We start from the raw sequence: 57,671 nt of genomic DNA on the forward strand, positions 1-57,671 counted from the left end.
ACGATACAGTAAGTCATTATAAATATGAATATCAAATTTCTCTAATGAAGTAATTGTAACTTTTGTGCGTTCACAAATAATATCTCCTTTTTTTAAGTAAAATCTATTTTCAAAGGATTCCACAAGTTCTTCATAAATATTTTTTAATAGAAACTGTTCTTCAAACGCGCTACTCAATGATAGAATGCATTCTGACATTGAAGAAGGCATCATTGACAGCAGTTTCTCTTCCATATCAAATACTGTATCACTTGCAAACAATACCGCGTGTACTTCGTCAGAAAGACGTAATACGCAGTATTGATTATCTCCAGTTACTGATGATAGTTTCTGATTATAGAAAGATTCTAACTCTTCTTTATTGGATAATCCTTTGATATTAATTGCCAAGAGATAATAGTATGGATAGTTAAAGAACTCATCTTCCACTTTATCCATATTATCAAATCCTAAAAGAATCTGAGATAAGTAAGAAGATAATGGAGTTGCTTTTGATTCCATAAAATCTACTTTCTCAATGGTTGCTCTTACCTTCTGTAAGGATTCAAGCAATGTCACCTGATTCAAAGTTGGCTTTAAAATATAATCGGAAACTCCACTTAAAAACATTTGCTTAACATTATCAAAATCACCATAACTGCTCAATACAATAATCTTAATATCGGGATATAACTCTCTTACTTTTTTTGAAAGGACAATTCCATCTACTTCTGGCATAACAATATCACACAAGATAATATGAGGTCGTTCTTTCTCTATAATCTCCAGTGCTTCTCTGCCGTTTGCAGCTTCACCAATAATTGTAAAACCGTTTTTTTCCCAATCTAAAAAGTGTACAATTCCTTGTCGAATAATGTACTCATCATCCACGATCAAAATTTTACAGATTTCTATGTTCATAATGTGATCCCCTATTCCTCTTCATTATACCAAACCCATTTACTACAATTCAAAACTTTCCAACTGATTTATAGCTATTCTGACAAAGTTCTTAAAATATTTCTATAAATCTAAAATTATTCATATTGACTATAAGCAGGTATCTTTCATAAGATGTCAGTAGGAGGTACTTTTATGCCTATTAACTATCATGAAGAAAGTAAAACCTTTCACCTTTACAACAATCAAATCAGTTATATATTTAAAATTTTAGAGAACAATCAACTTGGACAATTATACTTTGGAAAGAGAATTGAAAATAGCGAATCTTATGATTATCTTTTAGAAGTCATTCGTCGTCCAATGGCAGCATATAAAAACTTAGGAGAATCTTTATTCTCAATGGAACACATCAAACAGGAATATCCAGTTTATGGAAGTGGAGATACCAGATTACCTGCAATTGAAATTGAACAGGAGAATGGAAGTAAACTATCAAACTTTGAATATAAATCACATACAATTACGCAAGGAAAGAAAGATATCAAACATCTTCCACATACCTATGCAACAGATAGTGAAAGTACTTCATTGTCCATTGAATGTACAGATACAGTAACAGATGTAACGCTTTATCTGAATTACACTATTTTTGATGATTATCCTGCAATTGCAAGAAGTGTCAAAGTAGTCAATCATGGCAACCAAAACCTAAAGTTAAATCAGGCTATGAGTATGTCTCTTGATTTGCCGGATAAGGATTATAAAATGATGATGTTTACTGGTGCATGGTCAAGGGAACGATTCCCTTCTTGTCAGCCATTACATTATGGAATACAGGCAATTGAATCAATACGAGGCAATTCCTCACATCAGTTCAATCCATTCTTTATACTAAAACGACCTGATTGTAATGAACATCATGGAGATGCATTTGGTTTCCATATTTTGTATAGTGGAAACTTTTTAGCACAAATTGAAGTAGATACTTATGACGTCAGTAGAATTACTTATGGAATTCATCCACATACGTTTCAGTGGAATTTACAACCCAAGGCTGAATTCCAAACTCCTGAGGCAGTTATGTTTTTTAGTGATACAGGATTAAATGGTTTATCACAAAGCATTCATTCCCTGTTCAACAAGCATTTAGTAAAAGGACTATACAAGGAGAAAGTCCGACCAATCCTTATTAATAACTGGGAAGCTACTTATTGGGATTTCAAAGAAGATAAACTACTGGAAATTGCCAGTAAAGCAAAAGAGCTGGGAATAGAATTATTTGTGCTAGATGATGGTTGGTTTGGAAAACGTGATCATGATTTAGCTGGACTTGGTGACTGGTATACCAATCTAAAGAAGTTGCCTGATGGCCTTGATGGGTTATCGAAAAAAATTCATGCAATGGGTTTACAGTTTGGTATATGGATTGAACCAGAAATGGTCAACAAGGATTCTGACTTATATCGTAACCATCCTGAGTGGGTGTTACAAACTCCAGAACGAACATTACATCATAGTCGTAACCAATATGTATTAGACTTTTCAAATCCTGAAGTTATTGATTATATCTTTGATATGTTAGTTAAGGCATTTGATCATGCAAATATTGATTACATCAAATGGGATATGAACCGAAGTATGTCAGATGTATACTCTAACTATTATCCAAACAACCAACAAGAAGAAATAACTCATCGCTATATATTGGGTGTTTACGACTTGTATGAGCGATTAATCAAACGTTACCCAAACATCTTGTTTGAGTCTTGTGCGAGCGGAGGCGGTCGCTATGATGCTGGTATGCTTGCTTATGCACCACAGTGCTGGACTAGTGATAATACGGATGGAGTAGAGCGAATTAAGATTCAATATGGAACCTCTTATGGATATCCAATTTCTTCTATGGGTGCTCATGTATCTGCAATTCCTAATCATCAGATGCACCGTAAGACTCCATTATCATTACGTGCAAACATTGCCTATTTTGGAACATTTGGCTATGAGTTAGACCTTGCACAACTATCAGATTATGAAATTGAAGAAATGAAACAACAGATTATCTTCATGAAAGAATACCGTGAAGTAATTCAGTTTGGTAAGTACTATCGTTTACTATCTCCATTCGCTGGTAATGAAAGTGCATGGATGGTGGTATCTCAAGATCAAGAGACGGCAATCGTATGTTACTCAAGAATCTTGCAGGAAGTAAATACACACTATCGTCGTTTACATTTACATGGTTTGAATCCACAACTTCAATATGAAATTCAACATGACTCATACACTCATTATGGAAGTGAACTAATGAATGCTGGGCTAGTAATCAGTGATGAATCTTCTGGTGAAATACAGGGAGTTCCTAATGAATCAACTGGTGATTATCAATCAAGACTTTACATTTTAAGAAAATGATTTCTACGAAATCATATTAAATACAAAGATTTAATACCAGGCACCTTTCTTGAAGCCCTGTAAGATATATCTTCTCTTTACCCTTCCTCATACTTCGAGGTGGTACGATAAAGAAATAGATATATCTTTTTTGTATGTACTTTGATGGAATTCCATCTATAACACCGACCAATCATCTTCCACTAGTGATTGCATTAATATTATAGTTCCATCTATTATTTTCTTAGTATATTTATATTCTAATCTGCAAAACTCATTCCTCTTCTTGCAATTACATAACTTGCTGCTAGATGAGTACTGAGTCCTTTTGATTGCTGATATTTCTCTTTGCCTATCTTACTTGTATAAGCTGGATTTACTCTTTCTACTGCAACTGCTTCTTTGTATGCTCTTGATTCAATTGTTTCTACTATTTTCATATAGGCAAAATTACTCAACACTTCATTTACTCGTTTTTTATTGTATTTCATTTGTTGCTTTTTATGAGTAAAGTTTAAGTTCTCAATAATCAATGTCTTTTGATGTTGTTTGCAAATATTAATCACTTCTTTACTCACTTCTCGTAATATCCATAATCTTTGATTACTTGTTTTTCGTTTTAATCTGTAATTGATTTTTCTAGTATTTATGATATTTCCATGCTTATTAGTTACTGTAAGTGCAATATGATCTACATTGATATCAATACCTACTACTCCATCTTCTTTTGTAGTGGTTGTTTCTTTTTCTGGTAGTTCTAATACTGCTTTGATAATAAAGTAATTTCTATGGTGTTCTAATACATAGCAGATTGCTTTTCCTGGTGTATTATGTTTTAACTTCACTTTCTCTTCTAGTAGTTCTTTTTGATAATGAAACTGAATTGGTAAGTAGATGGTTTCTTTGATTCCTCGATACATCATGGTATTACTATCTAGTTCATATTTGAATAAGTTATTACCATATTTACCCTGCCTTCTTCCTTGGATGACCATTTGCTTATTCCGTTGATGTAGATAGTCTTCTCTCCACTTTTGATGATTATTGATATACTCTTCTTTTGTATATTGGGCTTTGAATAGTCTACTACTTCCAAAACAGATTTGCTTTGGATGTTTCTTGTAGTTAGCTATTTCTTGTTTCTTTCTTTTCATCTTCCACAGCAACATCTTCAATCGATGGTTCAAGCATTTCATCATTACTTTGATATATAGCTCTTCAAATAAATACAGATTCATTTCTATTCCGTCAACTATGACTGTATTATGTTTGGTATATGAAAACCCACATCCCTTAAAGATATGTAAGTTTTCGTTCTTCCCTTGTGAGATTGCAATTAGACTATTGTGCACTTTCTTGAACTGCAGATATTGTTTTTCGACTTTCTTATACTTATTTTGAATATTCTTATGTTCTCTAGTTACTCGCTTTTCATGAAACTTTTGAGTTTGAATACTTGTCTTTATTTTTGCTTTGACATCACTTATCACACTAAGTGGCATATAGTCACTAGTTCCATATCTTGCTTTTAGTTTCTTTTGAAATCCTTTTCCCATTTTCACATTATAAAAAGTATCATCATAACATCTGCGATAGGTATAACGATACATTCGACTATATACTTTTAAATCATGATGGATACAATTCACTTGAGATTCACTTAAATCCTTTAGATAGAATCGTTGACTTTGAGAGATAGTTTTTGGCATAAGTATTACTCCTTTTTATTGGTTTATAATATTATGTCAACGATTCAATTGTAGTTCTTTATTGTTTATAGTTTACCATGATAATTTTACTATTAAAAGTCTTGTATTTTTATAATTATTCATTATCGAATCATTAATATATCTATTTAATCTTTTATCTTTTAGAGAACTTTCCTAGTTAATAAAATAGGTGCATTTTCTTTGATAATTTAAAACAATTTATTTTTGTACTTCCTATACGTAATAAACAAAATGATTGCTATTACAGCTTGAACAGCAAAGCGTAACCAAGATTCTTTTGGAAAGATAAGAAACATATTGAAAAGAAGTGCCAATCCTTCCAACCACAAAATAATTGGAAGTTTTCCTCTCTCATTTTGCGCATAAATAAAAGGAAGAATGAAAATTGCAGCCATCAATACAATTACAGATGGGTAATGAGAATAATTAATGTGGAAAAAGACACTAGCAAATGCTTGTATAAGAACTGTCGCTACAGCTAATGTACCACTTGTTATAGTAACCCTTTTCCATGACATATAGTTGTGTTTTTCACGCCCTATAAAGTTATCTTTATCATCTTCCATAACATTACCTCTGTATTAATTTATATCTTATAATTATATTATAATATTATTCGCTATTATTGTAAATAAAAAAGATTATGATCATAAGACCATAACCTAATTACTATTTGCTTGTACTTCCAAATCCACCATTACGGACTTCAGTTGCATCATCATCAACTGTAATTCCATACTCAATAAAGATACCTTGCATAAAACCATCGTGTTTCTTTAACTCAATCGTTTTATCTTCATTTGTATCATTGGTGATTTTCGCGAAGATATGACCTTCATTATCAGAGAAATAATAATCTGAATCAATGATTCCAACTGTATTATTTAACTGTAAACGATATTTAAACCCTAATCCACTTCTTGGATATAACTTTAATACCCAGTTTTCTTCCATCTTAGCACGAATACCTGTAGGTATCTTTGCTGTTTCATTTGGTTTTAATACTAAGTCATAAGGCACAAAGAAATCATATCCTGCACTTCCTTGGGTTGCGCGTTTTGGTAATTTGATTTCGTCATACATTGCCTGCACTGTATCATCTTCCATATCTTCAAATGCTTTTTTAAATTCCTCAAAACTTACTTTATAAAACTGTGCTATCTTTTTCATTCAATCTCCTATCCGTTATACAACACGATCTGATCTAATTTTCTGCTTGCTGGTACATCGATTACTTTTTGATTACTACTTCCAACCCAGTGAATACTTGGGCTAAGTTGTTCTTCAATAAATTTACCATCGATTAATACATCTACATACGCAAGTAAATCCAAGTCGGATATGTCGTCATATTCATATCCAGTATACACCCAAATCGTTTTATTTGGATAGGTTTCTTTTAATTCTTTCAGTAATTTTTCTACACCTTCACGATTCGCAGGATGAAGTGGATCCCCTCCACTTAAGGTTACGCCATCAATATAATCATATGACAAAGATTCAAATAATTCTTCTTTCGCTGCATCGTCAAACTCCAGTCCTCCCTGTAAACTCCAGGTAACTGGGTTATGACAACCTTTGCAGGCATGGGCACAACCTGCCAACCATAAAACACTGCGCAGACCTTTCCCATTCAGCATGTCATCTTTTGTTATATTGTGATAACGCATTACATAGATTTCCTTTCCTTGATTTCTGCCATTTTCGCATCATTCAAGCGAGTATCACCTTTTACTCTTGAATAAGAAAGGTAACCATTCATACGATCGATTTTTGTAAGGTTAGAACTTCCACATTTTGGACATACATCCATTTCTAATTCTTCATGACCACAATCATCACAATAAGATAATGAAAGGTTAACACCTTCATAGAATCCCATATCCATAGCACGACGTACTAAGGTTTTGATTGCATCTACATTATATCCAATTGGATATTTTACGTATTGGATCTTACCACCATTTGATAAGTCCCAGAAACGTTTTTCTAAGTTTTGTTTTTGGATTGGTGTAATTTCTTCACTAACATGACAGTGGAAACTGTTACTTACATATTCACGGTCACTAACATTTTCAATTACTCCATATTTCTTTCTGAACTGTTGTACCTGTAATCCACACAAGTTTTCTGCAGGAGTTCCATAGATTGCATACAGACGTCCATCTTTTTCTTTGAACTCATTTACTTTTTGGTTAATGTATTCTAATGTCTTAATCGCAAACTCACCATCTTCCACAAGTGATTTCTTGTTGTGAAGTTCTTGCAGTTCATTTAATGCAGTGATTCCAAAAGAAGCAGTTGCACTGTCTAACAATGGTTTAATCTTGTCATGTAAGCCAAGATTACCACCAGCGAATCCACCTTCACAATATGCAAGTGGGTTTACACTTGCTTTCATTTCACCTAAGTAATCATATGTACGTAAGTGTAAGTTACGGATTAATTCCATATAGTAATCTAATACTTCATGGAAATCACGACTTTCGTGTTGTGCTTTCGCATAAATCATTGGTAAATGTAATGAAATAGCTCCAATGTTGAAACGTCCAACATAGAATGGAGAATCATTTTCATCTGCTGGTTTTAAACCACCACGACGATAGTATGGAGACAGGAATGCACGACATCCCATTGGTGAGATAATTTCTCCATATTGTTTATAGATATCAGAAACATATCCTTCACCAGTTAAACTTAACCAGTCTGGGTACATTGTTTTTGCAGAACATTCAATTCCTGCTTCAAATACATCTTCTAAAGGTTTTCCTTCACCATGAAGGTTTTTATCATAACAGAACACAATCTTAGGGAATAATACTGGTTTCTTATGACCTTTCTTCCCTTGTCCTTCTTTTCTTACATTCAACATTTGAATGTTTGCCATCTTTTCAAAGCGACTCGTTCCAGTACCAATTGATACTGTAATAAATGGATAGTCTCCACGACTACTAGATACTGAGTTAAACTTGTATTCCCAACCTTGGAATCCTTGTTTAAAGTCTCTTTCAACATCACTCATCGCAATTTCTTCTGCTTTCGCTTGGTCTAATCCCATATTTACATATTTATCTACATAAATTTTAAATGATTTTTCCGCATATGGTTTTAAAATCAAATCCACATTAGGCACAGTAAAACCACCATACTGTTGAGAGGCGGCACTCAATACAATATCACCAATAACATCAAATGCTACATCCAATGTTTTTGGTTCATTATACCAAAGATTACCCATTTCAAAACCACCACTTAGTACATTTTCCACATCGAAAAGACAACAGTTCATTGTATCACGACGAGCACTCATATCATGGATATAAATATACCCTTCACGAGCTGCCTGCAACTCTTCTGTCGTTAAAAAGAACTTCTTATATAGTTCTTTGTTTAACTCATTGAAAATAAGACTTCTCTTCGTTGAAACAAGCGCACTATCTGTGTTTGAATTTTCTTTATCCCCGATATACATAATACTTTGACTCTTCTTATATACTTCATCCAGCATATGTACAAAGTCACTCTTATAGTTACGATAATCTCGGTAACTCTTTGCTACTGAAGGGTTTGTCATCTCCAAAGCTGCTTCTACAATATTATGCATTTCCGCAATCGTTATACAATCATCATCCAACGCTTCTACTTTTGTTTCTACATCTTGACAAATACGATCAATTTCATCACTTTTAAACGAATACAACGTACGAAACGCTGATTTATTAATCGCTACTACTACCTTATCAATGTTAAATTTTTCTAGTGTATTATCTTTTTTCACTATCTTCATGTCATCTAATCTCATACAAAAAAACCTCCGCATTCCTCATCTATACATTTTGAAAGATTATGTTACTATTATACTCATTTTCAAATGAGTTTGATATAGAGAAACCTGAAAACTTCACCTCTTTTTTTCATACATTTTCATACTTTTTTCATAGTGTTCATTTTAATCAATGTTCATCGTGGTTTTATGTTATACTACTAATTGTTGGAGAAAAATATTATGAAAAAAAGAACAAAAATTATTATTGGCGTTATTGTTTCACTTTTGATTGTCTGTATCGTTGGACTTGGGTTTATTGGTAACTATTTTTATGACCTTGCATTAAATCCAGATACTGACAAAAGTATGGTGTTTAATAATGAAGATACAGAGAACGAAGAAAGCTTTGAAGTGGAAGATAACTTCTTTACTGATACCGAATACAAAGATCGTACTATTACAAATGATGATTTAAAACTACATGCCTATGACTTTAACCAGGACAGTGATACTTATGTAATCGCTGTACATGGATATATGGGAGAAGCCTTACAGATGGGAATCAGTGCAGATCATTTCTATAATATGGGATACAACGTATTAGTTCCCGATTTACGAGGCCATGGTCAATCCGAAGGTGATTACATTGGAATGGGTTGGGATGATCGTCTTGATATCGTTGCCTGGATTGATAGTCTGCTGGAAGAAAACAAAGACTACAATATTATTCTATATGGAGTAAGTATGGGTGCTGCTACCGTTATGAATACAACGGGTGAAGAACTTCCGGACAATGTGAAACTGGCAATTGAAGATTGTGGATATACCAGTACTTGGGATATCTTCTCCTACCAATTAGATTCACTCTTCTCACTACCTGCAACTCCATTTATGGATGCTGCAAATGTAGTAACTGGAATTCGTGCTGGATACAATCTAAAGGATGGTCCTATTGATCAGGTAGTGAAATCAAAAACACCTACTCTGTTCATTCATGGCGATGCGGATACCTTTGTACCCTTCTCAATGTTGGATGAAGTATATGAAGCTTGTTCAGCACCAAAAGAAAAACTAGTCATTAAAGGTGCTGGACATGGACAATCTCACTTAGTAGATAGCGAAACGTACTGGACTACCATTGACACATTTGTAAAGAAGTACCTATAGCCACTTAACGTGGCTTTTTTTGTCCTCTTACCGAAAGAAAATTACCACTTGGCGAAATTAACTAGTATAAATTCTTCAAATTTATATAATAGAGAAGTCAAAAAAACTAATTGTATTCTATACAAAATAGGGGTATAATCGTTTGTATTAACACATTAAGACAAATAATACTTGACATATGATATTATACGTTATATAGTATCAATTGTAATGGAGGAGAAAGTATATGTTAAAACTAGAGAAGATCAGGAAAAGTTATAAAACTGGGGACTTTGTACAAGATGCATTAAAATCAGTTTCATTATCATTTCGTAAAAATGAATTCGTAGCAATTCTTGGTCAAAGTGGTAGTGGAAAAACAACAATGTTAAATATTGTTGGTGGATTAGATCGATACGATAGTGGAGATTTAATTATTAATAATAAGAGTACAAAAAACTTTAAAGATAAGGATTGGGATGCTTATCGTAATAACTGTATTGGATTTGTATTCCAAAGTTATAATTTAATTTCTCATATTTCAGTGCTGGCTAACATTGAAATGGGTATGACTTTAAGTGGTGTTGGTTCTTCAACAAGAAAAGCCAAAGCACTAGAAGTATTAGAAAGAGTTGGGTTAAAAGAGCATGCTCATAAAAAACCTAGTCAATTATCTGGTGGTCAGATGCAACGTGTTGCAATTGCTCGTGCATTAGCAAATGATCCAGATATCATCTTAGCCGATGAACCTACTGGAGCATTGGATAGTGAAACTAGTGTTCAAATCATGGAATTGATTCAAGAGATTGCAAAAGATAAATTAGTTATTATGGTTACACATAACCCTGAGTTAGCAGATACTTATGCAAATCGTATTATTAACTTAAAAGACGGTAATGTAGTAGATGACTCAAATCCAATTAAGGATAATGAAGATGATAAAACAAACTTCAATATTCGTAAAACAGCAATGAGTTATCTAACAGCACTTAAATTATCATTTAATAACATTAGAACGAAAAAAGGAAGAACGATTCTTACTTCATTCGCTTCAAGTATTGGGATTATTGGTATTGCCTTAATTCTTGCATTATCAAATGGATTCCAAATGCAGATTGATGCATTTGAACAAGATTCATTGTCACAGATGCCAATTACAATTTCTCAACAGGCAATGCAGTTAGATTCAGACACAATGTCATCAATGAGTGGCAGCAGTGATAATGAAAAATATCCGACTGCAAAAGATGTCATCGTACAGGAAGATATGATGGAATCAATGATGCATACAAATAAGATTACAGATGATTATATTGAGTATATTGAAAAGTTAGATCAAAAGTATGTAGCTGGAATTGCCTATCAAAAAACAACAGTAATGAACATTGTGACTCACAGTGAGAAAAATGGATATAGCCAAATTGACTTTTCTAGTCAATTTGACCAATGGACATTACTGCCTACCCCACCAGAAGACAGTACAGATAATGGAATCGTAAATAAACTATACGATACATTAGCAGGTGAAGTAGATGAAACAAAACCTGGAATTGTATTACAGGTAGATAGCAGTAACCAAGTATCTTCTGCAGCATTAAAACAACTTGGATTTGATGTTGAAGGTGATGAAAAGATTTCATTTGAAGATATTATGAACAAAGAAGTAAAAGTAGTATTAAATGATGACTACTATACACAAGTTGGTGATTACTTCATGATGAACAATAACTATGAAGTAATGTATAACAGTGACAATACAATCACTTTAAAAGTTCAGGCAATCATTCGTGGTAAGGAAGATAAGGAAATGATCACAAATGGTAGTGGACTTGCTTACACAAGTGCTATTGTTGATGAAATCATCAGCAAGAACGAAAACTCGGCAATCGTTAAGGCTCAAGAAGGAAAAGACTACAATGTTCTTAGTGGACAACCATTTGATACTGCTGAAGGTAGTACAAATACAAAAGAAACAATGATGGGTTACCTAGGTGCGCAGTCAACTCCTGTAGCAGTATATGTTTACCCAAGAGATTTTGATTCTAAAGATAAAGTAGTTGAATATTTAGATGCTTATAACGAGGGTAAAGATGCTGATGACACCGTTCAATATACAGATATGGCTGCAATGATTTCATCCCTATCAGGTGATATTATGAGTGCAATTACAATTGTATTAATTGCCTTCTCAGCAATCTCATTAGTTGTATCTTCAATTATGATTGGTATTATTACTTATATCTCAGTACTAGAAAGAACAAAAGAAATTGGTATCTTACGTGCTCTTGGAGCGAGAAAGAAAGATATTACCCGCGTATTCAATGCAGAAACATTTATCATTGGATTGTGTTCTGGATTAATTGGTATTGGTATTGCTCAGCTACTTACAATTCCTGCAAACTCAATTATCGAAAGTATGTCAGGTCTTGCAAATGTAGCACAACTGAATCCAATTCATGCACTTATCTTGATTGCAATCAGTATGATTCTTACATTGATTGGTGGATTTATCCCAGCAAAACTTGCTGCTAAGAAAGATCCAGTAGAAGCATTAAGAAGTGAATAGTATTACAACAAATAAATAAACGAAAAGATAAGGTTCTTAATGAGTCTTATCTTTTTTATGCAAATATAAAGTTCAACTTTATATTTGCATAAACTATGTGTTAATAAGTTGGATTCACATATTGACTTATTACTGAAATGGATTTACAATTAGGCTATCGAACGTTAGCCTAATTAAGAAAGGTATAATCAATATGAAAGTAACAATCATTCACGGACAAACACATCATGGTAGTACCTACCATTTAACTCATACATTAGTAAGTAAATTAAACTGCAGTAAAGAAGATATTAGTGAATTTACGGTTAATGATATTTCCTATTGTGTAGGATGCTTTCAGTGTATCTTTAAAGATGAACATCTCTGTCCACATCGCAAACAACTAAATCCAATCATTACAGCTTTAGAAAATGCTGATGTAATTATTATGGATTCTCCCAACTATGTAATGGGCATGAGTGGTCAGCTGAAAGCCTTCTTTGATCACTTAGCATATCGATGGATGAGCCATCGTCCTGATGGAGAAATGAAAAAGAAAATAGCTGTTGCGGTTTCAACAACCGCTAGTATGGGTGCAAAGACTGTAACTAAACAGATTGCTACTCAATTTCGATGGTGGGCAGTAGGTCAAATCTATCAGTTACCCTTTACTGTTGCTGCAGCATCCTGGGATGATGTAAGTGGTAAAATAAGAAATAAGATAGATATAAAAACGGATAAACTGGCAAGTAAAATTAATAAGCTGTCTGGTAATGTGAGATTTAATCTTAAGGGTAGACTCATATTTTTTATGAACCAAAACATTCAACGTGGATTAGGGTATAATCCTGTTGATGTTGAGTGGTGGGAAAAGCATGGATGGATCAAAAAGAAAAAAAGCCAAACTTAATGGCTTTCATCACTTTCTAAATAATCGATAATATCTCCAGCATTTTTATCTGGACTTGCTTTCTTATATACTTTCTCTACAATACCCTGTTCATCAATCACAAAGGTTGAACGACTAACTCCCATATACTTTTTACCATACATATTCTTTTCAACCCAAACACCATATGCTTCAATTGCTTGTAAATCTTCATCAGATAAAATTAAATAATTTAAATCAAATTGATCTGCAAACTTCTGATGTGACTTAGGTGAATCTTTACTGATTCCAATAATAACAACATTCTTATCATTGAATCGATTCATGTTATCACGAAATGCACAAGCTTGTTTAGTACATCCAGGTGTATTATCTTTAGGGTAAAAGTATAATACTACCTTCTTTCCTTTAAAGTCTTTTAATGCATGCATCTTTCCATCTTTATCAGGTAAATTAAATTCTGGTGCTTTTTGTCCTACTTCAATCATCTTTCATTCCTCCTAGTTTTCTACTGCGTTATGTTTAATAAACGTTCCATTATCTAATTCATCAAATGCTCGTTCCAACTCTTCTTGCGTATTGGTAACAATTGGTCCACCCCATACAATTGGCTCCTGTAGTGGTTTACCTGCAAAGAATAAGAATCTTGCATCTTCTTTTGCCGTTACTTCTATACTCTCACCTTCACCAAACAATACTGCTGTTTTCTCTGGAATAGCATCACCATCCACAACTACACCATTTACAATTGTGAAGATAAATACATTATCTTCTTTTCTTGTATCCAACGTAATACTCTTTCCTGCTGATAATTCAATATCATAAATATAAGCATCTACATGTTTTGGTTCTACACCATGATAATCTTTATACTTTCCAGATACCACGTGTACAACTGCTCCATCCTCTTCCACAGTCGCAATATCCTTGTCCGTGATATCCATATAGGTTGGATTCGACATCTTATCACTCTTTGGTAAGTTGATCCATAACTGTAGTCCTAACAAATGTTCACTTGGTTGTGGCATCTCTTGGTGAAGAATCCCACTTCCTGCACTCATCCACTGACTTTCACCACCATGAATCGTTCCTTTATTTCCTAGACTATCCTGGTGTTCAATTTCACCCTTAATAAGATAGGTAAAGGTTTCAATTCCACGATGTGGATGCATTGGAAATCCTTTAATATAATCTGCAGAATTCTTTGAATCAAAAGAATCTAACATTAGAAATGGATCAAAGTCTCTTACATCGTAGTAACCTAATACTCTTACCAGATGTACTCCTGCCCCATCAATTGCTCGTTTCCCTTGTACTAATTTTCTAATCTTACGTTTACTCATATTGACAACCTCTTTCCTTAACCTCTTTAATGATAGCGTTGAATAGAAAGTGTTGCAATTATTACGCTCAAAGAAAAAACTTCCGATTGGAAGTTTAAACTTTATCACATTTAGCACAGTGCCCATAAATTGTAATATCATGATGGGTTGCTCTAAAATTATTTTGATTTTGTACATTTTGAATAATACCTTCAAACTGACATTTAATTTTAAATTTACGATGACAAGAAGTACATATCATATAGTGATGATGTTCCTTACCATTCAAATAATAATGAGCCGTATTATCAATCATACTTTTACTGACAAGACCGTCTTTAAAGAATACATCTAATGTACGATAAATTGTAGATAAATCAATATTCTTATCTTTCAGTTCCTGATAGATGCTTTCTGCACTCCATAAATTATCATTGTCTTTTTCAAAAAGATTTAATATCTCTTTACGATGTTTGGTAAGTCTCATTTTAATTCCTCCTCAACACCAGCTTCACAATATAAGCCAGTGCTAAAATAATTGTAAACAATACAACGATTGTTGATCCTGTTGGATATCCCAAATGATAAGATGCAACAATTCCAAAGAAAATCGTCACAATCGATACGATCACACCAACCGTAAGGGTCTTTTTAAAACTTACACTTACTTGTGATGATATTAACGCAGGAAATACTGTGAATGCAGATATTAATAAGGTACCTACTGTACGTACTCCGATTACTACAAATAGTGCAGTAACTGCACTTAAACTATAACGTAATACTTTAGTTTTAATTTTAGAAAACTTCGCAAAATCTAAATCAAAGGTCATTGATACTAATGAACGATAATTTAGAAATACAAAGGCAATTACCACAACTACCAATGCCACTGCAAAGATAACTTCAGTTGTGGTAACGGTTAAGATACTACCAACTAATAATGATTCAATTGAACGATTGAATCCACTTCCCAGTGTCGCAATAATAAGACCTATCGCTAATGAGAAGGAAGATACTACACTAATCGCAGCATCATTATTTAAATCTGCTTTATCACTTAATGCAGTAACCACAAAGGATGCCAATACTACAAATGGAATCGCAAAGTAGAGTGGTTGATCACCTACTAAGAATCCCAGAATAATACCTGTGAATGCAACATGTGACATCCCATCCGCAATCATTGCCTGATTATTTAGAATTAAAAATGGACTTAAGAATGCTGCTGCAATTGCCAGTGCCATTCCCAAAATCAAAGCATTCATCATAAACGTCTGGCTAAAAATATTAAACATGAATTTCACCTTCCTTTATGAAGTTGTGATATTCACTGATACTTCCATAGAATTTTATTTCCTGATCTATAAACATTACTTTTTTCTCTGGTTGATTCACATCATGCAAATCATGAGTTACATAGATAATAGTAGTTCCTTGTTTGTGCAATTCATCAATAAAATGATTAAAGTAATTACGAAACTTTGGATCTAGTGCACTTGTTGGTTCATCTAGAATCAGAACTTCTGGTTCACTGATTAATGCACGAATTAAGAATACCCGCTGTTGCTGTCCACCCGATAATACCCCAATTGGTTTATTCATAAGGTGAGCAATCTGCATCTTTTCTAACCAAGTATTTATTTTTCCTTGTGCTTCTTTTTCAATCACAAACTTTTGCTTTTTTAATCCACTGTAAATTACTTCTTCTACCGTAATTGGAAATGCTTTTTTACTGTTTAGTTTTTGTGGTAAGTAACCAACACTAGCATTCTCAATTTTATAAACTCCAGTCGTTGGATTCTGTAAACCTGTAAGTAAGCGAATCAGTGTGGTTTTCCCACTTCCATTTGGACCTACGATATACAAGTATTCTCCTTGGTCTAAAGTAAACGAAATATTCTTTAGAGCATTATAATCTCCAAAGGTTACAGCTACATCTTCAACCTTAATTACCCAAGGCTTGTTTGATGTTGTCGATGTTTTGTCGTAATAAGTCTGCATACGTAATCCCTTCCTCACTTTGTTCTTTTGAAATATTATGGTAACTGTGCAATTCAAGAATTGTCAGTTCATAATTCTTTTCTTTCAAAGATGATTGTATTTGTTTCGCTACTCTTGGTTCTACTAATTCTTCGGTAAACAGATAATGACTTCCACTGGATTCAATTTCATTTGTCAGGGTTTCTATCTGTTGCGCTGTTAAATCAGCATCTGGACGATATTCATCAGAAAGTGATGTAATCGTTAGATGATAACGTTCTGCAAATGCATCCATCGCACTATGTCCTGAGAAATAAATTGTTGGATCAGTTAATGAATGTGTATATTCATTAAACTCTTCATGTAAAGCTTCTATCTCATCAATATAAGCTTCTGCTCTTTCTTCATAGTATTCTTTATTATCTGGATCTATTGATGTTAAACGTTCCTCCGTTGCTTCAATTAACTGTATATACGTTGTAGGATCACTCCAGAAGTGCAAACTTGCATGATCATGTTCATCTTCTTCCACTTCTTCATCTTCATGCTCGTGTTCTTCTAACGTGTAACTCTTTGATAGATTTAAGGCATTGTCATTTTCTGAGCTGCTTTCTACCCATGATTCTAGATCTACACTTAAGTAAATAAACAAATCTGCTTCATTTACTGCAGTCATATTCTTTGCGGTTGGTTCAAAGTCATGTAGTTCACTTCCCCATGGAAGAATATTATCTACAGTCGCTTTATCCCCTGCAACCTGTGTTGCAATATCATACCCAATAAATGAGGTTGTTACAATCGATACCTTATCATCAGATGCTTTACTGCTATCACTACTATTTGAACAAGCCACCAGCATAAGTGCCATGGCAAAAACGATAATTTTTTTCATATTCCTTCTCCTTGTTTTGCAAACCATTCGCAAAACATAATAACATAAAATTTTTGTATTCGCAAGGATGACACTATCCCAAAACAAAAGAAGATCTTAATGATCTTCTCTTGCTGACCTTCTTCTTAAGCCAATTACTGTGATTACAGAGAGTACTGCTAATCCTATAAATAGACTTATGTTTGTAGTATCTCCTGTATCTGTTCCTCCATCACTTGGTGGAGGAGTTTCACTCTTCTTATAATTGATGACTGGATCAATTATTACATTCTCTTTATCAGTTCTAGTAATACTAAATTCGATTGGTGTATCACTTAACTGATATCCTTTTGGAGCTTCCACTTCGATGAAGCGGTAGTCTCCAGCAGGAACTCCTGTTAATTGAATAGTTCCATCTTCATCACTTACAAACTGTTGACCATCATATGCTTTGATCCAAGTTCCATCATCTAATTGTGCTTCTAAAATAAACTTCGCATTCGCTAATGCTTTACCATCTGAATTTTGTTTCATAAGATTTACTTCATTCATTTTATCTACAGCAGTTAATGATACTTGTTCAATCTTACCATTTTCATCTGCTTCAATGCTAAAGGTAATTGGAGTTGAATCTAACAGATATCCATTAGGCGCTTCTTTTTCAATAAAACGATAGTCACCTTCTGCTAATCTTTCAATTGTAATCACTCCATTGTCATCAGTTTCTTTTGTATCAACCAATGTCCAACTGTTATTCGTTTCATCATATTTTTCTAAATCAAAGGTAGCATCTGACAATACATCACCATCTTCACTTTCCTTTTGTAGTACAACTATTCCTGGATCATTATAGAAATCATAATGAATCATATCAGCAATATCTTCACTGTTTGAAACAATTGATATTGGCTCTGGATTAACACTATATCCTGATGGTGCTTTTACTTCAATCAAGTAATATTGCACACCAAGTTCTAATCCACCCAATGCCAATTTTCCATTACTGTCAGTAGTAAATACTTCATCTTCATGTTCAGGAACCAGTTCCATTTCATTTGTGGTTGGATTTTCCCACCACAATTCAAACTCTGCTCCTGCTAATACTTGATTATTTTCTGAATCCATTTTTGTTAATTCAAATTGTGAAGGATAATTAACTAGATTATCAATTGGAATCATTTCTTGTCTAGCATTTGTATCGTTGATTACAAACTCTTCATAGCCCGGTTCTTTTGCATAACCAAGTGGAGCTTTTGTTTCACTTATACGATATCTGCCAATTGCTAACCCAACAATTTCAACTTCACCATTTGCATCACTTTTGATTGTTTCATTTTCGCGAATAGCATCCCAATCCTGAGTTATGTCATTATATTTTTCTAAAGTAAACTCAGCATTTGGTAATCCATGCAATCCACTTTCATCATATTTATAGAAATGAACAACAATTGGTTCATTATAAATCACACCATCACTTGTATTTGATATTTCACTAGTAACTAATGCACCAGTACTTGAGTCTCTTGTGATTGTAAACTCATACTTTGTAGTTGTATCTGGTTTATAACCCGCTGGTGCTGTTGTTTCAAGGAAGTAGTAATTTCCTTCCTCTAATTTATTAATCGTAATTGCACCAGTCGTGTCTGTTGTATAATCATCCACTTCTTCATAATTGCCAGCAGTTGTTTCTTTATATAAGGTAAACACTGCATTTGTTAATGGTTGATTATTTGTACTATCTTGTTTATAGATAGTAACCGCACTTGGTTCATTTGCTATTTCAATTGTTGTACCAGTGTTATTTTCATCCAATGTAAATTCATATGGATTTGGACTTAATAAACTATATCCTTCTGGTGCAGATACTTCTACAAGTTCATAATCACCGCGTGGTAATCTATTAAATTCAATCAATCCATTTTCATCAGTTGTAACCCTTGTTCCAATCAACTGTCTAGTATTGTTGTGTAAGTAGTAAAGTTCAAATACTGCACCTTCCAGTTTTTCATCAGTTAGTGCATCCACTTTTTCAAAACTGATAGATCCTTGTGTTGCAACAATCCATCCAGAACCTCCACCTACTGATACAGTTATATCTGAATCTGTGTTTTGGTCACCTTCTTCAACTGAATTATAAAGGATTTTTACATTATTCGTTAATGTTACATTTGTTCCTGGTTGTTGGTCTGTCAATACTGTTACGCCATAGTTAATAATATATGGTTCATTGATTTGTTGATAATCGTTAATGAAATAAATATCCATTTCCCAATTACCATCATCATTCTGATAATAGTCAACTCGATAATCTTGGTCTAATACTAATGGACTTGCATTTGTATCTAGAGTAATACTTCCACTTGCATCAACCACAGTTGGATATACTTTCACCGAGTCAATATCAATTAGCTGACTGTCACTTGGAATATCTTTTATAACAACATCTTCCAATTTACTTTGACTAGGATTTACAGTAATATCCCAACTTACAGAACCATCACCATTTTTAACTCCTTGCTTTCCAACGTATTCACCACCATGAGCAACCGATACTTCTGCACTTAATGTGTTATCAGTTGTTAAGTCATTGTGGAATAACGCACTATTTTCATATGTTTTACTTCCAATTAATTCACCATCTAAACTTGTTTGATACTCAAAATAGTATAAAGCATTTTCATCACCATCAGGTATTTCTATATACAATACTTCTCCATTCTCTAAGAATGGTTCAATGATAATAAATTCTGCCATTTCTTCTTCGCTCAATTCATCACCTTTTGTAACAGCACCATTTGATTCTACTGTATAATGATAAATTTTCAAAGATCCGTGTACCCAATTTTGTGGTGTGTAGATTGGATCAAAAATAAATGCATTTTCTAATCCTGTACTTGTATAGTTAATTACGATAGACCAAGTAATTGTTTTATCTGTAGCATTATAACTACCACCTTTTCCACCATTATTGAATTCTTCATCAGTTGGTGTTACAACTGCTTTATCACTACTGTCATGCTCTTTACCATCTTGATCAGTCCAGTGAACATTTGCAGTATTTTCAATTTGTGTACCATCACTTGTACCATCATATTTAACCGTAACCGTAATTAAGAATGAGTGATTTGTTGTTTTATAGTTATTTATTAGTTGAATAGCAAATCCATTATTATAACTGTTTTCATATACAAAGTCACCGCTTTGGTCAGGATATAAATTTCCAGTAAGATTTTTACCAGTATCACGATCTAGCATCGTTAATGATTCTGGAATCATTTCACCTGTAATATTGGTAAATGTATCAGTTAGTGACCAATCTGTCATTGTTTCTTTTAGATTATTTACTTCAATTTGCCATGTTACTGTGTTGTTTGATAAGTCATAACCAATTGCTCGTTTAATAACATTTTGTTGCTCAACTGTATGATTTCCACCTGCTGTATTCCCATCTCCATCGCTCACTTCATTTTTAAAGTTTGAATCATCATCTAATATTCCTGTTACTTTTGTTGTATATTGAATACTTAATGCCGTATTTAACGGATCTGTACTTGCTATTGTAAATGTTCCATCACCATTATCTAAGACTGTATAATCAGTTCCTTTTTTTAGTGCATCACCATATGTCAATGTTCCATCATCATTAATAGAAACCGATCTTACAAGGATACTATCCCAATCAACTGACATTCCTTGAGGAATCTTGTCTGTTAATGTATATCCATTATCTAAAGTTGCTTCATCAAAATTATATTTGATTTCCCAAGTGACTGTTTGTGTACTTGGATCATATCCAATTGAATTTTTACCTAAACGTTTTTCATAATCTCCAGTTAATGTAGCACTTGCATTTAAATCACTTACTTCATTTGAATTTAGAGTGACTTCATTATTAAAGTTTAAAGTTCCACCACTACTTGTAATTGAACTACGATCAATTTCAGTGTCATAAATAACACGAACTGGTTGATTTAAGGAAACTAGCTTAATTATCAAATGACCATCATCAGTTCCATCAGATTCAATTGTATAGTCTTGTCCAAGCATTAATTCTTTCTCAGTACCTGGAATTGGATTTCCATCAAAATCAACTTCAAATGTTTCTACTTCAATATTAGTTGCAGGTAATATAATATTTGCACTAAGAGTGTCGTCTAATGTTACATCAGTTAATGATTCCATATCTTTATTTGCTTCAATTGTCCAAGTAATATTATTTGGATTTTTTACTCGATCAAATACCCCATTTTTTGAAATTGAAGAATCAACTTTTGGTTTTACTTCAATTGGTACTCCAGGAACACTATCTTCTCCTGGTATCTTAATTTCATTGCCACCAGGATTATCCATATCTCCTTGGTCTAGGACACCATAGATTTCTCCACCTGCGTCGGTTACTTCAACAACACTTGTTATGTTTTCGTTGAATTCTATTCGAGCAGTTCCATCAGGATTAATCGTAATCGTACCATAGACAGTTTCACCATCTTTTAATTCAATCACTTGTGGTTCTGTAACCTTTAATTCATTTGGTAACTGAAAATCATAGTATTCTCCACCCACCATCACCGCTAACAGTTCCGGTGGTAAACTTAAGAATAATTTCATGTTGAAAGTATCACCTAACTCTGGTGTTGTTGTTTCTTCAGGTGGCTGGGTACCATCTTTATAAAATGTTAATGTAAAACTATCTAAAATAGAAGTAGCTGCATCAGCAGGCAATGTACCATTATCAATTAAGGACTGTAATATTGTCTTAATATCCAGTTCTTCATTACCATCAACCACGGCAAAGGGTTGTACTACAGCATCACTCTTTGCTTCACTAGAAGTAGTAGCTTCTTCACTTTCAGTAGTTGTTTGTTCTTCTTGCTCAGTTTCTTCACTTTTCTTTGACTTATCGTCACTTGTTTCTTGTACTGCATCCATCCTCTGAATCAGTGTTCGTTGTACTCATTGCCATAATTGGTTGTACAAATACCATCACACTTACAAATGCAATTAAAAACGACTTAAAAAAATTCTTTCTCATAATATATCCCTTTCCTATCTAGTCGATATTCTATACCTGACAATACAATATTTTGGGTTGTCCTATCTCACCAAACTATTACTCCTATTATCATTTGACCACATGATACCACCCATATACTAGAAAGGCTATTAAAGTGCACAAGAAAAAATAGAGCTTTCGCTCTATATTTCTGGATCTGTATTGATAACTGCATATAAGTAATGATCTTCCCATTCTCCTTGGATTTTCACGTTCTTCTGTGATAGTCCTTCACGATGAAATCCAGCCTTTTCAAGCACTCGAATCGATGCTTCATTTCTTGGCATAGCACTTGCTTCTACACGATGCAATCGTAAATCATAGAAGGCAAAATCAATCATTCTCTTTACAGCTTCGGTTGCATAACCACAACCTTGATATTTGTAGTCAATGCAGTATCCCAACCAGGCGCTTTGTATTGCACCTCTTTCTACTTGAAACAAGTCCACTGTTCCAATTAGTTCTTTCCCCTTAAACACGCCATAGGAATATCCTAAGTCGTGCATCTTGCTAACTAGTACCCTTTCGATTCGAAGTTCCTGTCCGGCAATAGTATAAAACTCTTCAGGTTTATCAGGTGAGGTTTCATCTAGATACGCTCTATTCCTAATTTCAAAATCCAGAAGTGGTTGTATATCATTTACGCTTAAACTTCTAATAATAATCTCACTGCTCATACTTCACCTCGTATACATGATATCACAATATTCTTAATTTTATTTCTCTAACACACGATTTCATCATTTTCACATATGTTTATCATAATTACGTGGTATAATGCAATATAGTTAGAGTAAATTTGACGTAAGGAATTCAGGAATTTAATTTTTTAATTATATTCTGGGGAGGGTATTGTTATCAGAAAAAATATACTAAATTTCCTTTTATTAATGGCCTTAGTTGCATTTGGACTTTGGTTTGCTTTAAAAGATGACTATGAACAAGTAATTGAGAATATTCAAAGACTTCCAATCTATGTGGTACTTTTTGTTTGTGCCCTTGGAATTCTATACTATAGCATACAGGGAGCCATTTTAACGTATGTAGCGAAGAAATATAAACCAGAGATACGTTTACGCGATGGGATTGAAAATGCCTATGTAGCAGCGTTCTTTAACGGTGTAACTCCACTTGGTGGTGGACAGGTAGCACAAAGTTACGTATTTCGTAAAATGGGTATTGATTTTGGAAATATTGCAAGTATCTTATGGACTGACTTCTTTATGTTTCAGATCGTTGTAATCACCTATGCAGCGCTGCTAATTATATTTAACTTACCGTTTGCACTGGAAACCTTGGGAGGATATTTCATCTTTGTATTGGCTGGTTTGGCTATCAACAGTTTTGTAATTGTTGCTTTATGGATGATGTCCAAGTTTCCTAAATTGTTTATAAAACTAACCAAAGGAATTGTATTCCTGTTACATAAAATAAGAATAGTAAAAGATGAAGAAGTTACCTTTAAGAAATGGAAACTGAATCTGGATTATTTCTCAGAACAGATTGTAAAGATGAAAGGAGATAAATCCTTATTCTTTGTAGGTATTCCATTAAATATTATACGTATGACTATCTTCTATGCCGTTCCATTCTTTATCGCAATGGCATTTGGATTCAAATTTGACTTTATTGATTTTATGCATGTATTAGCAATATCATCATTTGTTCATATGCTAAATGCATTAACCCCATTACCTGGGGATACCGGATTTACAGAAACGATGTTTATCTTGATTTTCTCAAGTATGTTCAGTTCTTCCTATGCACCAGCAATTATGATTATCTGGCGATTAGCAACTTATTATATACATGTAATTATCGGAGGAGCCGTATTCCTCGCATTCAAAATAAGATATAGAAAAAAAGAAGAAGATGTCGCATGACATCTTCTTTTCTCTTATCCTAATAATTTTTGAATTACCTTTTGGCTATCATCATCTGATAATGCAAGGATATGATCGCCAGCTAATAACTGAATATCTCCTTTTGGAATCAGCACTTGTTTATTACGTGTAATGGCAATAAACGTAAACTTTTCTGGAATATCCAAATCTTTAATCATCGCTCCATCGGCTTTAGCACCACCAGCTACATTCATTTGAATAATTGAATATTCTCCACGGTTTAACTTCATTAATGTCAGAATGTTTTTTAAATCAATTTCATCAACAACTAATCTTGCCAATAATTCTGCCTGATTTACTTTAACATCCACTCCCATTTCCAGTGTAAATAACCATTCATTCTTTGGATGATTTACTCTGGCAATTACTCGATCAATTCCATATTCATATTTAGCGATGGTTGAAGTTACTAAGTTTACCTCATCAGCACCTGTAACCGCAACTACAACATCGGCTGTAGCAATTCCTGCTTGTTCTAACACAAGCGGATCACTACCATCACCTTCAATAATAATATCTGAGGTAAATTCTTGTCTTAACTTTTTTAAAATTTCTTCACGGTATTCAATAACTCTTATTTCACATTCATGCTTTGCCAGAATGTTTGCAACATAAGAACCAACTTGTCCACCACCAATAATTAAAACTTTCATGTTTACCTCCTATTCCATTCCTAACAGTGTTTTTAAACGTTTGATAGAGGTTGTTAGTACACTGATGTACAATAAGTCTCCATTTTGGAAAACCGTTCCACTGGTAGGTATAAATGATTTTGAATCACGATAGATTGCCACAACTGAGATTTCACCAATCATCCGAACTTGATCAACGGTACGACCAACAAGTAATGCTGGTACTTCCACTTTCACAAGTTCCACATCATTATTTCCAATCGTAAGAATTGGATCCAGTTCGCTATAATTAATCAGTTCACTGGCACGGTGAATTCCCCATGATGTAGTTGAAATCGTTTCAATTCCAAGGGCACTATAAATCTTTGCTTTATCTGGATCAAACAGACGAGCAATAACTCTTGGTACACGATAAATATTCTTTGAAATTCTTGCAATCAATGCATTTGTTTCATCACTGTTTGTACAACTGACCATTGCATCTGCAAGTTTGATGTTTGCTTTTTCAAGGACATCTTTGTCAAATCCAATTCCTTTGACAGCTGTAAAATCATAATCTTTTTGTAGTTTACTTAGTACATTTTCATTCGTATCAATTAATGTAACTTTGTGACCTTCCTGAAGTAACTGGCGTAATAAACCAGACCCCATACGTCCACCACCAACAATGACTATATTCATTCTACTTCACCTCTTTCTTTTTTCTTAATCTAGATTTTCTAAATTCTTCTAACGCAACAACTGGAATTGGAATGATAAATAAGATTATCCATTCTTTAATTCCAAGAGGTGCTGTGTTGAATACACCTTGTAGGAACGGTATATACATAAGTGCTGCCAATAACAAGATTTCAAATACAATACCAAAGATTACTTTTTTATTACTGAAGATTCCTACTTTAAATATCGATTGAGTATTGGTACGACAGTTCAGAACTGCACCAACCTGACAGAATACAATTGCAGACAATGTCATGGTTGTTGCCTGACGATATACCAGACCTTCACTTGCAAGTGGTACATTTGGCCATCCATTTAAGATGTTCACAAAGAAGTAACCACCCATAGAAATAACAGCTGCAATCATACCATACCATAAGAAGGCTTTTAAGATTAACTTCTTATTTAATAATCGACTATTTCTTGAACGAGGCGGCTGATCCATAATTCCTTCTTCTGGAAGTTCAGTTCCTAGTCCAAGCGCTGGTAACATATCAGTACCAAGGTCAATTGCAAGAATTTGCATAACCGTTAATGGTAATGCCACTAATCCACCTGAGAATAAGAATGCTGCAGATGGTACTGCTTCTGCCATATTACTATTTAAAATATATAATAAGAATCGTTGAAGGTTGGCGTATACTGCTCTACCTTCTTCTACTGCTTTTACAATTGATGCAAAGTTATCATCCGTAAGAATCATATCTGCAGCTTCTTTTGCAACATCGGTTCCTGTGATTCCCATTGCAACCCCAATATCAGCTTTCTTAAGCGCTGGTGAGTCATTTACTCCATCACCAGTAACCGCAACAGTTTCACCCATTTCCTGTAATGCACTTACGACACGATATTTTTGTTCAGGAGCAACACGAGCGAAGATTACTTCATCTCTTAGTGCTTCTTTTAATTCATCATCACTAATTTTTTCTAATTCATTACCACTAACGATACGAGGGTGTTCACCCTTTACAATTCCAATACGTTTAGCGATACTTTCTGCAGTTAATCCATAGTCACCAGTAATCATAACAATACGAATACTTGCTTTGTGACAAAGCTCAACGGCATCCGCAACTTCTGGACGAGGAGGGTCAGCCATAACAATCAATCCGACAAGAACTAAATCCTGTTCAATGATTTCTGGTGTATAAGCACTTAATGCTGTTGGAATATCTCCATCCTTCGTAATTGGACGATAAGCAATTGCTAATACTCTAAGTCCATTACGTGCATACCCATCATTTGCATCCATAATTTGTTGACGATATTCATCATTCATTTCCTGTTTTTCACCATTGACCATAATGTGAGTAGATAACTCCATTACCTCTTTTGGTGCACCTTTGATATAGGCGATTCGTTTTGAATGATCAAATTCTTGTTCTAACTGATGAACAGTTGTCATACGTTTTCTAGTTGAATCAAAAGGTAACTCTCTAACTCTTGGTTGTTCCTTCATTAATTCATCTAAATCAATTCCTGCTTTTTGCGCTGCTACGCCAAGACATGCTTCGGTAGGGTCACCTAAGACAGTGTATCGATCATTTTCTTCGTTTGGTGGAACAATACGTGCATTACTACACAAACTTGCTCCATTTAGCAATAACTTCAAGTCACTGTTATCTACTGCACGAACGACTTCATCTTTATATTTAATATTACCTTCACTTGAATATCCAAGTCCTGTAACTTCAAATTCTTTGGTAGCTAACCAGACATTACTAACGGTCATTTCATTTTGCGTTAGCGTACCAGTTTTATCACTACATATAACTGAAGTAGAACCTAAGGTTTCAACTGCTGATAATTTCTTTACTAATGCATGTTCCTTTGCCATTCTTTGCACAGCCATTGCTAGTGACAATGTAACTGTTGGTAATAATCCTTCCGGAATAAATGCAACAATCATTCCTAACGCAAAGATAAATGATTGCGCTAATGGATCATGAACAAAGAACACTGCAGCCAGAAAGAAGAAGATTCCGATACTCAAAGCAATTAATGAGATTTGTTTTGTTAGTAAATCCAATTCTTTTTGAAGTGGACTTTTTTCTTCTTTCATATTTTGCGTTAAGTTGGCAATCTTACCAAACTCGCTTTCCATTCCAATTGCTGTAACTATTGCTCTTGCACTACCACTTGTTACTGTAGTACCAGCAAAGATTAAGTTAGGAACTTCAAATCTAGTTAAATCATCTTTTAATATTGCCTGATGTACTTTATGAACCGGATTTGATTCTCCAGTTAATGAACTTTGATTTACCTGTAAATCTGTTGTATCCAGTAATCTGGCATCTGCTGAGATACGATCACCTTCTTCAATCAACATGATATCACCAGGTAATAACTCTTCAGCTAGAATTTGCTGTTCTGCTCCATCACGAACAACTCTTGCATACGATGGCAACATTTTCTTTAGTGCGTCAGTTGCTTTTCCTGCCTGAAATTCTTGCCAGAAACTAAATACTCCATTGATTACATTTACTAACCAAATGGCAATTCCTAATTCCGGCATATCAGCGAAGATTGCAATTCCTCCACCAACCCATAGCAAAAGTGCCATAAGGCTGATAAAGTTTCCAAGAAATACTTGCAACAATGGTTTTTGTTTCGCTTCGCGAATCTCATTTTTCCCATATGTGTGACGTCTCTCTTCAACCTCACTTGATGCTAAACCATTAGCATCCGACTTTAATTCTTTGTACAACCCTTCTGGTTGTAACTTGTAAATCTTTTCTCTACTTTCTTCCATAATTACCTCACCTAGACAATTATCTATTTCTTAAGACCTATAGATAATAGCACAGTCTAATCACGGGGATTGTTAAGAATCTGTTAATAACCCTTTTTCCCTATATCATTAATATAAACTTAATTTAAATAAGGTCAATTTAAATGAATGAAACAATTATAATAGAGTAAATGTATTCTTATGATATTGGATAATTCCTTCTTCCTGCATTCTGCTTAATTCATTAGATAACGCACTACGATCAACTGACAAATAATCCGCAAGTTCGTTGCGATTCAAAGGAATGTCAAATGTATAAGTTCTTTGTTTCTCAGCCTCTTGTGATAAATAAGCCAATACTTTTTCACGTGTTTTACGTTTTGATATGACATCAATTTTCTTAGTAAGATAATGATTTTTCGTCGCAAGTATATATAGCATATTCTGCATCAGTTGTGGATACTTCACACTAAAGAACACAAACTGTGCATAAGGAATAAATAATACTTCGCTATCTTTATGTGCCACAATATTTACTGGTAACTCTTCCACATTAGAAAACACAAAAGCTTCCGCAAAAATTTCTCCCTGGGTAAGTTTTGCGATAATAGAACGATTTCCCCAATAATCAATTTTATTAATAGTGACAGTACCCGATAAGATGAAACCAATGGAAAACTGAATTTCACCAATTGAGTAAATGATTTGCTCATCCTCGTATCGCTGTTTTTTTAATTTACTTAAAATATCTCCGATTTCGGCTTCTTTCATTCCCTTAAATAAGGGATGACTATATAACATGGTAAATAATTTATTCATAATATTCCCCCTTTTGTTGGAAAAACAACATACTTTATAATTTTAATATAGTAAACTAACCTTAGAAAGTCAAGAATATCACTGACTGAAAGGATCGTTTATGAAAAGACAAATTATTCAAATAGATGAAGATAAATGTAATGGATGTTCACTATGTGCAGTGGCCTGCCATGAAGGGGCAATTGCAATGGTGAATGGAAAAGCCAAACTAATAAGAGAAGACTATTGTGATGGATTAGGAGATTGTTTACCATCATGCCCTACTGGTGCTATCACTTTTATTGAAAAAGAAACATTACCTTATGATGAAGTTGCTGTACAACAACATCTGCAAAGCAAAGAGCCACAAGTACACCAGTGTCCATCCATACAGTTCAATGGAGAAAGAAGTGTTTCATCAAAGTCAACTGCCACAGTTCAAAATGAAAGTGAACTACGTCAGTGGCCAGTACAAATCAAACTAGCTCCTGTAAATGCGCCTTATTTTGAAAATGCAAACCTATTGATAGCAGCAGACTGCAGCGCTTATGCTTATGCAAACTTCCACCAGGATTTTATTCATAACCATATCACATTAATTGGTTGCCCAAAACTTGATGAAGGTAATTATAGTGAAAAACTGTATCAGATTATTACTAACAACAATATCAAGAGCGTTACAATTGTACGAATGGAAGTTCCCTGCTGTGGTGGAATTGAAAATGCTGCGAAACGTGCACTTCAGGAAAGTGGAAAATTCATTCCCTGGCAAGTAGTAACGATTTCTACAGATGGAAAAATTTTAGAGTAAAAGATATGCGAAACGCATATCTTTTTATATTGCTTGTGTTGCCTCTTCCACTACAACCTCTTTCACATCCTCTGTATAGTTGAAGTTTAAGAATTCTTTTACCTTGTTCTTTGGTGGCATAATAAATACAATTACTGCAATCATACCAAGTCCACCCAAAATCAGACTTACTTGTATATACGGCATAAATTCTGCCATCCAGCCTGCCAGCGCCTGTCCAATAATGGTACCAATAGAAACCATTACACTGTACATTGCATTGACTTTTGCACGCATCTTATTAGGTACGTATGCCTGCAAGGCACTTGTTCGAATATTGGCAGTATTCATCCCCAGCATTCCTAACAGTAACTTTGTCGCAAACATAATGATTAGTGGCATTGCAAAGAAAGTTCCTTCCAAAAGATTAAAGATTAAATAAACAATTACTGTTACCTGAAATCGTCGATTGTGAGGAATCTGCACAAAATAGTGAAAGAATCCACCAAGCAGATATCCAAGTCCATTAATTGATAATAACAACGAATAATTTGCATCCCCAAATCCAGCTGTCTGCGTAAAATAAGGATAATATAAAACGTTTAATCCATATACCATCATCGTTACAAAAAAATAGATAAACACGGAACTGATTGCTTTATGATCCTTTAAATAGAAAAAACCATCTTTAATATCACTTATGTGTTGTTTTACCCGATTCTCTTTTACCTTTTCTGGCAACTCATATTCAAACCTAATTCGACTTTCCAGTGACGCATCTAACCAGCAAGTAAATCCATAAAACAAAAAGATTAAGGCTACGCCAAATTGATTAAATAAAAATAAAGCAATTGGAGTCATTACAATTTGCGCCATTGGATAAATTGTGCTTAATGCAGCATTCCCTTTAGGATACATCTTTCGATCCATAATATGTGGAGTTACACTCTGGTAAGCCAATTCTGATATCACACCAAAGGTACTTATACAAAGGGTAATAACTAAATAAAACAAATAGTTAAATGGTAATTGCGTAACTAAGAATGAAACAATCATAAAGAATGCCCCAAGTGCTACTTCATTGCATACCAAAACTTTCAATGGATGTCTACGATCAATAAACGAACCCATAAAAACTGGCAACACAAAGTTTGGAATCATTGAGATGGCTGCAAACATTCCTGAAAGTGCAGTTGATTGGGTTTCTTTAAAAACTAACACTGACATTGCAACATTAAGTCCGATTCCTCCAAGTGCTGAAAGAATGGTTCCAATGAAACATAAGGTATAGTTTTTTGTCCATAATTTGCTTTTCATACACGTTCTCCTTCTCACTAATAAATCATACCACTTAACTAAGCAATAAAAAACTGGCCTGTATTGGGAAAGTTTTCCCAAAATAAACCAGTTAAGTACTATTCAATATCAAAATCTGAGAAAGATAGTTCCTTCATTATGTTAGATGCTTCCTTATATTTCCTTCTTCTTTGATACGCCTTTATTAGATACATTGCATAAAACACCATAAAGCCATATGTATTATTATTCTTGGCTTTCGTATAACATGCTTTCAATAAAGTAATGTACTGATCATCTTGCTGATAGTCAGGATGATGTAGCAGGTAATCAATGAAAGCAAGTTCTTCTTTTAGATTATTACGATACTCTTGTTTTAATAAAGGATTCATTTCATCATAATATGCTTTTGCTTTATCAACGTTATGTTCTTCCAGTTCTACCAGAATCAGTTTCTGATATAGGTAAAATGGATTTCCTTCAAGAGCAACACCATACTTTAAATATATTTCATATGCTTTATTCAAATACTCTTTTGCTTTTTCTTGCTGATTACGATGAATATAGGAAGCACCAATATTATAGGAAATTGAATAATCATATATTGGGTCTTTGATCCAATAATTCAGATTCTCTACAACCTTCAATTCCTTTTCCATCTGCACCATATCATTTTCTTGTTCATATGCAAATGCATCAATAAACTTTGCCTCTGCCATCAGACGAACATTTCCCTGTTTAGCTGCCTGAATAAATGCCTGTTGTGCATAGGTATGTGATTTACGCTGCTCTCCTAAAAACAGATAACGATTACAAAGCAGCATATCAACTACTCCATCCTCTTTTTGAAATTCAATACGATGCAGTAAATCAATTCCGCTCATTGAACGATCGTATGTTGCAAGAGCTATATAGTACCAATATCGCTGTTCAACATCCATCGTTGTTTCAAAAACAATCAGTTGTTTCAAATCCTCATCTTCTTTTTTATTTCCAAGACGATGAGCAATTAGACAACGAATAATGATAACATCAATGATAAAAGGAGAATAGTAATAACGCTTTAGATATGCTGACAGTTCTAACAACTCTTTTGCATCTGGAAGAATTAAAAATGCATAGTTATGATAAAATTCCTGAATTGTTTCTTTTACTTTCTTCAAATTCTTTTCATCATCAATATAATGAATATCAAGACGATCAAATAAAAGACGATAAATTTCATCACTGGACTGGGTTTTCCCATTTTCTATCTTTGAAAGATAAGAAGGTGCACAAATCCCTTCAGCTAACGCTTCCTGACTCATATTCTGTTTTGTTCGCTCAATTCGAATTAAGTGGGATAAAAAACTCATACATAGCTCCTTCCTGACTAATTGTCTTCATATGAATAATTATAAAACTCTTTTACTTTATTTCGTTTTGGTAAAATAAAAACAAATACTGCAATTACTCCAAATACCTGAAGAATAATTGAAATCAACCAATATGGAAGAAACTCACCAAGCCATCCAACGCTTATTTGTCCAACCATAATTGATAATGATTGTAATACACTAAATAATGCATTAGTTTTGGCACGTAAGTTATTTGGTACATAGGCTTGTAATGCACTCACACGTATATTGGCGCTGTTCATCCCTAAAACACCTAATGTAAATCTACCCAATGCCATAAAAATAAATGGAACAAAAAAGAAAGTTCCTTCAATAAATGAAAACGCAAGATACACCACTACTGCTATCTGAAATTTTCGATTGGGGGGAATCTTAATAAAATAATGCATTAAACCACCAACTACATAACCCGCTCCATTCATAGAAGTCAAAAGAGCATATTTGTCATCACCAAGTCCTGGAGTGCTCATAAAATAGGGATACCACAGTACCGTAATTCCTACCGCCAATCCACTGATACCAAAGTACAAAAATACAGAACGAATGGCAGGTTCACGTAAGAAGTATTGAAATCCTTCTTTAATATCAATCATATGCTGACGTATTCTTGTTTGCTCACCTATTGATGTCACTTCTTTATCTACCATATAATCAAAACTGATACGACTTTCCATAAAAGCATCAATTAAGGACAATCCTCCATATAACAAAAAAATCAGTGAAACACCAAAGCGATTAAACAATAGCAATGCCACTGGAGTAACTACCACCTGAGCCATTGGATAAATAATATTTAACATTGCATTTCCTCGTGAATAGTTCTCTTTCGACATAATATGGGGAATTACACTTTGGTAGGCAAGCTCTGAAATAATTCCAAAACTGCTGATCATAAGTGTAAGTGCAAGGTAAAAGACATAACTGAAAGGGAGTGCATTTGTAGCAAATGCGATGATAAAGTAAAAAACACCTAGAAACACTTCATTCGCTACTAGTATTTTTAATGGATGTCTGCGATCAATAAAAGGACCAATTAGTAATGGAAAAATAAAATTGGGTATCATTGATACTGCTGCAAAAGTACCAGACAGTGCTGTCGATCCAGTCTGTTGGTAGATATAAACAGATAACGCTATATTCAATCCAATTCCACCCATTGCTGACATGATTGTTCCAATGAAACAATAGATAAAATTCTTTGTCCATAAATTTGTTTTCATAAATTCTCCCTAATACTGACATTATACCTTCAATCAGACAAAAGAAAAACTGGAATTTTCCAGTTCTACTTAATTGCTTTTCTATATTTTCTGATTTTTTTCATTGCCCAGTCATAATGACTTGGTGCAGAACCAACAAGGTATTGTCCTAGTGTTGTGGTTTTTGTCCATTTATAATATCCACGAGTATATAATTCTTCATTTGTATGACTTTCAATAAGATCAATGATTTGCTGATGACTTTTATCTAAAAGTTTCTTTGCTTCTTCCAAGGATACATCCTGATACATTCCCCAGATCATTTCATTCATTGGACCTGTCTGTTGCCAGTTATACCCTTCTCTAGGAAGTACTGGTGTTTCTCCATCTACACATCCTACCTGATGCCAGTGTAACATCATATTGTGCCATTCATGCAAGTGAACAAGTACATCACGTACATTCTTATCACGGTCTTCAAATGGGAATGCTCCTTCTTGTTGCTGTGGTGTTAATGATTCTACTAAGTCCTTTAATTTTGCATAATTTGTTTGTGAGTCTAATAATAAATCCGTTTTGTTTGTCGCTCTAGGCATCTGTTTGTCCTCCTCTTTCTTTTCTTATTTCAAAACAAGCCTCGGTAATCCAATTCTCTTCATTTTTATCTTGTGCTGGTGATACATAGAAGATGTTCAACATCTTCCCACTCAACTCATGTCCATTAGTTTCTATCCACTTTGCAGTTGCCTGGGTAACTAACGGCATCTGCTCATAGCTTCCATGATACGTTGTAGAAGCTACTTCATACTCTGGTAAGGTATAGAAGGTAACTCCATCTTTATCTTCCTGTAAGTCCTTTAATGTAATACATACTTCAATATCTACATCTTTATCTTTATATTCCTCATCATGGTAGATTGCTAATGCAGTAGCATCTGCTGGTATCTTCACATTCTGTTGTGCTAACTTCTCATACAGTTCACTCCATAGGGTGCTCTCTTCATAGAAGTTATCTACAATTTTTCTGATACTGGCAATTTTTAATGGCTGCATTTTCTTATAAGATACATGGTATTTCATAATATCTGCTTTTTCCTTTACAATTCCCATCGCTTCTTCTAATAATGAATTCTGCAGTTTGATTCTACTTAGTTCTTCTTCCAACTCTCTTTTTCTAACATCAAAGAAATGCTCGATTCCACTAGTATCTTCTTCATAAATAATCTCTTTGATAATTGTTAATGAAAACCCTAATTCTTTTAGCCTTTGAATTTTATTGGCAATCTCCAATTGATTTGCACTGTAGTAACGATATCCACTCATATCATCAATCTGACTTGGAACTAATAGTTCAAGTTCATCATAATGACGAAGCATTCGAATACTAATATTTGATAATTTTGAAAACTCTCCTATTCTAATCATATTTTACCTCTTTCATCTTTCCTCTCCTTGGCTAACTATAGTGTAAACTCTACCATTATAGTAGAGTCAAGCGTTTTTCGTAAATTTATTTAAAATTTGTATAAAGCCCCCTATTTTAGGCGATTTTCTTATATAATAAAATTAGGAGAAAAGTAATGATTACACAAAGATTAGAAATTAGAAGATTCAAAAATGATGATTTAAATGATATTTATAATTATTTATCAGACCCTGAAGTAGTAAAATATGAACCCTATAAAAAGCTTAATAAAAAACAATGCAGTGAATATTTAGATGCTATGATAAGTGAAAATGATTTTTGGGCAATTGTATTAAGAAAAACAAATGCTGTAATTGGCCAGGTTTACCTTGCTAATAGCAGTCCATATCTTTGGGAGCTTGGCTATGTATTTAATTCTAAGTATCAGCACAAAGGCTATGCCAGTGAAGCCGTAACCAGACTTCTTCATTATGTGTTTGAAGAACAAGATGCTCATCGAGTAAGTGCACACTGCAATGTTAAGAATAAAGCTTCATGGAAACTATTAGAGCGTATTGGTTTTCGAAGAGAAGGACATTTTCTTCAAAATGTTTATTTCTTTACGGATGAAGAAAACCAGCCATTGTGGCAGGATACTTACGAGTACGGCTGTTTGTATAATGATTTTAAGAAAGGTAATCAGTGAAATAGCTGATTACCTTTCTTTCGAAAAAAAGAACAGCGGGGAATCGCTGCTCTACAAGCGAGAGACTGGCTACAATCTCTCTTATATTTACACAGAACCATATAAACCAATTTTGGAGGGGCGGTATTATATTATCTGTATAAACCAACATAACTATATTCTATATTACACGACAATTTTACTTGTCTTCAATTTTTTTATTCTACTTAGTATGATACTGTAATCCGGCTCATTTTACAACCCTTTTCAGTATTTTTTTTCACTTATTACATGCTGTCTACAGCAGTTTGTAATTTCTCCTTATAGCGCTCCAATACATCTATAAGTTCTTCGAAAATCTCTCCTTCGCCAAAGATATCACTAAATGCCTTTGCGATATGCTCATAACTTAAATCAGAAATCTTTTTTCCTTTATCTTTTGGTTGAATAAAGGTCACTCGGCGATCGTTCACTGAGCGTACTCTTTGTACCAAATTGTCTTTTTCCATCTCAGAGATGACAACTGAGAGATTCGCTGCTGCTTTTCCCAGTTTTTGAGATAATGTATTTAAAGTAATTGAATTACTTTGTGATACCTCACGTAAAACACTAAGTTTCAAGTAATTGATTTTGTGTCTTTCGTAGAAAGGACGCATAATCATCATTCCTAATTCTTGTGTTTCAATCGTTAATTGCTCACATTCTTCAACTAAATTTCTATCCATAAACCCTCCAGTTTTATAAATTATATTTTATAAATATATTATAATTTGATATTTCGATTTCGTCAATACTTTTTTCTGAAAATAGAAGGGATACTTCCCTTCTATTTTCATGTTAATCTTCAAGCTTTGTGTACTTTTCATCCATTTCTTTTAACTGTTCTCTAAGATCATGAATCTTCTTAAGGTTTTCATCAACATAAGTCTGAAGTTTTGCAACCTCTTGATTTCTTTGGTTGGTAATTTCCCAACGATCTTCTTGGTTTCCCAGTACCGGATCCATACGGTGAATTTCACTTATCTGTGCTTCTAAGTCTTTGTTGATTGCTTCTAAATCTGAGATTTGTTTATTTCTACGTTTAATTCCTTCATAAAGATTATCCATGAACTTTCCTTTTTTCTGATCATAGTATTCTTTTTGACGAGAATAGAACTTCTCTCTCGCTGCCTGGAATTTTTCCCATAAACTATCTTCTACATCTCTGCCTGCAGAACCAGCTTTTTTCCATTGGTTCATTAGGTCACGCATTACTTGTGCTGTTTCTTTAAAGTCTTCACTGTCGCAAACAGCTTCTGCCTGTTCAATCAGTGATTCTTTTACTTTTAAGCTTTCTGCCTGACGTACATGTAACTCATCAAAATATTGTTCCTGATTTTGGAAGAACTCCTGACGTGCTCCATTGAACTGCTCCCAAAGAAGATCATTGTCTTCTTTACCAGCATTTCCTGATTGTTTCCATTCATCCATAAGTGATTTCATCACTTGTGATGTTTCTTTCCATCTTGTTGATTTAGCTGCTTCTACTGCCCTTTTTACTAAATCTTCTTTTTGTTCTTTTGCGCTTTGACGATTTACATTCATATCATCATAGTACTTGTCTTTGGCACCCATCATTTCATCGAATAATTCTTTGAACTGAGTATTTAACTGAGCATCATAATCCTTACCTGCGTAAGCAGCATCTTCCCAGTCATCTTTAAAATTGTAAAGTGTACGGGTAAGTGATTTAAAATCACCACCAGCTTTTAATTCTTCCATACTTGCAAGAATTTCTTCTTTTTCCGCTTTACCTTTACGTTGGAACTCTACACGATCCAACTGTTTGTTGAAGTTACGAACTGCCTGACGATATTCATTATCCAATTGAACTTGAATATGATTACTTTGGGTTGTTTCTTTCAACTTATTATATACAGAATCAATTTCTGCCTTTGCTTCTTCAAATACTAATTCATCATCTTTCATGATTTCATAAAAATAATCAATTAGACTTCTTTCTTTTTCTTCTACAGTTCCTTCAGAACTCATTACTTCTTCTAACCTGCTTTTAATTTTATCAATCATAAATTCCACCTCATTATCTATTATACCAAGAAATGGGTTCTTCGCAAACCCATTAATACAAAAGCTTGCCTCACATAAATGCAAGAAAACTCTAACCTATTTGTTAGAGTTTGTGCTTTTTTTACCTTTTTTACTTTTGTTTCTCACCAATTTATGCACAACATGAGAATCTTTTGACTGTACTGATTTGATTTCAAAATCATCCAATGATGAAATCAAAGGAGTAAGTTTTGAATACCCATAGTTACGCACATCAAAGTCAGGAAAACGTTTGCTTAACATGTTTCCTAATGATGACATATTGGCCCATCCTTCATCATCCGATATATCGATGATAATTGAACGTATCGACTTCTTTAAAAGACGAATATCATCTTTGTTTTCATTAATTGCAACATTCTTGTTTTCTTCACTTGATTCTTCATTCATTGCACTGCTTAATGATTCCAAGTATTTAAATCGCTCACAAGCCACAATAAACGGACGTGGTGTCTTTTTCTCACCCATCCCTACAACTAACTTGCCAGACTCTCTTAAACGAGAGGCAAGCTTTGTGAAGTCGCTATCAGATGATACAATACAGAATCCATCAACACTTTGTGAATACAGAATATCCATTGCATCAATAATAAGGGCTGAATCAGTCGCATTCTTTCCAACCGTATATCCATACTGTTGGATTGGTGTAATGGAATACTCTAACAAAATATCTTTCCATTTATTCATATGCGAATCAGTCCAGTCTCCATAAATTCTTTTATATGTAGGAAGTCCGTGATTGGCAATCTCTTCCATAATATATTGAATATATTTTGCTGATATATTGTCAGCATCAATTAGTAGGGCTAATTTAATTTCTTTTTCCATGTAGTTCTCCCATCAACTCTATTATACACAATTTTTACCATTTAAATATTCATTTACTTAAAGTTTATGAAAAATTGGCTGCATTTTTTCAAACGTACAGATAGATTCAAATCCAATTTCTTTCAACATTACTAGAGCTTCATCTATTCCGTTCCCTAAATCCTTAAGAATATGAGCATCTGATCCCACAGTAATAATAGTTCCACCTAGTTCGTAATACCAACGTAAAATCTTTTCACTAGGATGAAAGGAACCTAAATCATAACGGATTCCTGAAGTGTTTACTTCAATTCCTTTATTATGATCAATAATGACCTGCAGTAATTCCTTAATTACTGTTTCATGTTCATCATCAACGGTAGGTGTATAACTACTGTAACGCTTCATTAAATCCAAATGACCAATAACACTAAAGTCAGAAAACACTTTCACCAGTTCCATTAAGTATTTGTAGTATCCTTCAAAACACTCATATGGTGTTTTGTCTTTCTGATAATCATTTAACCAGAATTCTTTATTATCAATCTGATGACAGGACATAATCACAAAATCCAAATCATTGTTTTTTACAATATCCTTATATTCTTCTAAGTATTCAAATTGTACTCCAAATTCCAAACCTTTACGAAGACAAAGGTTATCTTTATATTTATCCTGCAATCTTTTTATTTCAATTGCATAATTGGGATAATCTACTACCTGTTCAGATGTATACTCATTTACTACTCCTAAATCTACATGATCGGTTACTGCAATTTCTTTAATTCCCTGCTTTATCGCTGATTCACAATACAATTCCATTGATTCTTGTGAATCTGTACTAAAACTTGTATGCAAATGATAATCTACTCTCACTTAACTACCTCAACTTTCTCACACTCGTATTATACAGTTCTTATATCAAAGAGGCAAACATAAAAACACCAGTTTCATTGTGGTTTCAACAGAACTGGTGTTTCCATATAATACTATGCTTTATGCTTTTGTTTTCTTGCCATAAGAATTACTACTGACAATGATACCAAACCAAGTCCATAGAAGAACATTTTATTATGTGTATCACCTGTCGTAACTTCATCTAATGGTTTATTCACCACCGTGACTTCTACCATATCAGTATCTTCTTCTTTGGTTGTCATACGATACGTAATTTCAACCTTATATTCTTTGCTTTCAATCTGGTATCCATCTGGTGCTTTGGTTTCTTTCACATAGTAAGTACCTGCTTCCAGATTACTTACGGTAACCGAACCATCTTTACCAGTGATGATATTCTCTTTCACAATATCTCCATCTTCATCTCTCAATCTGAACTGTGCATTTGCCAAGCGTTTACCATCGCTACCTTCCTTGTTGATTTTCAAACTAGCAAGATATTTTTCATTTACAGCACTAACTTCTACCATTTCTGGTTTACCAGAAGCTTCCGTTTCAACTGTAAAGGTGATTGGAGTTTCATCTAATAAGAAGCCATAAGGAGCCTTTGTCTCTACAAACTGATAAGTTCCAGGTTCTAAATCTTTCACTTCAATAATTCCTTTACTATCAGTTGTATAACTTCCAATATCTTCATTTGTTTCACCAACGGTTTCCAGTGTAAACTCTGCATCAGCTAAAGGATTTCCATCATTATCAATCTTTAGAAGTTGTACACTACCTTTGTAGTTTACAACATCATCCAAATTTAATGTTTCAGGAAGTCCACTCGCACTTGCCTTAATTTCAAATGTGAATGGTTGGGTATTTAGAATATATCCATCAACTGTTGCTTTTTCTACTACCTGATACTTACCAGGTGTTAATTGATCCATCCGTATCGTTCCATTTTCATCTGTTGTATATTCAACTGAAACAAAACTGCTATCATCCAGTTTCGATAATTCAAAGATGACCCCTTCTAGTGCACTTCCATCTTCACTTGTCTTTTTAAACGTAGCACTACCTTGTCCATTTTCAACATCTCCCAATGTTTTCACATTAGGTTTTCCAGGAGCAAAATCATTTACCATAAAGGTAACTTTATCACTATTGATTACATAACCAGATGGAGCTTTTGTTTCTTCTAATTCATAATTACCAGGTGCCAGATTAGGTATTGAAACCTTTCCATCACTATTACTTAGGTAAGTTCCAATTGTTTGTGAATCTGAACCTAACTTCGTTAGGGTAAATTCTGCACCTGCTAAACCTGTACCATTCGTATCAGTTTTCATAAACTCTACTGACTGTTGATAGTTAATGAATGGATCTAATTGGATTGGTATACTGATACCAGGATCAATTGATTCAATTTCAAATTCACGAACTTCAGTATTTAGAATATATCCTTCTGGAGCTTTGGTTTCCCAAATTTCATAAGTCCCCATAGGAAGCCCACTTACAACAGCTTGTCCTGCTTTATTGGTAGTTATTTCAGAACGTTGTGTATCATTAACTGTAACACCATTTTCATCAGCAACTCGTTTAAGTGAAAACTGTGCACCACCTAAACCTTCTTGCGCTTCATTCATCTTATAAATATCAATGGTTCCTAAATAATAACCATTGGTGAAGTTACCTTTATCAATGACTAAATCTTCTTGAGTTGCCACAGATTCTGGTATCACTACTTCAAGTACTCCTTCATTTAATTCAAATCCTTCTGGTGCCTCTATTTCATGAATGTAATAGGTACCAGGTGCAAGATTTGAGAATTCTACATCACCTTCCACATCAGAAGTAACCGTTTCTTGGTAAGGACCAATCAGGGAATCAATTCTAAATACTCCACCTTCTAATCCAATAGGATTTTCAGCACGAGCATCCACTTTCTTAAGTTTTACACTTCCTTGATAGTTTTGGAACTCAACATTAATGACTTGAGGAATTCTTCCATCACTACCCTTTTCAACCGTAAATACTTTTGGTTCTTCCAAACGAACATAGCCTGAAGGTGCTTTCGTTTCAATAAACTGATAAGTTCCTTCTACTAATCCATCAACTTCCAAAGTACCATCACTTTCCGTAGTCAAATCAGTATATAGTGTTGACCAAGAATTATTTGCTTCTTGTTTTTGCAAGGTAAATTCTGAACCTTCCAATTTAGCTTTATCACGTCCATACTTTGTAAGTACAACTCTGGTTTGTTCATTGGTAACTTCTTCAAGCTGGTCTACCTGATTAACGCTAATCAATACTCCATCATATAATTCATCACTGATTACATATCCAGGAGCCGCTTCCAGTTCTTTTATATAGTAATTACCCTTAATTAAATTATTAAAAATAATTTCACCATCCGCATCAGTAGTAACTGGAGTACCAACACTATTTCCATTACGATCATATAATTGGAATTTAGCACCTTCCAGTTCTACACCATTCAATCCGGTTTTCCTAATAATTAGTGAAGTTCGCTCACCAACTAAAATTCCACCTGCATTGGTTGTATGAATAGTAATTGTTGTATTGGTTTTTCCATCCATACCATCTACTTCATTGTCATTAACCATTACAGTATTAGTAACCGGGTCATTACCACTTAAAAGAATTGCTGCCTTATAAGTCATAATGTATGCCTTATCTGTAGGTACATCTACCATGGTAACAACTAAGTGTAATAAGCCATCATCACCTTTCTGGTAGACAACTTTATAATCTTCATTTACTACGAGTGGGTTTGCTAAGTCTTGTTTGATATCACCTGATTCATTTACGATTGCAGGATAAATTTTAAGCGAGTCTAACTGTACTGTCTGATTGGCTGATGGTGTATCCACAATTGTCAGATGATCCATCATTGATTGACTTGGATTAATATTTACTGTCCACCAAGCATATCCATCACTTCCCTGTTCTCCACTTTTTTCAACCAATTTGCCACCATGTTTTACATCAACTTCTGCTTTTAAATCATGTGGTACTGATAAGTCATTGTGAAGGGTTGCTGTATTTTTATACTTACTAGCAACATTCTCACCATGAACACTTGTACGATATTCTACCCAATACTTACCTTCTCCGTCTGGTAAATGAATAGTTAATACATTGCCATTTGTTTCACTTGCTTCATCAATAATTAAATTTGCATATTCTGTATCTGATAATTCCTCTCCTTTGATTGGAATACCAAGATTACCACTCAGTGTATATTTATAAATACGTACTGAATTAGCTACAAACTTTTGTTGGCCTTGTTCAGGACTAATAATTGGATCTTCAATATAGGCATTCTTAAATCCAGTGTTTGCATAATCAACAAGTACACTCCATGTAATTTCTTTTGTTACTGCATTATAGTTACCAGATTTTGAACCATTCAGTACATCTGAAGTAGTTGGCTTATAATAAGCGTAATCACTACTTTCACCAGGAGTTCCTTCTGAAGACCAAGTAAAGTAAGCTGTATTATCAAATACTCCTGATTCAGGTGTTGGATCACTATTATAGTCCGTTTTATAAGTTATCTCTAAGCTATGGTCTTGAGGATAAGTATCTCTAAAGGAAATCGCAAAAAATGGTCCTCGATCATCTGTTTCATCTTCATCATCCACAATTGTTAATATGTAATCCACACCCTCTTCTGGTATCGAAGATGGGTCAGTTAAATCTTTAACCACAATACTATCTTCAATAATCGTTTGACGTGTACCAAAGAAATCTTGATAGTAACGAGATGTTAAAGGATATTCATTGGCATTCAAAACTGTTTTCCAACTTAATATTTTATTGGATACATCAGCTTGCACTAAACTTTTATTTATTAATTGTTGTTTCACATTCGCAGTTGAATGCGAATTAGTAGGAGGTATTCCACCAGTAATTGCGGTGTTTGTGACACTATAATCATCTTTAACAATAAATCCATCAGGAACTTTTGTATCATAAGTAATATTTACTGCATAGTCCACTTCATCATTAAATTTTATTTCAAATCGTCCATCATCATCTGTATCTAATGTATAGTTAGTTAACACTTCACCTAAAATTGGAGTACCAGTTGGTGAGAATGTAACTTTACGTACAACCAACGTACTTTTATCAAATGCCATTGGTTTATCATCTGTGGTATTATCATCAAAAATATCATTTATAACAGCTTGTCCTGCTGGTATTGTAAGGCCTCCATAGTTATAACGAATATTCCAGTGAAATCGTTGATCTTTACTAACATAACCAGTATTTACTTTTTCAATTAATTTATTGAACTGAGCAGTTACTGTTGCCTTAGCATTTAAATCCTCGTGTTCATTAGAAGATAAGGTAGCGGTATTACTCATAGTAAGACTTCCACCTAATGGTGTCTTAGAACTATCTAAAATTGGTGTCACATATACTAACTGATAGGCATCATTAATTTCACCATTAAAGGTTACATTCCCTTCATCATCAACGGTATATACTCCAGAATCAGGTTCAACTAATGTTGTACCAACCACATTTCCATATAAATCCAATGTTGATTTATACACTTTAACACCATCATATTGAACTGATGTTGGTAGTGTTTCTTTAACTGAAACTCCTGTTAATTTATCCATTGATTTATTAATATTCACTGTCCATGTAACATTATTAGCTGCGACTGGTTGATCCAGTGCACCTGCTTTATCGATTGTTCCTCCAGGTTTTGGTTTCATTGTAAGAGGTACTGTAAATCCATCACCTTCAGGTATCGTAATTTCATAATCACCAGGACCAGTAAAACTACTAGGGTCAAAACCTCCCTGAAAAAACAAGCTTCCATTTACACCTGTTGTGTTATGTACCTCATCTGTAAATACAATATGTACAATGTTGTCTGTACCTACTGAAAATACTCCATATAATACTCCCTCATTATCATAAAGTTCAACATTGTTGATACCAGTTGCAATATTAATATTGTCTGGCAAGGTAATATCATAATAATCACCTGAATTTATTTGAGTTGCAATACTGTCAGGAATCGCTATTCCAAAGGTAAAATTTATCTGTGAATCTATTCGTGGGTCATCTAATTTCTTCCCACTTGGATCCGTATATGTAATATCAACACTGTTTACAATCGTATCTGATGCATCAGTGAAATAATCTCTAACATTTTGAGCAGTTAGTGCATCCGCTTCTAGTTGTGTCACCAACTCTTGTGTCGCTACTGTTTGTTCTTCAACAACTGGAGTTTCTTCCTGTGTTTCAGTAACTTCTTCTTTATTTTCTTCTATTGCTGTTTGTTCTTCATCTGTCGATGTTTCAGTATTATCACTTTCGACAACTTCTCCATCCTGAGGTGTAACAGAACTTTCTTCATCTGCCAACACTCCACTGACTGAAACCATTTGAAACACCATAAATATGCTTAATAAAAATACAAATAATCCTTTTCCTAATCTTTTCATAATCCCACCTGGCGTACCTAAAAAAACTACCAGGTTCCTCCTCTCCTATAGTCCTTAACTTGACGTCTTCACTATACCACCAAAGTAAAAAATACTCTCTTAGTTTACCCATAAAACTTAAGAGAGTATAAAAGTGTGATATTTATCACCATTTATGATAATGAATTTTTGATGAATGCCAATTTCTTTCTTTTTTAGTTTGATTATTATGATAACCAAATGCAATGATACATACAGGAATAATCTTTGCAGGAAGTTTACAGAATTGAATAAGATGATTCTCAAATGCTTTGATTCCGCTTACTCCAATCCACACTCCTCCTAAACCAAGACTATGAATGGCTAAGAGCATATTCTGTGCCACTGCTCCACAAGAACTATAAAGAAATGGTTTTGTCCCTTCCTTACTCAGGTCTCCACAAATGAGAATTGCCTTAGGTGCATTCTCTAATGGCTTTGTATTTACATTATGAATAGTCTCACTATATAACTGATTTGGATGATCAATTACGATGAAATCAAATGGTAGTTTCCCTTTTGCAGATGGTGCACTAAATCCTGCCTGCAAGATTGTATTTACAATATCTTCACTTATTTCTTTTTTCTCAAAGTTACGAACACTTCTTCGCTCAAAAATACCTTGAATCATTTCATTACCTGAAACCTCAATCTTTGGTACTTCTTCTTTTCCCTTCTGATTCTCACAAGTTAATTTCACATCTACCTGCATATCAACTCCTTGAAAACCAAGTAACTTCTGTGTCTTTTTATCTACTATTATAATTTGAGAATCACTTCCCTTGGATACTAGCTTTGTTCGAAAGTGGATATCTTTTATTGTTACTTCCACATGAATCGTACCTTTGGCTATACCAAAGACTTCCTTCGCATTAAAAGGTAACGCAATAACTGCATACCTACCATCTTGTTTTAAAGTTGCTGTAAACTGTTCCATCACTGTCTCCTTGCATATTTCTTTTATCTTATCACATTTGAATTATTGCTTCTTGATAATTTAAGTCACAAAAAGTCAAAAAAATACCCTGCTATGAATTCATAACAAGGTATTTATCAAAGACAAGGCTATTGTCTTATTGATTATTTACTTTCTTCACGTTTCTTCTTTAATACAAGTAGTGAAGCGAGTCCAGCAATTGTTGCCAAACTTAACCATAAGTATAAGTTTGTAGTATCTCCTGAAGCAACACTTTCACTTGGTTCTGTAGGTTTTTCCGGAGTTGTTGGATCAGTTGGTTTTACTGGATCAGTAGGATCTGTAGGTTCAACTGGGTCCACTGGGTCTACTGGATTTGTTGGGTCTTCATCCAATTTCCAAACAGCATATAATGTAACATCGCTAGTTATTGTAAGCGTGTCATTTTCTTTGTAGTCAGCAGCAGTTGCATTTGCATCTTCTGACCAACCTAAGAATGTATATCCTGTTTTCTTAAGTGTATTTTGCCCTAATACACTTACTGATGCATTTGCATCATATTCAGTAGTATCTACTGGAGCATCTCCTGAAGTATGTTTATTTCCATCATAAGTAATTTTATAAGTATCTTCTTCAGCGCTACTATTTATCTTCGTGTTAATTGTTACACGTCCCGAGAAGTACATTGGTTCTCCTGCTGGTGCTGGAGTAGTAAATAAACTAATACTTCGTGTTGCTGGAGTATTTTCATATGTTCCTATTTCAGTTGTAAAATCATAGTAAGTCTTTGCATATCCATCTTCTACTGATACGTCTGCAAGATTCCATGTTACATTAGGATCATTGTAACTTCCTTCATTCGAAATAAATGACGGTTCCACAATTCCACTATTTAACTGTTTCACTATATTTTCTATTGTAAATAAGGTATCCTTATCAGATACTTCATTATCAGCTGTAACTGTTTGATTTTGAATACTAAGTTCAAATTCGCGATTATTGTCTTCTGGTTCTTTGTCCACTAGAAATTCAAAATATGTAAATAATGGACTAATATCTGAAATATGATTTTCATCCAATTGTAAACGCAAATCAAAGTCATACTTCTTTCCTTCAAAACCTGATAAATCCGAAATATTTGAATCTACCATACTCAATCGTAACTTTGCTCCATAATATTCATCATTATTGAATAAATCCAATACTGAAACATCTAATGATGAGAAATCATTATGATCTAAAATAACTTCTAAATTCGAATTACGCTTGTAATCTTCTTCTTTCGCAAAATATTTTAAGAAATCTAATTTTGTTATTTTATTACTTGATAAATCAAGTGTACTAAGGTTAACAATTGTATCAATATTCAATTTTGAAAACTCTTCAAGGTCTTCATCTGTATAATCATTTGATGAGAGTCCTAACCCACCAATAGAAGTTGCTTTATTCAATATTTCAAAATCTTTAAATCCTGTACCTGATAAATCTAAGTATTCGAAACTATTTCCAATAATAAAATCAAAACTATCATACTTATTACCAGCTAGATTAATATATGAATACGGGAACACACTTATCAATTTAGTATATAAAACATCTGCATGTTCAAGTTCATTATAAGATAAATCAAGTGATCCATAGAAATAAGTCATGTCTTCCCACTTTACTTTATCAAACATTTCATTTGTTATTTGAGCATGAGATAAATTCAATGTATAAATACTACCTGCTATGTTGTTAAGTGCTTCTAATGCATCTTCACCTTCTAAAGGATTGTAAGAAGCATCTAAGTAAGGAATACTTGTATCATTATTTATTCCATACAATGACGTAAGTTTATTATTTGAAATAATTAAATTATTAATTGATGACTGTTCCAAATCTTTTAAAGATTCAAGTGATGTAATTTGATTATCTGATAAATTTATACTGCTTATTGAGACTGTTGTAAATTCTTCAAATACACTTAGTGATGAAATCATATTATTTGATAAATCAAGAGTGTATCCATACATCATCATATGAGAACATTTACTTAAGAAATCAATATTCTTTAGTTTGTTATTTGCAATATGTAGTTCTGCTAAATTATTCATTTCATTTGATAAAGTTACTGAGCTAATATTATTATTGTTAACATTTAAATAACTTAAATTAGATAATTCATTAATTGCATTAATATTCTCCAAATTATTGTTTTCTGCACTCAAACTTTGCAACGCTGTAATACTTTCCACTCCGTCTAAACTAGTTAATTTGTTATTATCTAAATATAGTGAATTAATTTTTAGAGAGTTTGTTGTAAATGCACTTAAATTTGTAATTTCATTATTTGATAAGTTTAACCCATATGAAAGTTTATCCATGTTTTGTAACCCTTCAACACTTTGTAAACTATTATTTTCTATATTCAAATAAGATACATTAGTACAATCAATAAGTGATGCTACACTTCGAATTGAATTATTTTGTAGTTCTAGACTACTCAAATCTGTACTATTTGATAAGCCATTTACTGACGTTAGTTTATTGTCGTTTGCAGTCAATGAATTAAGCATTGGCGCATCTAAAGAATTTAGACTTGTAATACTATTATTAGAAATATCCAAATAGCTTAAGTTGGTCAATTTACCCATGTTATCTAATGTTGTTAATTTGTTATCGCAAACATTCAAGTCATTTAACTCTGTTTGATTTGACAAATCATTCACCTTATACAAATCACTATTTGTAACAGATAAATAATCTATTTGAACACTATTATCGAAATTTCCAATTTCTTTAATTGAAGAGTTATTAATACTAATATTATTGATATTTGGAAGATTCTTCATTCCATTAATTGTTTTCAAGTTTCTTGCTTCATATATTCTAATACTACTTAAATTTGGCAAATCATGAATCGCATCAAAATTTGCGATTTTTGTGTTCGACAATTCTATAGTTGTTAGATTTTTTAGAAGATGTATTCCTGATAAATCACTAATTTCTGTATCATCACCATAAGAGTAAATATAGTCAACTAAATCCAAGTCTGCTTGAGTCGCTTGACTATCTACACTTTTCCCTGAATAATCAGCAACATATTTTGCTAAATTTTCATCTGCAAAAAGCTCTGAAAATGTTCCTAAAGTTTCAGATTCCACAGTTCTGTTTAAAGCACTTTTTCCCTGTACTGTAGTTTTCTTTTCAACCTTACTATTCTCTTCCACATTCTCATTATCTTCTACAACATTTTCTGTTGCCTTATCACCTTCTGTTGATTCAGTTTCATCTTTCTTATCAGCTTCATCTGTTACATCAGTTGGTGCTTGTTCATCTAGTTTAGTTTCTTCTGATGGATCCTCAGCAATTGTTTCATCCACCTCTTCTTCATAGTCATTTGTGTTAATTATATCTCCTTCAGCCAGTATCCATGAACTAGAAAACTGAACTGCAACTAAAAGAGACACAAAAACTAATAAAACTTTTTTGTATACTTTTTTCATTTAATGCCCTCTCTGTTATTCAAATTATGAAATTTAGAATATAGATATTTTCAACTCTCAATCTTAGCTTATGTCTATTTCCTTATAATCATACACGTCGCTGCCCTGCTAGTAATGATTATTTCTATAGACACAACATCTATAATAATTTCATAACTTCGAATATTCTTTCTATTTGTATTCTTTCGCCCTTCATGCAAAAGAACATTCTATCTATTTTTATTATATTCTTTCTACATATATATACTTCATTTTGTTATGAGTTATGTAAAAAATGTCCTCAATCTCTTCTTTATGCCATAACCTCCTTTCATATAGAACTTACTCCCTCCTAATCATTAGTCGCAAAAAAGCACTTCATGGTTCATTTTTTATTAATTTTTCTTTATACATGAAAAAACCTGCTATTTTAGCAGGTAATTCTTCAGTTAAATAATTATAAATATTTCCTATATTAGATTACTAAAATCATGATTAATAACTTCTAACAATCGAAATATATCATCTTCAAATTCAAATTTTAAGATACAGCAATTCTCTATTTTATGCTTTTGATCAACATCACTGGTATGCTGCCACTTTCTCATAAACTGCCTGCAGGTAGCACCATGAGAAACAGCTAATACAGTATCATGATTATCTCTTTTCATAATCTCCATTAAGGTATCTGCTACACGTTCTCTAACTTCGCTTTCACCTTCTCCACCGTAGGCGATAAAGTGGTCACCGTATGGACGAGGAGGCATCAGATCATCCATTTCACCTTCAAACACGCCAAATCCCCATTCTTTTAATCCCTTTAGCCTGCCATAAGGCATATCTACAACTAATTCTAACGTATCACTTGCTCTCTCAGCTGTAGAAGAATATGCATGATCAAAGGTTATTCCTTCTTTCTTAAAATATTTATTTACAATTTCTGCCTGTTTCTTACCAACTTCTGTAAGTGGTGAATCACACCATCCCTGTATCTTCTTTCTCACATTAAATACAGTTTGTCCATGTCTCATCAAATATAATGTTTTCTTCATAACAAGTCCTCTCTTTATTTGTAGTATTTATTTACTTATTATACTACAAACTGGATGAATCGACTATGCACTCTAATTGCATTAGTATCCTCTTGGTAACTATACCACTTTTAAGTACCTACTTTACGAAAGATACTAATGACCTTATGATAGAGGTACAGAATAACTGCAGTATTCTTGTAATTTAAAATCATAGGAGGTTAAGTAACATGATTGATTTTGTAAGTTTTTTAAGTGAGAATCCAAATGGAGTATTAGCAACACAAGATGGAGTAAAGGTAAAGACTCGTGTATTTCAATATTTATTCGCAGATAACAATAAAGTATATTTTTGTACAAGTAACCAAAAACCAGTTTATGAACAATTGAAGAACGAAGCTTATGCTTCTTTCTGTACCTATCCAAATAATTTTTCTAAAGTAATATCTGTAAATGGTAGTGTTACTTTTGTAGATGATTTAGCTTTAAAGACACGTGCTTTAGATGAAAACCCTGGAATTAAGGCAATTTATGAAACACCAAAAAATCCAGTCTTTGAAATCTTCTACATTGATGCAGAAGAAATTGAAACATTCAGTTTTACAGATGGCCCCATTACATATACACTTTAATTAGGAAACCAAATATTTAAATATATTCTTATTCAATATTATAATTAAACATACATAATGGAGGTCCTTATGAGTGAAACATTACCTGCATGTCCTGTAGAAACTACATTACTGCTGATTGGCGATAAATGGAAAGTATTGATTCTTAGAGATTTGATGGATGGAACAAAGCGTTTTAACGAGCTTCAAAGATCTATTGGAAAAATCTCTCAAAAAGTTCTGACAACAAACCTACGTAAGATGGAAGAACACGGTTTATTGCAACGACAAATATATGCAGAAGTTCCTCCAAGAGTAGAGTACACTCTAACTGATACTGGTTATAGTTTAAAACCAATATTAGATGCAATGCATAGTTGGGGCAATAATTATAAAGAAACAAGCAAATAAAAAGAAGTAGATATGTACAAATTCAAGTGCATATATCTACTTCTTTTCTTATGCTACATCAATACCAAATACATTCTTTGCGACAGTTCCAATTAGGAATGAGATTAAAGCTACCGATAATGAAATAACAACCATTTCTAAGAAGCGTCTAAAGAATGGTTCATCTTTTGCAACTGAAATATAATAATTAAAGAAAAAGATAATAATTACAACAGTTAGAATCATAAAAGTAAAAGCCAATACATATTGTGTTGATGGTAACAATAAATAAGGAAGAACCAATAACACAACTGTAATCAAATATGCAATTCCTGTGTAGGCACTTGATTTAATTGCATCTTTATTTCCTTCTGCACGTTGTGCCAGATAATTTGATGCAGCCATTGATAAAGTCGCGGATATTCCAGTAACGATACCCGTAAGCGCTATAATCTGATTGTTTGCTAATGCGAAGGTCACTCCAGCAATGGCACCAGTCAATTCGACTAAAGCATCATTGAGACCTAATACAATTGCTCCCAGATAATGAAGACGTTCTTCGTCCAACATTGCATATAACTCTTTTTCATGACGTCTTTCATCCTTTAAGATATCTGCAGTCTGAGGTAATTCCTGTTGCATCTCTACATACATTTCCTCACTCACTTGTTCACCTTTCTGCATTTTCTTTACAACAAATGTAAATCCTAATACTAGTGTGAAAAACTTAAGCATAAGTATCTCCAGAGAACTTGGTTTAATTGTTTCCTCAGTAATTGATTTCCATACCTCTGCATGCTTTTGTTCATCCTCAGACATCTGTTTTAATATCTGTTTATTCTTTTCATCTTTTTCATGTTTTGACATAAAGCCATAAATAATTGACCCTGTAACTTCATCCTTTTGAGCTTTTCTTATTGTCATCAATAAATCAGAACTTATATCTTCTTTCCTCATTTTATTTCCTCCTAATTTCCATTTATTTTGCACAATTAAATTTTATACAATTTATATTATATATGGTAACACTCTACAGTATTTTGTCAACACTTTATAACTTCACTACTATGAAGTATAAAAAAGTCATATACCTCTTTTATGAAATATATGACTTTTTGTCTCTTTATAAATCAAATATTATTTTATATTCAAGCTTCCCTTAATTTGCATAACCTTACTTACATAACTATTTATACCTATATGATTCACTGCTTCAAGTAATTCAATCTCTCTTGTTTCAGGTAAATATCCTAATGAGCCACAAATGCTGCAAGCAATTGCACCAATTGTGTCTGTATCGCCACCAATAGATGCACATAAAGATGCAACTTTTCTAACTTCTCCATTTGCATATTTAATAATAGCTAGAGCACAAGGTAATGTTTCAGTACAATATATACTTGTTCCAATAATATTTGATAATTTTAATAAAAATTCAGATTCCTCTATTTTTTCTTCAGCAATATTTATCGCTATTTCTATTCTTGATTTTAAAGATGCCGAAGGCATATCGAATCCAACACCTTTACAATAATCAATCATTTCATAACTAAGGCACTCTAAATCATTCAAATCTTTCTCTTTTCGACAATAGCAACTAACTAAATACGCAACCACACTGGCACTCGTAATACAGATATTCGAAGCATGAGTAGGTTCATTTATTGTTTTTACTAAATGTAGAATATCTGATTTAGTGCCTGCAATAAATCCAATAGGTGATATCTTCATCATTGCTCCATTGGAAACTGCATATCGAGCATCCGTATTTTTTTCGCCATGATGATATGCTTCAATTGCTTTCAAAGTTGAAGGACCAATAACCAGATTAGCAATGGAGCTATGGTTATACCAATCTGATAAATATTTTATATATACATCACTTGTAAATTGATTACTATTTTCATATAGAGCATCTATTAAAAGAAGTGTGTGTAATGTATCATCAGTTATTTCACCTACATTGAATGTCCTACTTGAAATCATTCGATTTATTGACGGAATGAATTCTGTAATTCCTTCTTCAAAACATTCATAAATGGCTTCTAGTGACATCCCTTCTGTTGGCATTCCATATGCATCACCATATGCACCACCTACAAGGGATGCATAAATTCTATTTACTGATATATCAGACATAACATTATCCTATTGATGCACTTGAGGAAGCCTTGTTGGACAAAGTAACAATCAATGGTTCATTAACATTTACTAGTTGATTCTCATCAATTGCTTCTAAAACATCTAAATATGCCTGTGTATTCGATACAATGATATAAGTTTGCATATTATATCCCAATACTTTTAGTTTATCTAAATCAAATTTAGCAATTAACTCTCCCTTTTCAATTCGATCTCCTTGTTCTTTTAATACAGTAAAATGATCACCTTTCAAATTCACAATGTCAATACCAATATGTAATAATAACTCTACGCCTGAATCACTTAGCATTCCAAAAGAGTGTTTCGTAGGAAATATCATACTCATCGTTCCATCAAATGGTGCAAAAACATCGCCACTTGTTGGGTTTATTGCAATACCATGACCAAGTTTTTCTTCTTTGAAAGAAATATCATTTGCATTTCTCAACAATACTGTTTCTCCTGCGATTGGAGATGAAATAATTTCTTTTTCAAAACCACTTTCTACTATCTCCTTTTCCTTTGACTTAACACGTTCATTTTTGAATGTGAAAAGTGTCAGAATAAAAGGAACTCCAATTACAATACAACATGCAATAATCATATTCCACATACCTGCCAAAGATGCAGTTTCTGGATTTATGAATCCCACAACACCTAATATAGTGCCAGTAAGTGCATAATTATAAGTATTTGTAGCAGCCAGCCATACTCCTCCTAGCGTAGCACCAATAATACAATATAAGAAATATTTCTTATTCGGAACTGTAACCCCATATAAACCAGGTTCCATGATATGACATAATGCTGAAATTGCAGCTGGCGCAGCCATTGCTTTCATTTTTTTATCTTTTGCTCTAAACCAAATTGCAAAACATACTCCTGCTATCGAGAATGCAGAGGGCCACATACACGCCATAATTGGGTCATAGCCAAGCATTGCGAAACTATTATATGTAATTGGAGATAGTGCCCAGTGAATTCCTAATACAACCATCGGCTGGTAAGTTATATTAATTACAATTGCAGAGACAATTGGATTGATATTATATGCCGCCATAACAATATTCTGCATTAATAGACCTGCAAAGTTACTAATTGGTCCTAAAAATAAAAGCGTCATTGGAAATGCAACTATCATTGTAACCATTGGCACTACAGAAAATGCTACCAAATCAGAACAGTATTTGCTTGTTATTTTTTCAACCTTTGAAGCAAAATACACTGAAACGATTGCAGGTATAATTGCATAAGCATATCCTCCACTTTGTAACAGAATAGGAATACCAAAGAAAGTGGAATATACATCTGTTTCAAACCACGTGCCAGAAAACATAGTATATAGTGGTGATGTATCTACTGGGTTTATCATACTTTCCAAAGTCGGATATACTAATGCAAGACCTAAAACAAGACCTACATAAGCATATTTCATATTAAAGTATTTCGCTGCTGTATAACCTACAAAAGCGGGCAAAAACATTAAAACAACATTTGCGACAGTTAAAATCAATTGATATTCAAGTGAATCAGAAGACAAAAGTCCTATGGAACTAACTAACACCAACAGTCCTCTTAAGAGTCCTGTCGCTGCCATTACACTTAAGAATGGTGACATACATTTTGTTAATGTAGTAATTGCTCTTGAGAGCAAATTCCCTTTTTTCTTTACCTCAACATCATCGGTTTCTGAATAATTGTCTAATTTTAATTGACGGCTAAATTCATCATATACATCTGCAACGATTGTACCAACAACAACCTGATACTCATCTCCTGATTTTTGTGCTGTTAATACTTTCTCGTTTGCAAGAATATTATCTTCATTGATCAGACTATAATCTTTTAAATTTAAGCGAATTCTTGTTAAACAATGAGAGGCTTTTATTATATTCTTTTGACCTCCAACATTATTAATTATTGTTTTTACTAAAGTTTCATATTTTCTCATATTTTTTCCTCCAAAAATTTTAGTTTTGAAGGTTTAGCCAACTTAATGTAACCATCCAGCATAAAGATTGTTATTAATTTTGATTTAGTCTATTGATATGAATTGTGAGGTATAGTAATTCTTCATCTGTGATATCATATGCATATTTTTTCTTTATGAATTCCCGAACCTTTTCAGCACATTGATATGCTTTTTGATATTTTCTTTTCAATGCTACAAGTAACTCGTCCTCATCTGCACTACTATATGTTTGATGAGCCAGCAGACGTTGAGCAAATAAACGCAAATGCATTATAAATCGATAATAGTTAACAGAATTTTCATTATACTGTTGCTGATAAAAATCACTAACTACTTGAATTATCTCATGTATAATTTCAGTCATTTGATACGCTATATCTTCACTTGTTTCTTTATCTTCGGTATTCGTTAATAAATGTAAAGCTATAAATGCAGCTTCATCCTCTGTTAGTTGAACATCAAATGTTTGATTAATCATATTTACTGCTTCAAGTCCGAATTCAAACTCTTTGATATAAAATCTTCGAATATCGGGTAATAAAGGGTTTCGTAATTGAATTCCTTTACGTGCTCGATCAACAATACCTTTGATATGATCACTCAATGAAATAAAGATAATATCCGCATCTATATCTAAACTGGCTTTGGCTTCTTTTAAGATTGCATCTGCTAACTGTAAATACTCTAAAGGTATTGTTTGTAATAACGATATAATGCGATCTGCATCACTATAGTTACTCAATAGAAATATTTTTTGAATTTTTGTTTCATCTATCACATCACCAACATCTGCTCGAAATGCTATCCCTCGTCCCATAATGACTTTTTCTTGTTTATTCTCAATTACTGTAACAACATTGTTGTTCAGTATTTTAAATATTTTCATAGTTCCTCCTTTCTAACAAAAAAAACCCAACAGAAACATAAAATGTTCCTATTAGGTTTAGCTTAAGCTCAATAACTATCCTCTTAATAACTATCCTTACGTGCACATTATAGCATACAAAGAATTGTTTTGAAAGCCCTTTTATAAAATGCCTATTTTACCTATCTATTTTACCTTTTTTATAACCTATTATTCACTTAATCTTTCCACAATACTTTGTTTTTCTACTTTTCTATAAATTAGAAGTGGTAATAAAATTGAAATTATAAACACCACTACAATCAACACTCCTACTGCTACTGTTGGATAAGTAAATACAATTTTAGCTCGTCCTGCCTGGATGAAATTACTAACCAGATACAGAATACCTGATCCTATACTTCCAAGCAACACAGTAACAACTATACCATACTGAAGTCCCTCTGATACTAGAAGGGTACGCAATTGTCCTCTAGTCATCCCTATACTTTCAAGCACTACTAATTCTTTTCTTCTACTTGATAGTGAGGTATACATAACATTGAAGTAATTCAGCACTGCTAATCCAATTAGAATAAAGCTTAATGAGAATAGTAATATTCTTACTGATGTAATATACTCTACCGCTTCTTGTTCTGCTATATACTTCACAAATAATCCAACTTGTGGTAATTGTTCTGGAATAAACTCAGATGCTCTAACATTCAGAAGTTTATTTAATGTTTCATGTACTTCCAACACTTTATTTTTTTCTACATTAATAGAATACCTGTTAATTGTTTTGTACAGACCTGAGCGCTCAAACCCTTTTTCACTAATTAAAATATATGGGGC

General features: G+C 33.4%; 46 protein-coding genes (2 of these 46 only partly in view). 9 read left to right on the forward strand and 37 right to left on the reverse strand.

What is annotated here, in order from left to right:
• Nucleotides 1-900: the 5' portion of a response regulator transcription factor gene (locus tag J2S15_RS12205; protein ID WP_307408698.1), read on the reverse strand. The gene continues 615 nt to the left of window position 1, outside the view; the window shows 900 of its 1,515 coding nt (coding positions 1-900); its start codon is at nt 898-900; its stop codon lies off the left edge, out of view.
• Between the two features lie 174 nt (nt 901-1,074).
• Between J2S15_RS12205 and J2S15_RS12210 the strand changes: the two genes are divergently transcribed.
• Complete coding sequence (locus tag J2S15_RS12210) at nt 1,075-3,294, forward strand: alpha-galactosidase (protein ID WP_307408700.1); 2,220 nt, start codon at nt 1,075-1,077, stop codon at nt 3,292-3,294.
• A 239-nt stretch (nt 3,295-3,533) separates the two neighbouring features.
• Here the strand turns inward: J2S15_RS12210 and J2S15_RS12215 are convergent, their stop codons facing one another.
• The 5 genes from J2S15_RS12215 to nrdD all read right to left on the reverse strand — a co-directional run bounded on the left by J2S15_RS12215 (nt 3,534) and on the right by nrdD (nt 8,805).
• Complete coding sequence (locus tag J2S15_RS12215; RefSeq protein WP_307408702.1) at nt 3,534-4,982, reverse strand: IS200/IS605 family accessory protein TnpB-related protein; 1,449 nt, start codon at nt 4,980-4,982, stop codon at nt 3,534-3,536.
• A gap of 209 nt (nt 4,983-5,191) precedes the next feature.
• On the reverse strand, nt 5,192-5,569 hold the full coding sequence (locus tag J2S15_RS12220) for a hypothetical protein (protein WP_307408704.1): 378 nt from the start codon (nt 5,567-5,569) through the stop codon (nt 5,192-5,194).
• 103 nt (nt 5,570-5,672) lie between these two features.
• On the reverse strand, nt 5,673-6,173 hold the full coding sequence (locus tag J2S15_RS12225) for a dCTP deaminase/dUTPase family protein (protein WP_307408707.1): 501 nt from the start codon (nt 6,171-6,173) through the stop codon (nt 5,673-5,675).
• A gap of 8 nt (nt 6,174-6,181) precedes the next feature.
• Nucleotides 6,182-6,673, reverse strand: a complete 492-nt coding sequence (gene nrdG / locus J2S15_RS12230; RefSeq protein WP_307408709.1) for an anaerobic ribonucleoside-triphosphate reductase activating protein — start codon at nt 6,671-6,673, stop codon at nt 6,182-6,184.
• On the reverse strand, nt 6,673-8,805 hold the full coding sequence (gene nrdD / locus J2S15_RS12235) for an anaerobic ribonucleoside-triphosphate reductase (RefSeq protein WP_307408711.1): 2,133 nt from the start codon (nt 8,803-8,805) through the stop codon (nt 6,673-6,675). Before nrdD ends, nrdG begins: the two co-directional genes overlap by 1 nt.
• Nucleotides 8,806-9,009: 204 nt before the next feature.
• Between nrdD and J2S15_RS12240 the strand changes: the two genes are divergently transcribed.
• The 3 genes from J2S15_RS12240 (at nt 9,010) to J2S15_RS12250 (ending at nt 13,370) form a co-directional block, all read left to right on the forward strand.
• The gene (locus J2S15_RS12240) at nt 9,010-9,936 is read left to right on the forward strand and encodes an alpha/beta hydrolase (protein WP_307408714.1); all 927 of its coding nucleotides are present in this window, start codon (nt 9,010-9,012) and stop codon (nt 9,934-9,936) included.
• 226 nt (nt 9,937-10,162) lie between these two features.
• Nucleotides 10,163-12,481 (forward strand): ABC transporter ATP-binding protein/permease, encoded by a 2,319-nt coding sequence (locus J2S15_RS12245; protein ID WP_307408716.1) that lies wholly within the window; start codon nt 10,163-10,165, stop codon nt 12,479-12,481.
• 193 nt (nt 12,482-12,674) lie between these two features.
• Nucleotides 12,675-13,370: a flavodoxin family protein gene (locus tag J2S15_RS12250; RefSeq protein ID WP_307408718.1), complete on the forward strand. Its 696-nt coding sequence runs from the start codon at nt 12,675-12,677 to the stop codon at nt 13,368-13,370.
• Here the strand turns inward: J2S15_RS12250 and bcp are convergent.
• The 9 genes from bcp to J2S15_RS12295 all read right to left on the reverse strand — a co-directional run bounded on the left by bcp (nt 13,367) and on the right by J2S15_RS12295 (nt 23,255).
• On the reverse strand, nt 13,367-13,837 hold the full coding sequence (gene bcp, locus J2S15_RS12255) for a thioredoxin-dependent thiol peroxidase (RefSeq protein WP_307408720.1): 471 nt from the start codon (nt 13,835-13,837) through the stop codon (nt 13,367-13,369). The genes J2S15_RS12250 and bcp overlap by 4 nt on opposite strands.
• 12 nt (nt 13,838-13,849) lie before the next feature.
• The gene (locus tag J2S15_RS12260; RefSeq protein ID WP_307408722.1) at nt 13,850-14,692 is read right to left on the reverse strand and encodes a pirin family protein; all 843 of its coding nucleotides are present in this window, start codon (nt 14,690-14,692) and stop codon (nt 13,850-13,852) included.
• A gap of 94 nt (nt 14,693-14,786) precedes the next feature.
• Nucleotides 14,787-15,158: a Fur family transcriptional regulator gene (locus tag J2S15_RS12265; protein ID WP_307408724.1), complete on the reverse strand. Its 372-nt coding sequence runs from the start codon at nt 15,156-15,158 to the stop codon at nt 14,787-14,789.
• 1 nt (nt 15,159) lies between these two features.
• Nucleotides 15,160-15,969, reverse strand: a complete 810-nt coding sequence (locus J2S15_RS12270) for a metal ABC transporter permease (RefSeq protein WP_307408726.1) — start codon at nt 15,967-15,969, stop codon at nt 15,160-15,162.
• Entirely contained in the window at nt 15,962-16,675 is a 714-nt protein-coding gene (locus J2S15_RS12275) for a metal ABC transporter ATP-binding protein (protein ID WP_307408728.1), read from the reverse strand. Before J2S15_RS12275 ends, J2S15_RS12270 begins: the two co-directional genes overlap by 8 nt.
• Nucleotides 16,620-17,546 carry a metal ABC transporter substrate-binding protein gene (locus J2S15_RS12280; protein ID WP_307408730.1) on the reverse strand — a complete coding sequence of 309 codons (927 nt, stop codon included), beginning with the start codon at nt 17,544-17,546 and terminating at the stop codon, nt 16,620-16,622. The genes J2S15_RS12275 and J2S15_RS12280 overlap by 56 nt, the downstream gene beginning before the upstream one ends.
• Nucleotides 17,547-17,642: 96 nt before the next feature.
• Nucleotides 17,643-22,454, reverse strand: coding sequence for a SpaA isopeptide-forming pilin-related protein (locus tag J2S15_RS12285; protein ID WP_307408732.1), 4,812 nt, complete (start codon nt 22,452-22,454; stop codon nt 17,643-17,645).
• Nucleotides 22,429-22,557, reverse strand: coding sequence for a hypothetical protein (locus J2S15_RS12290; RefSeq protein ID WP_307408734.1), 129 nt, complete (start codon nt 22,555-22,557; stop codon nt 22,429-22,431). Before J2S15_RS12290 ends, J2S15_RS12285 begins: the two co-directional genes overlap by 26 nt.
• A 164-nt stretch (nt 22,558-22,721) precedes the next feature.
• Nucleotides 22,722-23,255 carry a GNAT family N-acetyltransferase gene (locus J2S15_RS12295; RefSeq protein WP_307408736.1) on the reverse strand — a complete coding sequence of 178 codons (534 nt, stop codon included), beginning with the start codon at nt 23,253-23,255 and terminating at the stop codon, nt 22,722-22,724.
• A 213-nt stretch (nt 23,256-23,468) separates the two neighbouring features.
• Here J2S15_RS12295 and J2S15_RS12300 point away from each other — a divergent pair, with 213 nt between their 5' ends.
• A complete protein-coding gene (locus tag J2S15_RS12300; RefSeq protein WP_307408738.1) occupies nt 23,469-24,461 on the forward strand; it encodes a lysylphosphatidylglycerol synthase transmembrane domain-containing protein in 993 nt (330 codons plus the stop codon).
• 14 nt (nt 24,462-24,475) lie between these two features.
• Here the strand turns inward: J2S15_RS12300 and J2S15_RS12305 are convergent, their stop codons facing one another.
• The 4 genes from J2S15_RS12305 to J2S15_RS12320 all read right to left on the reverse strand — a co-directional run bounded on the left by J2S15_RS12305 (nt 24,476) and on the right by J2S15_RS12320 (nt 29,384).
• Complete coding sequence (locus tag J2S15_RS12305) at nt 24,476-25,135, reverse strand: potassium channel family protein (protein ID WP_307408740.1); 660 nt, start codon at nt 25,133-25,135, stop codon at nt 24,476-24,478.
• Between the two features lie 9 nt (nt 25,136-25,144).
• On the reverse strand, nt 25,145-25,795 hold the full coding sequence (locus J2S15_RS12310; RefSeq protein WP_307408741.1) for a potassium channel family protein: 651 nt from the start codon (nt 25,793-25,795) through the stop codon (nt 25,145-25,147).
• Nucleotide 25,796: 1 nt separating this feature from the next.
• Nucleotides 25,797-28,586 carry a cation-translocating P-type ATPase gene (locus J2S15_RS12315; RefSeq protein ID WP_307408743.1) on the reverse strand — a complete coding sequence of 930 codons (2,790 nt, stop codon included), beginning with the start codon at nt 28,584-28,586 and terminating at the stop codon, nt 25,797-25,799.
• A gap of 156 nt (nt 28,587-28,742) precedes the next feature.
• Nucleotides 28,743-29,384: a Crp/Fnr family transcriptional regulator gene (locus J2S15_RS12320; RefSeq protein ID WP_307408745.1), complete on the reverse strand. Its 642-nt coding sequence runs from the start codon at nt 29,382-29,384 to the stop codon at nt 28,743-28,745.
• 100 nt (nt 29,385-29,484) lie between these two features.
• Here J2S15_RS12320 and J2S15_RS12325 point away from each other — a divergent pair, with 100 nt between their 5' ends.
• Nucleotides 29,485-30,174, forward strand: a complete 690-nt coding sequence (locus tag J2S15_RS12325; RefSeq protein ID WP_307408747.1) for a 4Fe-4S binding protein — start codon at nt 29,485-29,487, stop codon at nt 30,172-30,174.
• 24 nt (nt 30,175-30,198) lie between these two features.
• Here the strand turns inward: J2S15_RS12325 and J2S15_RS12330 are convergent, their stop codons facing one another.
• The 5 genes from J2S15_RS12330 to J2S15_RS12350 form a co-directional block, all read right to left on the reverse strand.
• Entirely contained in the window at nt 30,199-31,470 is a 1,272-nt protein-coding gene (locus J2S15_RS12330; RefSeq protein WP_307408748.1) for an MFS transporter, read from the reverse strand.
• A gap of 98 nt (nt 31,471-31,568) precedes the next feature.
• Nucleotides 31,569-32,804, reverse strand: coding sequence for a helix-turn-helix domain-containing protein (locus J2S15_RS12335; protein ID WP_307408750.1), 1,236 nt, complete (start codon nt 32,802-32,804; stop codon nt 31,569-31,571).
• Nucleotides 32,805-32,821: 17 nt separating this feature from the next.
• Entirely contained in the window at nt 32,822-34,066 is a 1,245-nt protein-coding gene (locus J2S15_RS12340; RefSeq protein ID WP_307408752.1) for an MFS transporter, read from the reverse strand.
• A 65-nt stretch (nt 34,067-34,131) separates the two neighbouring features.
• Entirely contained in the window at nt 34,132-34,641 is a 510-nt protein-coding gene (locus J2S15_RS12345; protein ID WP_307408754.1) for a ClbS/DfsB family four-helix bundle protein, read from the reverse strand.
• Nucleotides 34,634-35,470 (reverse strand): MerR family transcriptional regulator, encoded by an 837-nt coding sequence (locus J2S15_RS12350; protein WP_307408756.1) that lies wholly within the window; start codon nt 35,468-35,470, stop codon nt 34,634-34,636. Before J2S15_RS12350 ends, J2S15_RS12345 begins: the two co-directional genes overlap by 8 nt.
• A 155-nt stretch (nt 35,471-35,625) precedes the next feature.
• On the opposite strand from J2S15_RS12350, the gene J2S15_RS12355 reads away from it, so the two are divergent.
• Nucleotides 35,626-36,156, forward strand: a complete 531-nt coding sequence (locus J2S15_RS12355; protein ID WP_307408758.1) for a GNAT family N-acetyltransferase — start codon at nt 35,626-35,628, stop codon at nt 36,154-36,156.
• 266 nt (nt 36,157-36,422) lie between these two features.
• Here J2S15_RS12355 and J2S15_RS12360 read toward each other — a convergent pair whose 3' ends face one another.
• The 8 genes from J2S15_RS12360 to J2S15_RS12395 form a co-directional block, all read right to left on the reverse strand.
• A complete protein-coding gene (locus tag J2S15_RS12360) occupies nt 36,423-36,860 on the reverse strand; it encodes a MarR family winged helix-turn-helix transcriptional regulator (RefSeq protein ID WP_307408760.1) in 438 nt (145 codons plus the stop codon).
• Nucleotides 36,861-36,972: 112 nt separating this feature from the next.
• The gene (locus tag J2S15_RS12365; RefSeq protein WP_307408762.1) at nt 36,973-38,202 is read right to left on the reverse strand and encodes a DUF349 domain-containing protein; all 1,230 of its coding nucleotides are present in this window, start codon (nt 38,200-38,202) and stop codon (nt 36,973-36,975) included.
• 96 nt (nt 38,203-38,298) lie between these two features.
• Nucleotides 38,299-39,069, reverse strand: coding sequence for an NYN domain-containing protein (locus J2S15_RS12370; RefSeq protein ID WP_307408764.1), 771 nt, complete (start codon nt 39,067-39,069; stop codon nt 38,299-38,301).
• A 57-nt stretch (nt 39,070-39,126) separates the two neighbouring features.
• Complete coding sequence (locus tag J2S15_RS12375) at nt 39,127-39,924, reverse strand: histidinol-phosphatase HisJ family protein (protein WP_307408766.1); 798 nt, start codon at nt 39,922-39,924, stop codon at nt 39,127-39,129.
• 113 nt (nt 39,925-40,037) lie between these two features.
• Nucleotides 40,038-45,425 carry a SpaA isopeptide-forming pilin-related protein gene (locus J2S15_RS12380; protein ID WP_307408768.1) on the reverse strand — a complete coding sequence of 1,796 codons (5,388 nt, stop codon included), beginning with the start codon at nt 45,423-45,425 and terminating at the stop codon, nt 40,038-40,040.
• A 145-nt stretch (nt 45,426-45,570) separates the two neighbouring features.
• Nucleotides 45,571-46,380, reverse strand: a complete 810-nt coding sequence (locus tag J2S15_RS12385) for a nitroreductase family protein (protein ID WP_307408770.1) — start codon at nt 46,378-46,380, stop codon at nt 45,571-45,573.
• A 143-nt stretch (nt 46,381-46,523) separates the two neighbouring features.
• Nucleotides 46,524-49,847 (reverse strand): InlB B-repeat-containing protein, encoded by a 3,324-nt coding sequence (locus tag J2S15_RS12390; RefSeq protein ID WP_307408772.1) that lies wholly within the window; start codon nt 49,845-49,847, stop codon nt 46,524-46,526.
• Between the two features lie 449 nt (nt 49,848-50,296).
• Nucleotides 50,297-50,878 (reverse strand): histidine phosphatase family protein, encoded by a 582-nt coding sequence (locus tag J2S15_RS12395; protein WP_307408774.1) that lies wholly within the window; start codon nt 50,876-50,878, stop codon nt 50,297-50,299.
• A gap of 209 nt (nt 50,879-51,087) precedes the next feature.
• On the opposite strand from J2S15_RS12395, the gene J2S15_RS12400 reads away from it, so the two are divergent.
• Complete coding sequence (locus J2S15_RS12400; protein WP_307408776.1) at nt 51,088-51,489, forward strand: pyridoxamine 5'-phosphate oxidase family protein; 402 nt, start codon at nt 51,088-51,090, stop codon at nt 51,487-51,489.
• 69 nt (nt 51,490-51,558) lie between these two features.
• The gene (locus J2S15_RS12405; RefSeq protein ID WP_307408777.1) at nt 51,559-51,879 is read left to right on the forward strand and encodes a winged helix-turn-helix transcriptional regulator; all 321 of its coding nucleotides are present in this window, start codon (nt 51,559-51,561) and stop codon (nt 51,877-51,879) included.
• Between the two features lie 48 nt (nt 51,880-51,927).
• Here the strand turns inward: J2S15_RS12405 and J2S15_RS12410 are convergent, their stop codons facing one another.
• The 5 genes from J2S15_RS12410 to J2S15_RS12430 all read right to left on the reverse strand — a co-directional run.
• The gene (locus tag J2S15_RS12410) at nt 51,928-52,815 is read right to left on the reverse strand and encodes a VIT1/CCC1 transporter family protein (protein WP_307408779.1); all 888 of its coding nucleotides are present in this window, start codon (nt 52,813-52,815) and stop codon (nt 51,928-51,930) included.
• Nucleotides 52,816-52,995: 180 nt separating this feature from the next.
• Nucleotides 52,996-53,997 (reverse strand): ADP-ribosylglycohydrolase family protein, encoded by a 1,002-nt coding sequence (locus tag J2S15_RS12415; RefSeq protein WP_307408782.1) that lies wholly within the window; start codon nt 53,995-53,997, stop codon nt 52,996-52,998.
• 4 nt (nt 53,998-54,001) lie between these two features.
• Nucleotides 54,002-55,951: a glucose PTS transporter subunit IIA gene (locus J2S15_RS12420; RefSeq protein WP_307408784.1), complete on the reverse strand. Its 1,950-nt coding sequence runs from the start codon at nt 55,949-55,951 to the stop codon at nt 54,002-54,004.
• Nucleotides 55,952-56,024: 73 nt separating this feature from the next.
• Complete coding sequence (licT, locus tag J2S15_RS12425) at nt 56,025-56,858, reverse strand: BglG family transcription antiterminator LicT (protein ID WP_307408786.1); 834 nt, start codon at nt 56,856-56,858, stop codon at nt 56,025-56,027.
• Nucleotides 56,859-57,047: 189 nt separating this feature from the next.
• Nucleotides 57,048-57,671 carry the 3' portion of an ABC transporter permease gene (locus J2S15_RS12430; RefSeq protein ID WP_307408788.1) on the reverse strand. The gene runs 1,917 nt beyond the window's last position, so 624 of the gene's 2,541 nt are visible here — the last part of the coding sequence; its start codon lies beyond the right edge, outside the window — the gene reads right to left on this strand; the stop codon is at nt 57,048-57,050.

Source organism: Breznakia pachnodae (genome assembly GCF_030814225.1).
GTDB classification, from domain to species: domain Bacteria; phylum Bacillota_I; class Bacilli_A; order Erysipelotrichales; family Erysipelotrichaceae; genus Breznakia; species Breznakia pachnodae.

Excerpts from the sequence above, each read along its gene's own strand:
- J2S15_RS12325 (WP_307408747.1), top strand. The coding sequence starts at position 29,485 with ATGAAAAGACAAATTATTCAAATAGATGAAGATAAATGTAATGGATGT.
- J2S15_RS12330 (WP_307408748.1), bottom strand. The coding sequence starts at position 31,470 with ATGAAAAGCAAATTATGGACAAAAAACTATACCTTATGTTTCATTGGA.
- J2S15_RS12415 (WP_307408782.1), bottom strand. The coding sequence starts at position 53,997 with ATGTCTGATATATCAGTAAATAGAATTTATGCATCCCTTGTAGGTGGT.
- J2S15_RS12275 (WP_307408728.1), bottom strand. The coding sequence starts at position 16,675 with ATGCAGACTTATTACGACAAAACATCGACAACATCAAACAAGCCTTGG.
- J2S15_RS12355 (WP_307408758.1), top strand. The coding sequence starts at position 35,626 with ATGATTACACAAAGATTAGAAATTAGAAGATTCAAAAATGATGATTTA.
- J2S15_RS12215 (WP_307408702.1), bottom strand. The coding sequence starts at position 4,982 with ATGCCAAAAACTATCTCTCAAAGTCAACGATTCTATCTAAAGGATTTA.
- J2S15_RS12290 (WP_307408734.1), bottom strand. The coding sequence starts at position 22,557 with ATGAGAAAGAATTTTTTTAAGTCGTTTTTAATTGCATTTGTAAGTGTG.
- J2S15_RS12345 (WP_307408754.1), bottom strand. The coding sequence starts at position 34,641 with ATGCCTAGAGCGACAAACAAAACGGATTTATTATTAGACTCACAAACA.
- J2S15_RS12305 (WP_307408740.1), bottom strand. The coding sequence starts at position 25,135 with ATGAAAGTTTTAATTATTGGTGGTGGACAAGTTGGTTCTTATGTTGCA.
- nrdD (WP_307408711.1), bottom strand. The coding sequence starts at position 8,805 with ATGAGATTAGATGACATGAAGATAGTGAAAAAAGATAATACACTAGAA.
- J2S15_RS12410 (WP_307408779.1), bottom strand. The coding sequence starts at position 52,815 with ATGAGGAAAGAAGATATAAGTTCTGATTTATTGATGACAATAAGAAAA.
- J2S15_RS12285 (WP_307408732.1), bottom strand. The coding sequence starts at position 22,454 with ATGGATGCAGTACAAGAAACAAGTGACGATAAGTCAAAGAAAAGTGAA.
- J2S15_RS12210 (WP_307408700.1), top strand. The coding sequence starts at position 1,075 with ATGCCTATTAACTATCATGAAGAAAGTAAAACCTTTCACCTTTACAAC.
- J2S15_RS12370 (WP_307408764.1), bottom strand. The coding sequence starts at position 39,069 with ATGGAAAAAGAAATTAAATTAGCCCTACTAATTGATGCTGACAATATA.
- J2S15_RS12340 (WP_307408752.1), bottom strand. The coding sequence starts at position 34,066 with ATGAAAACAAATTTATGGACAAAGAATTTTATCTATTGTTTCATTGGA.
- J2S15_RS12380 (WP_307408768.1), bottom strand. The coding sequence starts at position 45,425 with ATGAAAAGATTAGGAAAAGGATTATTTGTATTTTTATTAAGCATATTT.
- J2S15_RS12300 (WP_307408738.1), top strand. The coding sequence starts at position 23,469 with ATGGCCTTAGTTGCATTTGGACTTTGGTTTGCTTTAAAAGATGACTAT.
- J2S15_RS12365 (WP_307408762.1), bottom strand. The coding sequence starts at position 38,202 with ATGATTGATAAAATTAAAAGCAGGTTAGAAGAAGTAATGAGTTCTGAA.
- J2S15_RS12420 (WP_307408784.1), bottom strand. The coding sequence starts at position 55,951 with ATGAGAAAATATGAAACTTTAGTAAAAACAATAATTAATAATGTTGGA.
- J2S15_RS12335 (WP_307408750.1), bottom strand. The coding sequence starts at position 32,804 with ATGAGTTTTTTATCCCACTTAATTCGAATTGAGCGAACAAAACAGAAT.
- licT (WP_307408786.1), bottom strand. The coding sequence starts at position 56,858 with ATGAAAATATTTAAAATACTGAACAACAATGTTGTTACAGTAATTGAG.
- J2S15_RS12245 (WP_307408716.1), top strand. The coding sequence starts at position 10,163 with ATGTTAAAACTAGAGAAGATCAGGAAAAGTTATAAAACTGGGGACTTT.
- J2S15_RS12310 (WP_307408741.1), bottom strand. The coding sequence starts at position 25,795 with ATGAATATAGTCATTGTTGGTGGTGGACGTATGGGGTCTGGTTTATTA.
- J2S15_RS12400 (WP_307408776.1), top strand. The coding sequence starts at position 51,088 with ATGATTGATTTTGTAAGTTTTTTAAGTGAGAATCCAAATGGAGTATTA.
- J2S15_RS12260 (WP_307408722.1), bottom strand. The coding sequence starts at position 14,692 with ATGAGTAAACGTAAGATTAGAAAATTAGTACAAGGGAAACGAGCAATT.
- J2S15_RS12350 (WP_307408756.1), bottom strand. The coding sequence starts at position 35,470 with ATGATTAGAATAGGAGAGTTTTCAAAATTATCAAATATTAGTATTCGA.
- J2S15_RS12405 (WP_307408777.1), top strand. The coding sequence starts at position 51,559 with ATGAGTGAAACATTACCTGCATGTCCTGTAGAAACTACATTACTGCTG.
- J2S15_RS12360 (WP_307408760.1), bottom strand. The coding sequence starts at position 36,860 with ATGGATAGAAATTTAGTTGAAGAATGTGAGCAATTAACGATTGAAACA.
- J2S15_RS12395 (WP_307408774.1), bottom strand. The coding sequence starts at position 50,878 with ATGAAGAAAACATTATATTTGATGAGACATGGACAAACTGTATTTAAT.
- J2S15_RS12280 (WP_307408730.1), bottom strand. The coding sequence starts at position 17,546 with ATGAAAAAAATTATCGTTTTTGCCATGGCACTTATGCTGGTGGCTTGT.
- nrdG (WP_307408709.1), bottom strand. The coding sequence starts at position 6,673 with ATGCGTTATCACAATATAACAAAAGATGACATGCTGAATGGGAAAGGT.
- J2S15_RS12270 (WP_307408726.1), bottom strand. The coding sequence starts at position 15,969 with ATGTTTAATATTTTTAGCCAGACGTTTATGATGAATGCTTTGATTTTG.
- J2S15_RS12320 (WP_307408745.1), bottom strand. The coding sequence starts at position 29,384 with ATGAATAAATTATTTACCATGTTATATAGTCATCCCTTATTTAAGGGA.
- J2S15_RS12240 (WP_307408714.1), top strand. The coding sequence starts at position 9,010 with ATGAAAAAAAGAACAAAAATTATTATTGGCGTTATTGTTTCACTTTTG.
- J2S15_RS12250 (WP_307408718.1), top strand. The coding sequence starts at position 12,675 with ATGAAAGTAACAATCATTCACGGACAAACACATCATGGTAGTACCTAC.
- J2S15_RS12295 (WP_307408736.1), bottom strand. The coding sequence starts at position 23,255 with ATGAGCAGTGAGATTATTATTAGAAGTTTAAGCGTAAATGATATACAA.
- J2S15_RS12385 (WP_307408770.1), bottom strand. The coding sequence starts at position 46,380 with ATGGAACAGTTTACAGCAACTTTAAAACAAGATGGTAGGTATGCAGTT.
- bcp (WP_307408720.1), bottom strand. The coding sequence starts at position 13,837 with ATGATTGAAGTAGGACAAAAAGCACCAGAATTTAATTTACCTGATAAA.
- J2S15_RS12390 (WP_307408772.1), bottom strand. The coding sequence starts at position 49,847 with ATGAAAAAAGTATACAAAAAAGTTTTATTAGTTTTTGTGTCTCTTTTA.
- J2S15_RS12225 (WP_307408707.1), bottom strand. The coding sequence starts at position 6,173 with ATGAAAAAGATAGCACAGTTTTATAAAGTAAGTTTTGAGGAATTTAAA.
- J2S15_RS12220 (WP_307408704.1), bottom strand. The coding sequence starts at position 5,569 with ATGGAAGATGATAAAGATAACTTTATAGGGCGTGAAAAACACAACTAT.
- J2S15_RS12315 (WP_307408743.1), bottom strand. The coding sequence starts at position 28,586 with ATGGAAGAAAGTAGAGAAAAGATTTACAAGTTACAACCAGAAGGGTTG.
- J2S15_RS12265 (WP_307408724.1), bottom strand. The coding sequence starts at position 15,158 with ATGAGACTTACCAAACATCGTAAAGAGATATTAAATCTTTTTGAAAAA.